51 protein-coding genes and 1 tRNA gene (1 of these 52 running past the window's edge) are annotated in these 57671 nt (G+C 50.3%); 1 reads left to right on the top strand and 51 read right to left on the bottom strand.

Annotated elements, in window-relative coordinates:
• Positions 1-124: 124 nt before the first annotated feature.
• From QZQ29_RS00340 to cobI, 41 genes are all read right to left on the bottom strand, one after another.
• Positions 125-1303, bottom strand: coding sequence for a S41 family peptidase (locus QZQ29_RS00340; RefSeq protein WP_296958350.1), 1179 nt, complete (start codon positions 1301-1303; stop codon positions 125-127).
• On the bottom strand, positions 1303-2490 hold the full coding sequence (locus QZQ29_RS00345) for a murein hydrolase activator EnvC (protein WP_296958354.1): 1188 nt from the start codon (positions 2488-2490) through the stop codon (positions 1303-1305). The genes QZQ29_RS00340 and QZQ29_RS00345 overlap by 1 nt, the downstream gene beginning before the upstream one ends.
• A 6-nt stretch (positions 2491-2496) precedes the next feature.
• The gene (ftsX, locus tag QZQ29_RS00350; RefSeq protein ID WP_296958358.1) at positions 2497-3381 is read right to left on the bottom strand and encodes a permease-like cell division protein FtsX; all 885 of its coding nucleotides are present in this window, start codon (positions 3379-3381) and stop codon (positions 2497-2499) included.
• Positions 3374-4060 (bottom strand): cell division ATP-binding protein FtsE, encoded by a 687-nt coding sequence (ftsE, locus tag QZQ29_RS00355; RefSeq protein ID WP_296958361.1) that lies wholly within the window; start codon positions 4058-4060, stop codon positions 3374-3376. Before ftsE ends, ftsX begins: the two co-directional genes overlap by 8 nt.
• 7 nt (positions 4061-4067) lie before the next feature.
• Complete coding sequence (locus tag QZQ29_RS00360) at positions 4068-5000, bottom strand: transketolase family protein (RefSeq protein WP_296958459.1); 933 nt, start codon at positions 4998-5000, stop codon at positions 4068-4070.
• Entirely contained in the window at positions 5000-5833 is an 834-nt protein-coding gene (locus QZQ29_RS00365) for a transketolase (RefSeq protein WP_296958364.1), read from the bottom strand. Before QZQ29_RS00365 ends, QZQ29_RS00360 begins: the two co-directional genes overlap by 1 nt.
• The gene (gene csaB / locus QZQ29_RS00370) at positions 5830-6930 is read right to left on the bottom strand and encodes a polysaccharide pyruvyl transferase CsaB (RefSeq protein ID WP_296958368.1); all 1101 of its coding nucleotides are present in this window, start codon (positions 6928-6930) and stop codon (positions 5830-5832) included. Before csaB ends, QZQ29_RS00365 begins: the two co-directional genes overlap by 4 nt.
• Complete coding sequence (locus QZQ29_RS00375) at positions 6917-8950, bottom strand: DUF5693 family protein (RefSeq protein WP_296958370.1); 2034 nt, start codon at positions 8948-8950, stop codon at positions 6917-6919. Before QZQ29_RS00375 ends, csaB begins: the two co-directional genes overlap by 14 nt.
• Before the next feature lie 13 nt (positions 8951-8963).
• Positions 8964-10077 (bottom strand): peptide chain release factor 2 gene (gene prfB, locus QZQ29_RS00380; protein ID WP_365950699.1). Its coding sequence is split into 2 segments (ribosomal slippage): positions 8964-10007 and positions 10009-10077, totalling 1113 coding nucleotides; the frame shifts between segments, so codons are not numbered across the junction.
• Positions 10078-10139: 62 nt separating this feature from the next.
• Positions 10140-12602, bottom strand: coding sequence for a preprotein translocase subunit SecA (gene secA, locus QZQ29_RS00385; protein WP_296958373.1), 2463 nt, complete (start codon positions 12600-12602; stop codon positions 10140-10142).
• A 144-nt stretch (positions 12603-12746) separates the two neighbouring features.
• Positions 12747-13283, bottom strand: a complete 537-nt coding sequence (gene raiA, locus QZQ29_RS00390) for a ribosome-associated translation inhibitor RaiA (protein ID WP_296958377.1) — start codon at positions 13281-13283, stop codon at positions 12747-12749.
• A 270-nt stretch (positions 13284-13553) separates the two neighbouring features.
• On the bottom strand, positions 13554-13760 hold the full coding sequence (locus QZQ29_RS00395) for a cold-shock protein (protein WP_269479184.1): 207 nt from the start codon (positions 13758-13760) through the stop codon (positions 13554-13556).
• A gap of 176 nt (positions 13761-13936) precedes the next feature.
• The gene (locus tag QZQ29_RS00400; RefSeq protein WP_296958379.1) at positions 13937-14674 is read right to left on the bottom strand and encodes an amino acid ABC transporter ATP-binding protein; all 738 of its coding nucleotides are present in this window, start codon (positions 14672-14674) and stop codon (positions 13937-13939) included.
• Between the two features lie 2 nt (positions 14675-14676).
• Positions 14677-15315 (bottom strand): amino acid ABC transporter permease, encoded by a 639-nt coding sequence (locus QZQ29_RS00405; protein ID WP_296958382.1) that lies wholly within the window; start codon positions 15313-15315, stop codon positions 14677-14679.
• A 210-nt stretch (positions 15316-15525) separates the two neighbouring features.
• Entirely contained in the window at positions 15526-16449 is a 924-nt protein-coding gene (gene thrB, locus QZQ29_RS00410; protein WP_296958385.1) for a homoserine kinase, read from the bottom strand.
• The gene (locus tag QZQ29_RS00415; protein ID WP_296958387.1) at positions 16436-17737 is read right to left on the bottom strand and encodes a homoserine dehydrogenase; all 1302 of its coding nucleotides are present in this window, start codon (positions 17735-17737) and stop codon (positions 16436-16438) included. The genes thrB and QZQ29_RS00415 overlap by 14 nt, the downstream gene beginning before the upstream one ends.
• Complete coding sequence (locus tag QZQ29_RS00420; RefSeq protein ID WP_296958390.1) at positions 17734-18186, bottom strand: amino acid-binding protein; 453 nt, start codon at positions 18184-18186, stop codon at positions 17734-17736. Before QZQ29_RS00420 ends, QZQ29_RS00415 begins: the two co-directional genes overlap by 4 nt.
• 64 nt (positions 18187-18250) lie before the next feature.
• On the bottom strand, positions 18251-19114 hold the full coding sequence (locus QZQ29_RS00425; protein WP_296958466.1) for a ChbG/HpnK family deacetylase: 864 nt from the start codon (positions 19112-19114) through the stop codon (positions 18251-18253).
• A gap of 108 nt (positions 19115-19222) precedes the next feature.
• Positions 19223-20014 (bottom strand): RNA methyltransferase, encoded by a 792-nt coding sequence (locus QZQ29_RS00430; RefSeq protein WP_296958393.1) that lies wholly within the window; start codon positions 20012-20014, stop codon positions 19223-19225.
• The gene (locus tag QZQ29_RS00435; protein WP_296958398.1) at positions 19977-21020 is read right to left on the bottom strand and encodes a glycosyltransferase family 9 protein; all 1044 of its coding nucleotides are present in this window, start codon (positions 21018-21020) and stop codon (positions 19977-19979) included. The genes QZQ29_RS00430 and QZQ29_RS00435 overlap by 38 nt, the downstream gene beginning before the upstream one ends.
• Before the next feature lies 1 nt (position 21021).
• Entirely contained in the window at positions 21022-21534 is a 513-nt protein-coding gene (locus tag QZQ29_RS00440) for an HAD family hydrolase (RefSeq protein WP_296958400.1), read from the bottom strand.
• Positions 21531-22103 carry a D-sedoheptulose 7-phosphate isomerase gene (gene gmhA, locus QZQ29_RS00445; protein ID WP_296958402.1) on the bottom strand — a complete coding sequence of 191 codons (573 nt, stop codon included), beginning with the start codon at positions 22101-22103 and terminating at the stop codon, positions 21531-21533. Before gmhA ends, QZQ29_RS00440 begins: the two co-directional genes overlap by 4 nt.
• Positions 22093-22599 (bottom strand): transcriptional regulator NrdR, encoded by a 507-nt coding sequence (gene nrdR, locus QZQ29_RS00450; RefSeq protein ID WP_296958404.1) that lies wholly within the window; start codon positions 22597-22599, stop codon positions 22093-22095. The genes gmhA and nrdR overlap by 11 nt, the downstream gene beginning before the upstream one ends.
• Positions 22600-22810: 211 nt before the next feature.
• A complete protein-coding gene (gene ftsZ, locus QZQ29_RS00455; RefSeq protein WP_291054572.1) occupies positions 22811-23845 on the bottom strand; it encodes a cell division protein FtsZ in 1035 nt (344 codons plus the stop codon).
• 154 nt (positions 23846-23999) lie between these two features.
• Positions 24000-24851, bottom strand: coding sequence for a cell division protein FtsQ/DivIB (locus QZQ29_RS00460; RefSeq protein WP_296958408.1), 852 nt, complete (start codon positions 24849-24851; stop codon positions 24000-24002).
• Positions 24852-24863: 12 nt separating this feature from the next.
• Positions 24864-25799 carry a D-alanine--D-alanine ligase gene (locus tag QZQ29_RS00465; protein WP_296958410.1) on the bottom strand — a complete coding sequence of 312 codons (936 nt, stop codon included), beginning with the start codon at positions 25797-25799 and terminating at the stop codon, positions 24864-24866.
• Positions 25789-27189: a UDP-N-acetylmuramate--L-alanine ligase gene (gene murC, locus QZQ29_RS00470; protein ID WP_296958412.1), complete on the bottom strand. Its 1401-nt coding sequence runs from the start codon at positions 27187-27189 to the stop codon at positions 25789-25791. The genes QZQ29_RS00465 and murC overlap by 11 nt, the downstream gene beginning before the upstream one ends.
• Before the next feature lies 1 nt (position 27190).
• Entirely contained in the window at positions 27191-28309 is a 1119-nt protein-coding gene (gene murG / locus QZQ29_RS00475; RefSeq protein ID WP_296958414.1) for an undecaprenyldiphospho-muramoylpentapeptide beta-N-acetylglucosaminyltransferase, read from the bottom strand.
• A gap of 11 nt (positions 28310-28320) precedes the next feature.
• Positions 28321-29670, bottom strand: a complete 1350-nt coding sequence (gene murD, locus QZQ29_RS00480) for a UDP-N-acetylmuramoyl-L-alanine--D-glutamate ligase (protein WP_296958416.1) — start codon at positions 29668-29670, stop codon at positions 28321-28323.
• Between the two features lie 68 nt (positions 29671-29738).
• Entirely contained in the window at positions 29739-30704 is a 966-nt protein-coding gene (gene mraY, locus QZQ29_RS00485) for a phospho-N-acetylmuramoyl-pentapeptide-transferase (RefSeq protein ID WP_296958418.1), read from the bottom strand.
• A gap of 1 nt (position 30705) precedes the next feature.
• A complete protein-coding gene (gene murF / locus QZQ29_RS00490; protein ID WP_296958420.1) occupies positions 30706-32085 on the bottom strand; it encodes a UDP-N-acetylmuramoyl-tripeptide--D-alanyl-D-alanine ligase in 1380 nt (459 codons plus the stop codon).
• Between the two features lies 1 nt (position 32086).
• The gene (locus QZQ29_RS00495; protein ID WP_296958422.1) at positions 32087-33598 is read right to left on the bottom strand and encodes a UDP-N-acetylmuramoyl-L-alanyl-D-glutamate--2,6-diaminopimelate ligase; all 1512 of its coding nucleotides are present in this window, start codon (positions 33596-33598) and stop codon (positions 32087-32089) included.
• A 197-nt stretch (positions 33599-33795) separates the two neighbouring features.
• On the bottom strand, positions 33796-34191 hold the full coding sequence (locus tag QZQ29_RS00500) for a cell division protein FtsL (RefSeq protein WP_296958424.1): 396 nt from the start codon (positions 34189-34191) through the stop codon (positions 33796-33798).
• 129 nt (positions 34192-34320) lie between these two features.
• Positions 34321-35253, bottom strand: a complete 933-nt coding sequence (gene rsmH / locus QZQ29_RS00505; RefSeq protein ID WP_296958426.1) for a 16S rRNA (cytosine(1402)-N(4))-methyltransferase RsmH — start codon at positions 35251-35253, stop codon at positions 34321-34323.
• Between the two features lie 12 nt (positions 35254-35265).
• On the bottom strand, positions 35266-35697 hold the full coding sequence (mraZ, locus tag QZQ29_RS00510; RefSeq protein ID WP_296958428.1) for a division/cell wall cluster transcriptional repressor MraZ: 432 nt from the start codon (positions 35695-35697) through the stop codon (positions 35266-35268).
• Positions 35698-36107: 410 nt separating this feature from the next.
• Positions 36108-37052, bottom strand: a complete 945-nt coding sequence (gene gluQRS / locus QZQ29_RS00515; RefSeq protein WP_296958430.1) for a tRNA glutamyl-Q(34) synthetase GluQRS — start codon at positions 37050-37052, stop codon at positions 36108-36110.
• Positions 37052-39979, bottom strand: a complete 2928-nt coding sequence (locus tag QZQ29_RS00520) for an insulinase family protein (protein ID WP_296958432.1) — start codon at positions 39977-39979, stop codon at positions 37052-37054. The genes gluQRS and QZQ29_RS00520 overlap by 1 nt, the downstream gene beginning before the upstream one ends.
• 71 nt (positions 39980-40050) lie before the next feature.
• Complete coding sequence (locus QZQ29_RS00525) at positions 40051-41283, bottom strand: aspartate kinase (protein WP_296958434.1); 1233 nt, start codon at positions 41281-41283, stop codon at positions 40051-40053.
• A 504-nt stretch (positions 41284-41787) separates the two neighbouring features.
• Positions 41788-42342, bottom strand: coding sequence for a cob(I)yrinic acid a,c-diamide adenosyltransferase (cobO, locus tag QZQ29_RS00530; RefSeq protein WP_296958436.1), 555 nt, complete (start codon positions 42340-42342; stop codon positions 41788-41790).
• Positions 42343-42384: 42 nt separating this feature from the next.
• Positions 42385-43779 carry a cobyrinate a,c-diamide synthase gene (locus tag QZQ29_RS00535; protein ID WP_296958438.1) on the bottom strand — a complete coding sequence of 465 codons (1395 nt, stop codon included), beginning with the start codon at positions 43777-43779 and terminating at the stop codon, positions 42385-42387.
• Positions 43780-44490 carry a precorrin-2 C(20)-methyltransferase gene (cobI, locus tag QZQ29_RS00540; RefSeq protein ID WP_296958439.1) on the bottom strand — a complete coding sequence of 237 codons (711 nt, stop codon included), beginning with the start codon at positions 44488-44490 and terminating at the stop codon, positions 43780-43782.
• 799 nt (positions 44491-45289) lie between these two features.
• Here cobI and QZQ29_RS00545 point away from each other — a divergent pair.
• A complete protein-coding gene (locus tag QZQ29_RS00545) occupies positions 45290-45649 on the top strand; it encodes a hypothetical protein (RefSeq protein ID WP_296958441.1) in 360 nt (119 codons plus the stop codon).
• A 357-nt stretch (positions 45650-46006) separates the two neighbouring features.
• On the opposite strand, the gene QZQ29_RS00550 is transcribed toward QZQ29_RS00545, so the two are convergent.
• From QZQ29_RS00550 to lepB, 10 genes are all read right to left on the bottom strand, one after another.
• Positions 46007-47608 (bottom strand): DAK2 domain-containing protein, encoded by a 1602-nt coding sequence (locus tag QZQ29_RS00550; protein ID WP_296958443.1) that lies wholly within the window; start codon positions 47606-47608, stop codon positions 46007-46009.
• Between the two features lie 15 nt (positions 47609-47623).
• On the bottom strand, positions 47624-48457 hold the full coding sequence (locus tag QZQ29_RS00555; protein ID WP_296958445.1) for a DegV family protein: 834 nt from the start codon (positions 48455-48457) through the stop codon (positions 47624-47626).
• 22 nt (positions 48458-48479) lie between these two features.
• Positions 48480-48869, bottom strand: a complete 390-nt coding sequence (locus QZQ29_RS00560; RefSeq protein WP_296958448.1) for a hypothetical protein — start codon at positions 48867-48869, stop codon at positions 48480-48482.
• Positions 48870-49310: 441 nt separating this feature from the next.
• The gene (locus QZQ29_RS00565) at positions 49311-51659 is read right to left on the bottom strand and encodes an endonuclease MutS2 (protein WP_296958450.1); all 2349 of its coding nucleotides are present in this window, start codon (positions 51657-51659) and stop codon (positions 49311-49313) included.
• The gene (locus QZQ29_RS00570) at positions 51660-54068 is read right to left on the bottom strand and encodes a U32 family peptidase (RefSeq protein WP_296958452.1); all 2409 of its coding nucleotides are present in this window, start codon (positions 54066-54068) and stop codon (positions 51660-51662) included.
• A 513-nt stretch (positions 54069-54581) separates the two neighbouring features.
• Positions 54582-55085 (bottom strand): cob(I)yrinic acid a,c-diamide adenosyltransferase, encoded by a 504-nt coding sequence (locus QZQ29_RS00575; RefSeq protein ID WP_296958454.1) that lies wholly within the window; start codon positions 55083-55085, stop codon positions 54582-54584.
• Positions 55086-55095: 10 nt separating this feature from the next.
• Positions 55096-55515 (bottom strand): nucleoside-diphosphate kinase, encoded by a 420-nt coding sequence (ndk, locus tag QZQ29_RS00580; protein WP_008858987.1) that lies wholly within the window; start codon positions 55513-55515, stop codon positions 55096-55098.
• Positions 55516-55529: 14 nt separating this feature from the next.
• Positions 55530-56393, bottom strand: coding sequence for a zinc metalloprotease HtpX (gene htpX / locus QZQ29_RS00585; RefSeq protein WP_296958455.1), 864 nt, complete (start codon positions 56391-56393; stop codon positions 55530-55532).
• 60 nt (positions 56394-56453) lie between these two features.
• A tRNA-Pro gene (locus QZQ29_RS00590) sits at positions 56454-56530 on the bottom strand.
• A gap of 591 nt (positions 56531-57121) precedes the next feature.
• On the bottom strand, positions 57122-57671 hold the 3' portion of the coding sequence (gene lepB / locus QZQ29_RS00595; RefSeq protein WP_296958457.1) for a signal peptidase I. 5 nt of this gene lie beyond the right edge of the window; 550 of the gene's 555 nt are visible here — the last part of the coding sequence; its start codon lies off the right edge, out of view; it ends in the stop codon at positions 57122-57124.

The raw sequence follows: 57671 nt of genomic DNA on the forward strand, positions 1-57671 counted from the left end.
TTATCCAATGCAAGGAATCAGTCGACGCGAATAGCGAGCTATTTAAGGAGACTTATGACGCAGCATTGGATAAAAATACAAGAATGAAATCCGATAACGATTTAATCAGCGCTTCCCTAATTTCTCAGTCCCCGTTTCCTTCATTTTTCAGCACGTCCACCGCCTTTTGAAGTACATTATCCGACGAAAAACTGAAGGGATGACCGGTCTGCTCCACAGGAATATCCGGTACGATTCCTTTCTTGTCAATAATTCTTCCGGCGGCAGTGCGGTATTCTGCGATGGATATTTTCAGGGCTTCACTGTTTCCATCAGGATAAACGGCCTGTACCGTTCCCTTGCCATAGCTGGTTTCCCCTATGATGGTTCCTTCTTTTTTATCCTGCACAGCTCCTGCCAGGATTTCAGAAGCACTGGCGCTGTTCTTATCAATGAGGACAGCCATGGGCATGGGGTTATCAATGCCTTTGATGGTAAAATTTTCAGTGCCCTGATGCATGGTATGGTAGCTGACCACCGTGCCGCCTGTCAGTATCTGGTCTGCCACAGCCACCACGGAATCAATCATGCCGCCTGGGTTCATGCGAAGATCAATAATCAGTTTTTCACAGCCCTGGTCCTTCAGGGTAGAAAGCTGCTTTTTAAATTCATCCGGCGTATGCCTGCTGAAGGTGAAAATATGGATATATCCGATATTTCCCTCCACCATCCGACTGAGCACGGTGGGCAGGCTTACGTTGGAACGGTTCACCGTAAAAGTCAAGGGCTTTCCGTTTCTGGAAATGGCAAGATTTACTTCTGTTCCATTTTCCCCACGCACCGCCTGGGCAGTACCGGTAAGACCCAGCTCATCCACAGAGGTGCCGTCAACGGACAGAATGGTATCACCGCTTTGAATGCCAGCCTTTTCAGCCGCACTTCCTTCAAAAACGTTGAAAATACGGATGGAACCGTTTCCATCCAATCCCATGACCACGCCGATGCCCCCATATTCTCCATTGGTTGTTTCCATGAAAGAATTGAAGGTATCACCGGCAAGAACGGTGGAATAAGGATCTCCCAGACTGGCGAGCATCCCCTTTGACGCTCCCTGCCAGAGTGCATTTTCATCGATGGGACGAAAATAGTTATCTTTAACTATCCGATAGCTATGGAGGAAATGGTAAAAGCCGCCGGGATGGCCTCCGGTAAGCCAGTATACCCCGCCGAAAAGTGCAGCGCTGCTCAAAAGAGCGGTCCCGCCAATATAGGAAAGGCCCATTTTCCAATGGGCCTTAAGGAAAGATTTCCATTCTTCACTCATTACAGATACCCCATGGGGTTCACAGGAGAACCATTCACGTCCACTTCAAAATGACAGTGGGGGCCGGTAGAATTACCGGTAGAACCGGCATAGGCAATCACTGAGCCCTTGGATACGGACTGGCCTTCGGAAACGGCAAGAGACTGGTTATGACCGTAAAGGGTGGAAACGCCGCCGCCATGGTCGATGATGACTGCGTTTCCGTAGCCCGAAATCCAGCCGGAATAAACTACGACGCCGCTGTCAGCTGCATGAATCGGCGTGCCGTAGTCTACGCCGATATCAATGCCTGCATGGAAGATGGTGGTACCGAAGATCGGATGAGTGCGATAACCGAAGGGCGATGTAATGGGGCCGCTGCAGGGCCATCCCATGGCGCCGGTTCCCTGCACATAGTTATCGTCACTGCCGCCGCCTCCCTCATCAGAGGAAGCCTGCTGGGCTGCCTGGCGAGCCGCTTCTGCTGCTGCCAGACGCTGCTGGATAAGGTTTCTAACAGAGGCCAGCTGTGCATTGAGGTCCTGTTCCATCTGGGCAGCTGCTGCCTTATTGCTCTTGGCCGCATCCAGCACTTTCTGCTGTTCTGCTTTCTTGGCAGCGATTTCCTTCTGGGTCTTTTCCGCTTCTGCCGCCAGGGCATCCAGCTGCCTTTTATCTTCTTCCAGCTGCGCTTTCTTGGCTTCAATCGCCGCTTTCTGCTTCTGGATTTCAAGGATAAGATTGTAATCAGACCGGATAACCCGCTTTAAAAGCTCTACCCGGTTGGCAAAATCGCTGAAGCTGTTGGCTCCCAGAATAACTTCCAGATAGTTCAGCTGTCCGTGCATGTAAATGGCACGAACCCGTCGGTTCAATACATTCTGCCTTGTTTTCAGATAGGCTTCCATCTTTACGATTTCATTCTGGGTCTGTACAATCTGCGCGTTGATTTCAGCCTGCCGGCTTCGAATACTCTGGAGTCTTGCATTGGCTGCATCCAGGTCGGCCTGGATTTGTTTCAGCTTGGCACTCACATCCTCAATGACCTGCTGCCAGTTTTCCTGCTCCAGACGGGAGGAATCAATCTGGCCCTGCAGGTCCTGCACCTGGTCGTCCAAATCATCGGCATAGGAAGGCACGTGCATGGCCTGTCCACCTAAGAGGATGGAAAGAGCCAGAAGCGATGCCATATAGGTTGATTTTTTCATAGGCAGTTACACTTTCATATACTTGCGAAGTGAAATGGTGCTGCCCAGGATGCCGATGATGATGCCTGCTGCCAGCAGCATGACCGTAATATAGCCGATAAATGGCCAGAGGGCAATCATGGGAATGAAGACAAGCCCGGCCTGGGTCATTTCCATGAGCACCACCTTATAGCCTTCCCACAGGATAAAAGCGGCAATGCCGGAACCGAGGAAACCGATAATCATGCCTTCAAAAATGAAGGGCCAGCGGATAAAGCCGTTGGTGGCGCCTACATATTTCATAATCTGGATTTCACGACGGCGGGCAAATACGGTGAGACGAATGGTATTGGAAATAATGAAAAGCTCTGCTCCCGCCAGGAATACGATGAGGATAATGCCTCCGATGCGGATGACCTGGGCCACCTTGTAGAGCTGTTCAATAATATCCTGCCCATACTGGACAGAGTCCACTTCCTGATACTTGGTTACAATGTTCACCGCATTTTTCAGAGACGCCGGTGTTGAGAAGGATGTGGAATAGGAGGAAGGCAGCGGATTGCCGTTAATGGCATCCAGAATTCCCTGCTGGTCTCCCAGACGTTGTTTGAATTCTGCCATGGCCTGGTCTTTATTGGTAAATTTGATTTCCTTCAAATCCGGAAGGGCCTTCAGTTTCTTCCCCACCGCCATGACCTGGTCCGTATTAAGGCCGTCCTTCAGGTATACCGTCATTTCCACCTGGTTTTCCAGGTAGGTAGCCATATGGTTGATATTCAGCACGGCACAGAGGAATACGCCAAGAATAAACATGGAAAGGGTGACCGTAAGTACCGAAGCCACCGCCATAAATTTGTTTCTGAAGAGGGAATAGAAGGTCTCTTTCCAGAAGTAGCCAAGAGAACTAAACATGTAAATGGTATCCCCCTTTTTCCTGGTCTGCAATGATACGGCCGTCCTCAATATTTATGACTCGTTTATGCATGGCATTGACCAGATCCTTGTTATGGGTCACCATGATGATGGTGGTTCCCATGTGGTTGATTTCATTAAAAAGCTTCATAATTTCTTCGGACGTCACCGGGTCCAGATTCCCCGTCGGTTCGTCGGCAATGAGAAGGATGGGCTGGTTCACAAGAGCCCTGGCAATAGCCACGCGCTGCTGTTCACCGCCGGACAGTTTGGACGGCAGTTCCTTAGCCTTATTACGCAGGCCCACCAGGTCCAGCACTCGGTTCACCCTTTCCTTGATTTCCCTGCCCTTGGCACCGGTTACGCGGAGAACAAAGGCAATATTGTCAAAAACCGTTTTTTCAGAGAGAAGACGGAAATCCTGGAATACGATGCCCAGAGTTCTTCTATAGTAAGGAACCTTGCTTCTTTTCAGTTTCGTAATATTGATTCCATTGACAACCACAGTGCCGGACTCCGGAATCAGTTCATGGGTCAGCACCTTTACAAAGGTAGACTTGCCGGCACCGCTGGGGCCTACCACAAATACAAACTCTCCCTTGTCGATATGAATGCTCATATCCTTCAGGGCAGTATGTTTAGCATCATATTGTAATGACACATGGTCAAATGTAATCATCCAAGCCTCACTTCCTGCTGATCAGATGCAGAGCAGAGGAAACAAGATGCTCTGCAGTGAGTCCATATACTTCCAGTAATTCATCAGCCTTGCCGGACTGGCCGAAGGTATCCTCCGTACCGACCATGTCCATAAGGCAGGGTTTCTTCAGTGCAAGAACTTCTGCCACTGCACCGCCCAGGCCGCCTTTGACGGTATGTTCTTCGGCAGTCACAATGGCACCGGTTTCTTCAGCCGCTTTCACAATAGCTTCTTCATCAATTGGTTTAATGGAGCTCATATTAATAACCCTGGCGGAAATCCCCTGCTTTTCCAGGTTTTCTGCTGCCTGAAGTGCTTTGGCAGTCATAATGCCGCAGGCAATGAAGGTCACATCTTTCCCGTCTTTCAGGGTCGTGCTCTTTCCGGGGACAAAGGGTTTATCTTCCGGCATAATGTCTTCACATTTAGCACGGCCCATGCGGATGTATACCGGTCCCTGATAGGAAGCGGCCCATTTCACTGCCGCCTTTGTTTCTGCAGCATCTGCAGGAACGATGACCGTCATGTTGGGCAGGGCCCGCATGAGGGTAATATCTTCCAGCATCTGGTGAGTAGCGCCGTCTTCCCCTACCGTCAATCCCGCATGGGTGACTGCCACTTTGACATTAAGCTTTGGATAGCAGATGGAATTCCTGATCTGTTCATAAGCCCTGCCTGCACCGAATACAGCAAAGGTAGAGGCAAAGGGAATCTTGCCTGCTGCTGCCAGGCCCGCTGCCACGCCCATCATATTGGCTTCTGCAATGCCTGTATCAAAGAAACGGTCCGGATAAGCCTTGGCAAAAACCTGGGTTTTGGTGGATGCAGACAAATCAGCGTCCAAAACAACGATATTCGGATTCTCTGCTCCCAGTTCCTTCATAGCTTCGCCATATGCATCACGAGTTGCTTTACCCATCATTCTGCCTCCACCTGTTTAATAAATCTTTCACATTCTTCTTCCGTAGGAGCCTTGCCGTGCCAGCCTACCTGATTTTCAATTTCAGGAACGCCCTTTCCTTTAACTGTCTTCATGACAATCATGGTGGGCATTCCTTTCACCGTCTTCGCTTCTTCAATGGCGTCATGAATCTTTTCCACATCATGGCCCTCTGTTTCAATCACATGCCAGCCGAAGGCTTTGAACTTCTCACCGATAGGGAGGGAGGACATGACTTCCGTGATGGGACCGTCTATCTGAAGACCATTGTTATCAACAAAGGCGGTTAGATGGTCCAATTTGTAATGGGCCGCATACATGGCTGCTTCCCAAACCTGTCCTTCTTCCAGTTCACCGTCGCCAAGAACGGCATACACCCGCCAGTCAGCATGGTCCATTTTACTGGCAAGAGCCATGCCGCAGGCTGCGCTGATGCCCTGTCCAAGAGAACCGGTGGTCATATCCACGCCGGGGGTATGCTTCATATCCGGATGGCCCTGGAGCATATGGCCAGCCTGGCGGAGATGATTCAATTCGTCCTTCGGGAAATAACCTTTTTCAGCAAGACATGCATACATGGCCGGCGCTGCATGGCCCTTGGAAAGCACAAGGCGGTCACGGTCTTCCTTATGGGGATTTGCGGGATCCACATTCATTTCCTTGAAATAAAGAAGTGTCAGGAGATCTGCAATGGACAGGGAGCCTCCGGTGTGGCCGGAATTGGCCTTTGTAATCATTTTCAAAATATCAATACGAATCTGTTTTGCTTTGTCCTTAAGAAAAGCAGTCTCTTCAGTAGAAAGATGACTCATGGGTTTTCCTCCTTATGAGTAACAAGACTTTTTAAAATCTGGACATTCTCACAGGCCCGCTCACGAAGAGCGTCCACTTTCTCCCAGTCCTTCTCATCCAGACCGGAAGAAAGGATTCTACACGTATCATTATACAACTTCTCCCCGTCCATGTGCTGAACAGATGTGGAAGCTTTCTGGCCGATGAGAGACAGAAAATTGTCTATTTTGGGATCATAGGAAATTCCAAGGAAAGGCACATGCATGAGAGCAGAAAAAATAAGGGCATGAAGGCGCATCCCCAGAAGAATATCCATATTCCCGATAATGGACATCAGTTCCTCTATGGAATAATCGTCATTCAGGAAAAAAATCCGGTCATCGCCGCATCCCATGGCTTCCGCCGCATTTTCATCTTCAGGGAACTGCATGGGAATGCAGATAATCACAGCATCCTCTTCCTCAGCCAGCCGGTGAACTGTCTTTTTAAGCTGTTCCATCCACTCACGGGAATTATGCCAGTATCGGATGGCCAGTCCTATTTTCTTCTTTCCCTCCGGTATCCTCTTTTCCTTAAGAATCTTCCGCCCTATGGAAAGGTCGGATGGAGAAAGAGAAAGCACCGCATCGGCGGTGGTATAAATTTTACGGCGCACGCCAAGGCGCTCAAGGAACCCCTTTGATTCCTTATCCCGTACAGTGATAGCATCCACATGGTTGAGCACATGCCTCAGGATGATGCGAATCACGCGGTAGCGTACAGGACCTATTCCTTGGGAATAGAGAAAAACCTGCTTTCTGAACAGAACTCCCAAAGTAATGATGGAAAGGTAGTAAATCATGCTTTTCCAGCTGGTCACATCCTGCAGCAGGCTGCCTCCGCCGCTGATAATCAGGTCCGAGGCAAAGATGGACCGGCAGATGCCGGAAATAGAAAATCTTGGTACCGTATGGACACCAAAGGACTCTGCCGTAGATTTGGGATTTCCGGAAATGACAGTAATGTCGGGAGAATCGAAAGTCCCTTGGAGTGCCTGAAGGATGGCAGAAAGCATGGCTTCATCACCGGCATTATTGAAGCCGTAATAACCGGAAATGACGATTTTATAATTTGCCATATCTTTCTCCAAAAAATTTGGTCAACCGCACCAGAATCATAACCCCAATCAGGGCAGCAATCATGGAAAGACTGCCGGCCAGAAGTCCGTTAAGTCCACGGATAAGGCTCAGGAAATAGGGACTTCTCATGTGGGCAAAGGTTTCAACCATAGAACCCTGGCCGATAGTGACTGCCACAATGAGGAAATAATGGAGAATCTGCGGCCATTTGCGGTAAAGAGCCGTCATAGCCAGAAGAACGGCAGGATGGCCGAAAAGGAATTCCTTTTCCCTGGGCCTTGCATACATTACATTTTCAAGGAAACGGCGGAGAGCAATTTCAAAGCCCGGTACCGGTGCCCCGTTATTTCCGCTCCTGCCAATGAAAACATAGCCCACCACTGCCAGAAGACCAAGGCCCACCAAAAGGCCGAGGCGAATCTGTACACTGCAGAATTTCTTAACAAAATTGATGAAATCCCTGTCGGAAGAAACGGTCTTTCCAAAGAAAGGAAATTTCTGGATATAAACGATGGAAATCAGGATAAGCGGAAGAAGGAAAGTCGCCTTGACACCCCGGAATATCTGCATTTCCAAAAGGAAACGGATATCTCCCAGAAGTCCGCTCACAAAGGCGGCACCTGCCAAAGAAAGAATGCCGCATACCCAGAGGATAAGGAGGGATTCCAGGAAAAGTTTCCCCCATCCCACTTCTGCAAAGGCCTTGTCCTTTCTTTTAAGGCAGTAATCAAGGAACAGACTAACCACTACCACCGGCGTACATACGGCGGCACCAAGGGCCAGAAGCTGAATGACCATTACCGAATGAAGTCCCCAGAAAAGCCCCTGGGTCACTGCCAGTCCAAGGATTTCAAGGGCCCACACATACTTTATGAGAGGTGGGAAAAGAAGCAGCGCCGTTAATACCACAAGGGAAAGGGCGCCCACCATGGCAAGGCTCCTTAAAACGGATGAGGGGAAATAGGATTCCATGACGGAAGCCTTTCCTACTGTGAAGCCGTGCCCTTCCAGACGGGAAGAAACGTCAGCAATGTAGGAAGCATTTGTTTCAGACAGGGACATGCCATTCAGGGGGAACTTGAAGGACGGGAATAGGTTCATACGGATATTCCGTTCAATATCGGAAATATAGAAACGGGAAGCCGCTTCCTTCGGATCCAGCTTGGTAAGCTCATCCTTGGACATAGCATAGAGACGGACTATCTGGTAATCAGAAAGGACTGCCATTTCAAGATTACCGGACTGTTTTTCAAAGCCCAGCTGGTTCTGCGCTTCAATGAGAGCAATGGGAATATGACGGCGGCTGAGTTCCTGGGACAGATATTTCACATACTCCTTATAGCCAAGCACTTCCTTTCCCTGGAAGATGATGGCACTCACCTTATCGGAGGAGTCCAGCTTTTTCAGGAAGAGGTCCACATAATCCTTTGTCACGTGAGCTTCATTTCCAGGGCGCAGCACCACATAGAATCCGTGAGAAGCTGCATCTTTCACGGTTTCAGCGAAAATACCAAGATTCATCTGCATGAATTTGTTATAAACCGCATTGACTTCCAGGGTTTCCACGCCGTTAACTTCAAAGGACCGCACATCATCCCTGTCCATAAGAAGTGAAAGGTATTCTTTTGTTTCTTTGAAATAGGCATCGCCTTTGGCAGTCATCACCGGCTGAATGTAGATCTTGGAATCGGAAATGCCCTGTGCCGAGGGATTTCTGAATGCAAACTCACTGCCCCGGTAAATACGGAGATAATCGTGGTTCACCAGCTTTTCCGGTGTTTCGTCATACACAGCCAGAGAAGTGACTCCGCTTTTCCTGTACAGCGAAAACAGCTCATCCGTTGATTTCTTTTCAACTGACGCGCTGTCAATAATATTGTAATAATCATATACATTTTCAACAGCAGTAGCAGATGATTCTACATGGCTCCGCTGCAGGGATATCATCCCTGCAGCGATTACGCCGATGAAAATCAGGACTGCCAGCACTTTAAAGGCACTGCTCTGTATGGCCCTCATTCTATCCATCCTTTTATTTTGCTTTGGCTTTAAATTTGTTCATTTTCAGGAAACCTTCAATGAACGGGTCAATGTCACCGTCCATGACGCCCTGGATATTGCCTGTTTCCACTCCTGTGCGGTTATCCTTTACCAATGTATAGGGCTGGAATACGTAGGACCGTATCTGGCTGCCCCATTCAATGGCCTGCTGGTCGCCTTCCAGCGCGCTTACTTCCTGCTCATGCTTCTTCATTTCAAATTCATAAAGCTTGGCACGGAGAAGACGGAGGCACTGTTCCTTATTCTGGAACTGGGAGCGTTCATTCTGGCAGGCTGCCACAATGCCGGTGGGAATATGGGTCATGCGGACAGCAGAGCTTGTCTTGTTGATATGCTGGCCGCCGGCACCGCTGGAGCGGTAGTAGTCCACCCGCACATCGTCCATGTTAAGGTCCACCTGCACGTCATCATCAATTTCCGGCATCACATCTACGGCGGAGAAGGATGTATGACGGCGTTTTGCCGCATCGAATGGAGAAATACGCACCAGGCGGTGCACCCCTTTTTCCGATTTCAGGAAGCCATAGGCATACTTCCCCTTCACCATGTATTCTGCACTCTTAATGCCCGCTTCATCGCCCGGAAGCATATTCAGCTCTTCCAGCTCAAATCCTTCCGCCTCTGCCCATTTCATGTACATGCGAATCAGCATTTCCGTCCAGTCCTGGGCTTCTGTGCCGCCGGCACCGGCATGGAAGGTAAGGATGGCATTATTCTCATCATATTTGCCGGACAGAAGGAGTTCAATTTCCTTCTTATCCATGATTTCCTTCACTTCATTGAGCTCTTTGGCAATTTCCGGCTCCATGGACTGGTCATCCTCTTCGATGGCCAAATCCAGGATATCCTTCAATCCTTCTGCCCTATCAAAAAGTTTGGTATAGGTCTCATAGGCATCCTTTGCTTCCGTGGCTTCCTGGGAAATTTTGCGGGCCTTGTCCGCATCATCCCAGAAGCTGGGATCACTCATCTGAACGTCGTAACTTCTAATACGTTCCTTCAGCTGAGGTAAGTCAAAGTGAATCCCTTATTTCTTTTTCGTGATTCAGCAGTTCTGTTAAAGTTTTTTTCAAATCTTCCAGCATCTGGATAATCATCTCGCTTTCTTTGTAAAAAGGTTCTTATCAAAATTTATGAAATCATAAACTCAGTCATTAGACGGGTTTTCATCTACATAATGGGCGGTAGCCCCCTTCAGATGGTCTTCAGCCTTCGGCGCTTCCGGAGCCTGCTGCGGTTCCTCCGGGTCTGTGGTGAAGCGGATCTGGATATGGTAGAGATAGAGTACGATGGTCTCCATCATGGCCTGCTGCATTTCTTCGAAAATATCATAGGCCTCCACCTTGTATTCCACAATGGGGTTTCTCTGTCCGTAGGAACGAAGTCCGATGCCTTCCTTCAGCATATCCATGTCATCCAGATGTTCCATCCACTTGGAGTCCACCACCTTCAGCATCACTGCCTTTTCCAGTTCACGCATCATGGCGGAGCCGATGGACTTTTCCCTGGATTCATAGGTTTCATGGGCGCAGGTCTTGAGCTTATCCTCCACTTCCTCGCGGCTCATATCCTCGATGTCTTCCAGTTTGATTTCACCGGGAGCCAGGAAATACTTTTCACTGTATTTCAAAAGTCCCGCAAAATCCCATTCTTCCGGATAGAGCTTTGGATCCGCATAGGTTTCCATGCCCTTTTCGATGATGGTATCCACCATGCGGAGGACCTGGTCCTTCATGTTTTCCCCTTCCAGAATTCGACGGCGCTGTTCATAAACCACTTTTCTCTGCTGGTTCATGACATCGTCATATTCAAGGACATACTTACGGATATCAAAGTTTCTGGCCTCTACCCTCTTCTGCGCTTTCTGGATGGCGTTGGAAACCATGCGGCTGTTGATAGGTTCATCCTCATCAAGGCCCATCTTTTCCATGAACTTTTTAATATTATCGCCGCCGAAAATGCGGAGCAGGTCATCTTCCAGGGAAAGGAAGAACTGGCTGGAGCCCGGATCTCCCTGACGGCCGGCACGGCCGCGGAGCTGGTTGTCGATACGGCGGCTCTCATGCCGTTCCGTACCGATAATGGCAAGTCCGCCCAGTTCAGCAACCCCTTCTCCCAGCTGGATATCGGTGCCGCGGCCGGCCATGTTGGTGGCAATGGTCACAGCACCCTTCTGTCCTGCCAGGGCAACGATGGCAGCTTCCTTCTCATGGTATTTCGCATTCAGCACGGAATGAGGAATCTTGGCTGCATCAAGCATGTGGGACAGCTCTTCCGACTGTTCAATGGAGGTAGTACCGATAAGCATGGGCTGACCAGTAGCATGGCGGCGCTGCACTTCCTTTACTACAGCGCGGTACTTGCCCCGTTTTGTCTTGAATACCACATCCGGCAGGTCTTTACGCTGGATAGGCTTATTGGTAGGAATCTGGATGACCGGAAGACCGTAAATCTTGATAAATTCCTGCTCTTCCGTCTTTGCGGTACCGGTCATGCCGGCCAGCTTGTCATACATTCTGAAGTAGTTCTGGAAGGTGATGGTGGCGAGAGTCTGGCTTTCGCGCTGTACTTCCAGACCTTCCTTTGCTTCAATAGCCTGGTGAAGACCGTCGGAATAGCGGCGGCCATACATGAGGCGGCCGGTGAATTCATCTACAATGACAACTTCCCCGTCCTTCACGACGTAGTCCTTATCCCTCTGCATCATGGTCTGGGCACGGAGGGCCTGCACGAAGAGGTGGTTCAGCTCCAGATTTTCCGCATCATAGAGGTTTTCCACATGAAGCATTTTTTCCATCTTGGCAACCCCTGCTTCCGTAGGTGCCACGGTCTTCTGCTTTTCATCAATGGTGTAGTCTTCATCCTTTTTCAGATGAGGCACCAGCTTGGCCATGACGTAGTAATTATCCGTGGATTTCTGCCCCGGTCCGGAAATAATAAGCGGCGTGCGGGCTTCATCAATGAGGATGGAGTCCACTTCATCGATGAGGCAGTAATGAAGGGGACGCTGTACCATCTGGTCCAGGGAGGTGACCATGTTATCACGGAGGTAGTCAAAGCCGAATTCGTTATTCGTTCCGTAAGTAATATCTGAATTATAGGCAATCTTTCTCTGCTGGAAATCCAAATCATGGACAATGAGGCCTACCGACAGACCCAAAAATTTATAAACCTGTCCCATCCATTCGCTGTCGCGCTTTGCCAGATAATCATTCACCGTAATGACATGGACGCCCTTCCCTTCCAAAGCATTCAGGTAAACCGGAGCCGTAGCCACCAGGGTTTTACCTTCGCCGGTGCACATTTCCGCAATATTTCCGCGGTGAAGCACAATGCCGCCGATAAGCTGCACATCGAAATGACGCATGCCCAGTACACGGCGGGACGCTTCACGGACCACCGCAAAGGCTTCAGGAAGAATATCATCCAGCGTTTCCCCCTTGGCAAGGCGGGCCTTGAATTCATTGGTCTTATTAGCCAGAGAGGAATCACTCAGCTTCTTCAGCCCATCTTCCAGAGGATTGATCTGCTGTTCTACGATTTTACGAATCTTCTTTACTTCCTTTTCATTGGATCCGTTAAACAGCCTGTCAAAAAACTTATCAAACATGGAAACAACTCCTTATACAATCAGTATTCCATTTCTCAAATTCCAATGCTTTACACATCTAGTTTATTTTATCAAACTAAGGCGGTATAGTCAAAAAAAGAGCGGAAAATTCCGCTCTTTTTCGTGAAATTTCAGATTTTTCCCTTACTTGTCTGCATCAATGAGACCATATTTGCCGTCATCCCGGCGGTAAACCACAGCCATGGCTTCCGTTTCGGAATTGAAGAACATGAAGAAGCTGTGTCCCAGAAGGTTCATCTGAAGGACCGCTTCCTCCGGAGACATGGGGCTGATGTTGAAATGCTTTGTCTTCACGATTTCAAATTCAGCATCCGGTGCAGGCGCTGCTTCCTTCTCCATAACAAACTGGTGGCTCAGGGTATTTCTTTCCTTAAACCGTTTAGCCAGACGGGTCTTATACTTGTGAATCTGACGTTCCACCTTGTCGAACACCAGATCAATGGATTTGTACATATCATCAGACTTTTCGACGCCCCTGAGAATGATGCCGTCAACAAAGACAGTAACCTCACAGGTTTTCGTCATATTCGAAATGCGAAGCAGGACATTAATCTTAATGGGCTTATCAAAGTATCTCTGAATCTTGCCTGTGTGTTTTTCTACATAGGAATGCAGTGCGTCAGTAATTTCCAGATTTTTTCCTCTAACAGTTAATTCCATATTGAAATCCCCCTTTCTTGAATAAGCGGAATGCTTATCCTTCTATAATCATTATACTATATTTCCACTAATAATCAATCCTCTCTATCTATATAAATTAGATATCATTAAAAAGTTTTATCAGTTTGTGAAAACGATAGAAATAATTAAATGTAAAAGGAAGAAATGCGAAAGCAGGAATCTCATGAAACCATTGAAAAAAGGGTAAAGCCTGTGCTTTACCCTAAATTCAGATTCAGAAACTTACGCTATATGAGCTTCAGTAAGTGATCAGCCTTCAACTTTAACGTTAGCAGCCTGAGGTCCTCTTGCACCATCAATGATTTCAAAATCAACCTTCTGGCCTTCATTCAGTGTTTTGAAGCCATCAGCCTGGATAGCGGAGAAATGAACGAATACGTCGCCGCCTTCCTCTCTTTCAATAAAGCCGTAGCCTTTTTCTGCACTGAACCACTTAACTGTACCTTTCATGGAAATTCCTCCTAAAAAAATTACTACATTGCCCTTATTGGGCATAGATTTACAATACCATAAAACATTAATTCCGTCAACCGAAATGTAAAAAAGAGTACGAAAAATGGGATGGTTTTGGGCATCCCGTTTCGATAGGACGATTATACATAACTGCATAAATATACAGTCTTATATCTGCATCAGAGAACCTGGGAAAGGAAGAGCTTCGTTCTGTCTTCCTTCGTATGATTAAATACCTCATCCGGCGTCCCCTGTTCCACAATGACACCGCCGTCAATGAAAAGGACGCGGTCCCCCACTTCACGGGCAAATCCCATTTCATGGGTAACCACCACCATGGTCATGCCTTCTTCTGCCACTTCCTTCATGACGTCCAGAACTTCATGGACCATTTCAGGGTCCAAAGCAGAGGTAGGTTCATCAAAAAGAAGGGCCTTCGGCTTCATGGCCAAAGCTCTGGCTATGGCCACGCGCTGCTGCTGTCCACCGGAAAGCTGGGCCGGCTTATAGTCCGCCTTGTCTTCCAGTCCCACCTTCTGCAGAAGATGCATACCGCGGTCATAGGCTTCCTTTTTGCTGATTTTACGAACCTTCATCGGTGCCAGCATAAGGTTCTGGATAACAGTCATATGGGGGAAAAGGTTGAACCGCTGGAATACCATACCCACTTCTGTTCTCACTTCATTGATATTCTTCTCTCCGTTCACAGGCATGCCGTCAAAGAATACGGTGCCGCTGGTAGGTTTTTCCAGCCCGTTGATGCAGCGGAGCAGTGTACTTTTACCGGAACCGGAGGGGCCGATAATAACAACCACTTCCTTTTCCTTTACCTTTACGCTGATATCCTTCAGAACGGTGAGATCACCGAATTTCTTTCCTACATGATTGATTTCGATTAAATATTTCTTGTCCGCCATAATTATCTCTTTTCCAGCCATGCTACTACACGGGAAATTGCCAGTGTCATAATGAGGTACAGCACTGCCACGGTGGTCCAGATTTCAAAGGACCCGTAGGTCTGGGCAATGATGAGCTGTCCCCTTCTTGTCAGTTCCTCAAAACCAATGACTGATACCAGGGAAGAATCCTTCAGCATAGCAATAAACTCATTGCCCAAAGGCGGAAGAATGTTGCGCACTGCCTGTGGAAGGATGACATAGTACATGGTCTGCCACCAGGTGAGGCCCAGGGATCTGCCTGCTTCCATCTGTCCCACGTCAATGGCCTGGATACCGGCCCTGAAAATTTCAGATACATAGGCGCCGCTGTTGATACCACAGGCTGCAACGGCTGCGGCGAATGGTTCCACCCGATGCCCTGTCACAATGGGGAGCGCGAAATAGATGAGGAAAATCTGCACCAGAAGCGGTGTGCCTCGAATGCAGTCCGCATAAACGGTGGCAATAATCCTAAGGATTTTAACCTGGCAGATACGGGCAATCCCTACAAAAAGGCCAATCAAAAAACCTATGGCTACGCTGACTGCGGTGATTTCTATGGTTACACCGGCCCCAACCAGCAGCATAGGCAGTGCATGTTCAATGAGTTCAAAATTCATCGGGTGACTCCTTATTCCATCTTCGTCAATACAGTATACTTTCGGACAATACCTGTATAAGTATACCTATTTATATATCGTCCGTCAATAGAGCGGGAAATAAATGGCAGATAACTTTTGGCCCCTGTGCAGAAAAAGACATTCTGAAGCAGCAAAAAAACGGCCGTGGAGACCGTTTTTAACTGCCTGTATGGAAATATCCTACGTATATCAGACTGACATGATTCCGTTGTGATCAAAATCAAGAACCAGATACCTTGATGTCATATGGGCCGCTGCAAATCCGTTCACCATGGCAATGCCCACCTTTTCCGCCAGTTCTGCCGGTGCAAAGGCAATAATGGTAGGGCCGGAACCGGAAATGGTGGCACCGTAGGCCCCTGCCCTTTCCGCATTTCTGATGACGTCGGAGGCACCGGGAATAAGGCCAAGTCTGTAGGGCACATGGATGACATCATCCAGCCCCAGCTTCAGGTATTCCGGCTTCTGGTACATGAAAGCAGCCATGAGGAAAGAAACGGCACCGATGTTATGGACTGCATCGCTCCTAGGATAGGTCTTGGGCAGGACGGCCCTGGCTTTTTCCGTATGAAGTTCAAAGTCCGGGATGGTAACAACTGCTTTCCAGTGGGAAGGAATGTCGATGCGCTCGGCTGTTACATTTCCGTTTTTCAGAAGGGCCATGCAGAAGCCGCCCAGTATGGCAGGTGCCGCATTATCGGGGTGTCCTTCCATTTCAGCGGTAATATCAAGGATTTCCTTGCGGTTGAAGGGTTCTCCCATGAGCATATTGGCAAGAAATACGCCGGAAGCAATGGCGGCGGAAGAGGAGCCAAGCCCCCTTGCAAACGGAATACGGTTGATAAGATACATCTTTCCACCGGGCACCGTTTTACCGGCTCTTTTAGCTGTCTCATCCATGGCTTTGATAATCATGTTGTCAAGGCCCGATGTAATCTGGCCGGCCCCTTCCCCTTCCGCGGAAATTTCCGTTTCCAGAAGAGCTTTTCCTTCCGTCGGCACGAACTGCACCACATTGTACAGGCCAAGGGACATGCCCAGGGTATCGAAACCGCTTCCGATGTTGGCGGTGGTGGCAGGCACCCTTACGATGTATGTCTTATTTTCTGTCATCTTCCATAACCCTCACGATATTGGCGACCTTACGCATGCAGGGCAGCACCTGCAGTGCCTTTTCCACATGGATAATATTTTCCCGGGGTGTTTTTTCCGTAATAATCATGAGCTCAGCTGCGTCTTCAATGCGGCTCTTCTGCACCACTTCCTTAATGCTGATTTCGTTATCCGCATAGGCAGAGGCAATCTGGGAAAGTACGCCGGTCACATCGTCCACAATGAGTCGGAAATAATAGGAATTTTCCAGTTTCAGGGAGGAGTAGAAAGGAATACGCTTCGTTTCCGTAAGCATCATGCCGGTTCCTGTGGAATGGTTCATAATATGCTTGGCCGTGCTGATGACATCCCCCATAACCGCACTGGCTGTGGGAAGGGAGCCAGCGCCTTTGCCGTAGAACATGACGTCGTCCACAATATTTCCTGTCACATAAATGGCATTGTAGGAGCCTTTGACGGAGGCCAAAGGATGGCTCCTGGGGACGAAGGCAGGATATACATTGAGGGCAATGCCGTTTTCCTGACGGATGGCCACAGCCAGGAGTTTGATGGTATAACCCATTTCACTGGCATACTGCACATCGTTCTGGGAAATTTTTTCAATGCCTTCCACCAGCACATCATCAAAGGTCACATTGGCATGGAAGCCGATGGACGCCAGGATGGCCAGTTTTCGGGCAGCATCATAACCTGCCACGTCATTGGTGGGATCCGCTTCGGCATATCCCTTTTTCTGGGCCACCCTGAGGGCATCGCCATAGCTTACGCCGGCATCATCCATATTGGAAAGGATGAAATTGGTGGTACCGTTCACAATGCCCACAATGCTTTCAATTTCGTTAGCTGCCAGGGAATCATGAAGCGGTCTTAAAATAGGAATGCCGCCGCCTACACTGGCTTCACAACTGAAGTTTACATGGTTTTCCATGGCGGTGTGCATGATTTCCGGTCCAAAAAGGGCCACCAGGTCCTTGTTGGCGCTGACCACATTGATATGGTGGTTCAGTGCTTCAAAGATATACTCCTTTGCCGGATGGATGCCGCCCATGACTTCAATGATGATATCGATGGAATCATCGGCTATGATGTCATCAAAGGAGGATGTAAGATGAATGCCTTCCAGAAGGTCCATATTTTGATACTTTTCAGGATGACGGACAAGTACATGGCTGATGGTGAAACGGCATCCTATGGAGTCTTCCATAATTTTCCCGTTTTTACGAATGGTTTCAGCCACACCGCTGCCTACTGTGCCAAATCCAAGGAGTGCTACATTGATATTTTTCATTTAAATTCTCCTCCTAATTTCATGGTCAACGACTGGATTCCTTTCATTTCTTTCAAGGCTTCATACAGGGATTCAATATCATCGGCCGATTCTTTCGTCTTCAGGGTAATGACAGAGGAATACAGCTTATCGGATATTTTTGTCCGGTTTACAGACAGGACTTCGTGCTCTTCCCTGGCAATGCGCCGAAGGATTCTTCCAAACACCGCCATATCGTCCTGCATGATTATAAATAATACTACAATCCGGTCCTCCTTGTCATCATCTGCTGATGCCACATGGTCTTTATATTTATAATAGGCACTCCGGCTCATATTGACCTTATGGACAGCTTCGTTAATGGAAGTGCAGGAACCATCCCCCAGTAATTCTTTCACCCGGATGGTCTTCTTAATTGCTTCCGGCAGGATTGAGAAATCCACCAGATAAAATTGTTGTTCTTTTTTCATATAAGCCACTCCTCAGCCTGCAATGGACAGCATTCAAAATAAAGAAAGAGAAGTGCCCGGTATTTTAGCTTTCCTGTAAGTTCCTATAGGAAATGAGCTGTATCTTCCTTTCTTCCAAAACCTTCCGCACGCTGGCGGAGGTCAAACTTTTCAATTCTTCTTCCCCTTCATAGCCCCAGTGGAATGTTTCTTCCATGGCTTCTCTATCGGCTGAAGGATGGCACATAAATTCCGTTACCCCATCTTCTACCCTTCCCAGGATAAAAATCATGCGGTTTTCATAGAAATGACCGCCGTACATCATCCCCCAGAAATGGTCATTGGTTCGTATGCCCGCCTTTTTCAGCGCCTTTCTGTGACTTCTGGCCATCAGGGAAAGGCCGTTCTTGGCGGCAAAACGGAAAAGACCACCCGGCGTGGGACTGAACCCGAACAGAACCTTTTCATCAGGCACCCGCATACAGGGAATATGATATTTCTTTGCAAGGGTCAGGGTAATCGGGAAGAAATGGTTCCACATGTGCATGTGCTGATGTCCGTCTATGTGGGTCACCGGAAGTCCGGTATCCAGGATTTTCCGAATCTGGGCATCCCATTCACGGTACACGTCATCCATGCGGATACGTCCCTTTAAATCTCGCTGGATGAGATCCATATAATTGCTGCACAGGCGGCCGCCCTCCCAGGTAAGGGACGGCACCTCTTCCGGTGGAAGAACGGTTTCCAGTCCCCCCACCAGGGTCAGATGGATACCGATTCCGACACCCTTCATGTCTCCTGCCAGTTTCACCGCTTCATCAAAAGCACGGCCTCCTGCCATAAGGGAAGTACTTGTCAGAATGCCTGACTCAAAGCCCCGGCAGACGGCGCGGTTCACCGCTTCATGGATACCAAAATCATCGGCATTTACAATCAATTTTTTAGCCATAATCAACCTATAACCTCTTATGGAAGAAATGTTTTCATTATCGGGGGGATAAACGGCAGGAAAACGACGTTTCCATTTTCAAAACAAGGCATCCCCTGCGAAAAATCGTCATCCATTGATGAAATGAAACAGAATCACCGCAGATGCAATGGACACATTCAGTGATTCCACATGGCCAGGCAGAGGGATATACAAATTCTCATCGGTCAGGGAAAGAATGTCTTCCCGAATACCATTTCCTTCATTGCCGAAGATAAAAACAGCCTGGTCCAAAGCGCCGATTTCCTTATAAGGTCTGGCATTTTTCAAAGCTGTTCCGTAAAAAGGAAGACCCGACGCCTCTTTCCATTCATTCAGGAAAGGAATATCTGCGTGTTCATAAACAGGCAGCCTTAGAATGCTGCCCATGGAACTGCGGACCACCTTTTCTGCATATATGTCGGTGCATCCCTCTGTGAGAATGAGTCCCTTCACTCCTGCTGCGGCGCAGGTGCGAAGGATGGTGCCCATATTTCCCGGGTCCTGCACAGAGTCAAGAACCACATAGTACCCCTTCAGGGGATGCAGGAGCTCCGACAAATCATGCTGCTGCTTCCTGCAGAGAAGAAGGATTCCCTGGCCGTGTTCAGTGCCGGAAATCAGATTCATCATTTCCTCATCCACCGAAAGGAAAAGCCAGTGAAGTCTTTCACCTTCTACAGTAATCTTCTCCAGCACATCATCAGAAAAACGGCCATCCTCCACAAAACAGATGCAGTCCTTCACCTGCTGCTCAAGCACATCCGTCGTGCCGCGAAAACCTTCCAGCAGGAAAAGGCCCTCCTTATCTCTCCACTTTCTCTGCTTCAGACGGAGAGCACATTTAATCCACCGGTTGCTCCGGCTGGTAATATGTTCCATGATGATCCTCTATATCCGATTCCAATACTTCTAAAGCCTTCTGTAAAACCTTTTCCACCGGAATGGTATCCATGCGGCATTCCTTCGTACCGGGATGGTCCGCCATAATCACATGACTGTCCGGATTGCCGTAGGGGCCGCTTCTATCAGGAAGGGTAGGCCCGAAAAGGGCAATAATCGGTGTATGCACCGCATTGGCAATGTGAAGAGGCCCTGTATCACTTGAAATATGAAGGGACGCCAGCCTTTCAAGGGCAGCCAGCTGAAGCAGGTTAGTCCTGCCCATAAGATTCACCGTACAGGGAGACGGAGACATGTCTTTAATCCGGTTTCCCATGTCCATTTCCCCTGCCGTGCCGGAAATGACATTATAAATGCCATGATCCGAAAGAGCAGCCGCCAGCTCTCCCCAGTAGGAAATGGGCCACTTCTTTGCCTCTCCCCTGGTTCCCGGCACCAGGACCACATAGGGACCACTGATGCCTTCCTTCTTAAGAAGAGCCTTCACCTGGGAAAGCTCTTCTTTATAATCATGAATAGGAAATTCAATTTCCCGGACATCACAGCCAAGGTAGCGCATCACATCCAGGAGCTGTTCAATAATATGTCCCTTTTTATGGGGGCCTGCAATAGGACGGCTGGCAAGGAAGCTTCCTTCCCTTCCGTCCTGGTAGCCGATTCGCTCGCTGCAGCCGGAAAGAAAGGAAATAATTCCGCTCTTTGCAATCATCTGCAGATCAATGACCAGGTCAAAATGACGGGACTTGAGGTCCCGATGCACTTTCCTCAGGTAAGAAATCTGGCGGATACGCTTCCTGTCAACCAGGTAGATTTCGTCAATCCAGGGTTTGCCGGGAAGAATACCTGCAAAGGCCGGATGTACCGCCCAGGTAATCCGGGCCTTGGGATATGCCTTCCTCAACACATAGAGGGAAGGCAGGGCATGAATAATATCGCCCAGGGAACTCATTTTTATAATCAGAATATTTTTATAGTCTTTTTTCATCTTAATCCTTTACAGGAGGCAGCACTTTTCGGATAAAGGCATCCAAATTTCCGCCGGGGAAAAGATATCCTTTGATGCCGGCCCGTTTGGCTGCCTCTATATCTCGTTCTCCGTCGCCAAAAAGGAAACACCGCTCCCTCTCCAGGCCGTACTTGGACAGAGCCCGGAGAATCATACCCGGCGCCGGCTTCCTGCAGCTGCACACCTTGTTATAACGGGCAACGGGAGCACCCGGGAGATGGGGACAGTAGAAAAATTCCGTAATCTTTCCGCCGAATTTCATGATTTCTTCATTCATAGCTTCATGGAGGCGGATAACATCCTCTTCCCCATAGTAGCCCCGGGCCACGCCGCTCTGGTTGGTCACCACGAAAAGGAGCCAGCCTTCCTTTGTAAGGCGGGCTGCCGCTTCCCTGGCGCCTTCCACCCAACGGAGCTTGTCCATGGAATGGACGTAGCCGTCATCCTCATTAAGCACGCCATCCCGGTCGAAAAAAACAGCCTTTTTCTTCATCGTTTCCAGTCCAGATCATCAATGAGCTGACAGATAATATGGGCCGCAAGCATGTGGATTTCCTGAATTCTGGCAGTCACATCATCTGGCACCACCAGCACACTGTCACAGAGGGACACCATGGCCCCTCCCGTTTTTCCGGTGGAACCTATGGTAACAAGTTCTTTTTCACGAGCCATTTTCAGCGCTTCATTCACATTCCTGCTGTTTCCGCTGGTGGAAATACCCCAGAGCACATCTCCTTTGTTTCCCAGTCCCTCAACCTGTCTGGCAAAGACGGAATCGTAGTTGTAATCGTTGGCCACCGCCGTCAGGATGGATGTATCGGTGGTAAGGGCAATGGAAGGAAGGGATATCCTTTCATTATGAAAACGGCCTACGAACTCTGCCGCTATATGCTGTGCATCGGCAGCGCTGCCGCCATTGCCACAGATGAGGATTTTATGTCCCTCAGAAAGAGCCTTCCTGCAGATTTCCGCCATATCAAGAATGACGGGGAAAAGGGCCCTGCTCTTTTGGAGCACCTTTTCATGGTCGTTGAATATGGATTCTATGGTTTCAATGTTCATTCTTATCCTCCTTTTCCGGAGAAACGGAATACACCTTTTCTTTATGATTTTTCATGAGCGTTTCCAGTTCACTCATAAAGCTTCCGATGTCCTTGAATTCCCGGTACACCGAAGCGAAACGGACATAGGCCACCTGGTCAAGATTTTTGAGTTCATTCATTACCAGATTGCCTATTTCTACGGAAGACACTTCCTGCTTCAGTTCATTGCGGATTTTCTTTTCCACCCGGTTCACAATATCTTCAATCTGGGCGGAGGAAATATTCCTCTTTTCGCAGGCGCGGATGAGTCCGCTTCTCAGCTTGCTGCGGTCAAAAAGTTCACGGCTGCCGTTTTTCTTAATGACACGGATAGGAACCTGCTCTACCGTTTCATAGGTGGTAAAGCGCCGTCCACAGGAAAGGCACTGACGCCGGCGGCGGATGGAAGCACCGTCATCGGTGTCTCTGGAGTCTGTTACCTTTGTATCGGGACTGCTGCAATATGGACATTTCATAATTTTTCTCCTTGGCAGGATGGAAACAGGGAAGGAGGAATACCGCTTTAAAGAAGCATCCGCTTTCCCAAATCGGAAGAAAAAGCCACACTGCAGCTGCGGTGTGGCTTTCTGTGAAATCGGCTGTCCCATTGGCGGACCTCTCCTCTGCCATATACATGCATCAATCCAGCCCGGGACTGTAAGAAGTAAAGCTCCTTTGCAGAAGTTATTACTTTCTCAGAAATTCAGGAACCGCGATGCCGGTTGCCGGACGTACGGCATTGCTGAAGCGGTTGCCGCCGGCAGGAGCAGGAGATTTCTTCTTGTCGCCGAATCCGGTGGCAATCACGGTAATCTTCACTGTATCATTATCCAAATCCGGGTCTACAGACGTGCCCCAGATGATGTTTGCATCGGGATCGGCAGCTTCTGTAATAATCTGGGAAGCTTCGTTGATTTCAAAGAGGCCCAGGTCTTCGTTGCCGGTAATATTGATGATGATGCCTTTTGCACCTTCAATGCTTCTTTCAAGAAGCGGGCTGTTGATGGCCATGGTAGCTGCATCGCTGGCACGGTTGTCGCCGGTGCCGATGCCGATACCCATGAGGGCGTCGCCCTGATCGCTCATAATGGTTCTTACGTCAGCAAAATCCAGGTTGATAATGCCCGGTACGGTAATCAGGTCGGAAATACCCTGGATTCCCTGACGAAGAACATCATCGGCTGTCTTGAAAGCGTCCTTAATGGAAGTTTTCTTATCAATAATGCTCATCAGTTTGTCGTTTGGAACCACAAGAATGGCGTCCACATTCTGCTTCAGTCTTTCAATGCCTTCTGCCGCATTCTTGGCTCTTACTTTGCCTTCAAAGCTGAAAGGTTTGGTAACAACGGCAATGGTCAGTGCGCCCAGTTCACGAGCACACTGTGCTGCTACAGGAGCCGCACCGGTGCCGGTACCGCCGCCCATGCCGGCCGTAACGAATACCATGTCTGCGCCGGTTAATGCTTTTGTCAGGTCTTCTCTGGATTCTTCAGCCGCCTGTTCCCCCACTTCCGGTTTAGCACCGGCGCCAAGGCCCTTGGTCAGCTTTTCACCAATCTGGATTTTGGTTTCTGCTTCAGACTTGTTCAGTACCTGCAGTTCTGTATTTACAGCGATGAATTCAACGCCCTTCACTTCTTCATCAATCATGCGGTTGACTGCGTTATTTCCGCCGCCGCCTACACCAATGACTTTAATTTTAGCAATTTCAGACTGTTCCATGTTCGCTCCTCCTTTAGGATCCTCTGCGTCATGAGATTGACTTATTTTTTCATTATTCATTTTGGCAGTCATCTTCTTATCAATCATATCTTACATTGTACAATACTTTGCACAAGTTCGCTACAGTTATCAATGGAATAAGAAAGAATTTTATTTATTTTTTCAGCTTTATAAAAGGCGAGGCTAAATTGGCGTCCAGATATTCCACGGAAAGCCCTCTCGCCTTTACATCGCCCACCATATTTTCCGCCAGGCGGGCCTGGCCGGCCATGTCTGTGCCGCTGCCAAGCTTCACCGTAATGCCGTCCCTGGTATAGGCCTTGATGTCATCAGGATTTCCGATATTGATTTCAGAAAATACCCGAAGCCCCTCAGGAGACAGATGGTTCAGGAAATCCAGGGCCGGATCCAGCTCACCGCCGGCCGCCGAATCACCAAGAAGCATATTCCCCAGCCTTTTTCCCGTAATGAGCGGTACATTCACCTTTTTGATGGACTGGGCAGAATCCATGACCACCCCGTCCTTGTCGAGAAACACGTAGCCGAATTCATCCTGCACAATGGCCAGGGGAATACGGTCAGTCACATTGACTTCAAGGACGAAGGGAAAACGGCGGCTCACGGACACGGAAGCCACCCGTATATCTTTGGAAAGCCGTTCTTCCAGATTGGAAGAGCTGACCTGCAGCACATTCACAGGCTGGCGAATCTGTCCTTCAAAAATCACATCATCCGTAGTCAGTACTTCCGTCCCCTGAAGGTCTATGTACCCCAGAGGAATGGGAAGAAAGAAAAGGGACAGCCCAATCACCGCAAGAACGCCAAGACCTCCGGCTGCATAGGCCTTTCCCTTGAGGCGGGGCCGCCTTGGACTTTCCCTGAGTTTCTTCTTTTCCGGAGGTGCAGGAGGGGTCTCCGTTTTTTGTATCGGCGGCTCTTCTGCCGGCGGGCTCACCTGCCCATGCTGCTCCTTCAGAAAATCATTAAAACTTTTAAAATTATCCATAGCTACGACCTGTCAGACTTTATCAAGGCCAGCTTCCATCAGTATCATTTCACAGAGTCTCGGGAAGGAAATTCCCTTTGCAGCAGCAGCCTTGGGTACAAGACTGGTAGCAGTCATACCGGGAATGGAATTGGCTTCCAGTACGAATGGATTGCCGTCTTTGTCTGTTTTGAAATCAAAGCGCACCGCACCGCTGCATTCGCAGATACGGTAGCCCTTTTCGGCGATACGGCTCATGGAGAGGGCCAGCTTATCAGGAATGGGAGCGGGCACGATGTAGTCCGTAGCTCCCTTGGTATATTTGGAATGGTAATCATACTGTCCCGAATGGGGGCAGATCTGAATGACAGGAAGAGCTTTGCCGTCAATGACGGAAACCGTAAATTCGCCGCCTGCCAGATAATCTTCCGCCAGAATGCGTCCTTCCACTTTGAAAACCCTATCCACCGCTGCCGGCAGATCTTCCACTTTCTTTACGATTTCAATGCCGATGGTGGAACCTTCGCAGGCCGGTTTCAGCACCACCGGAAAGGAAAATTCAGAAAGAATGCCGGAAATAACCTTGTCCTTCCCGTCTTTCAAAAAATAGGGATGGGAATGGGCCATGGGCAGTCCTGCCTGCTTGAATAGGTGGCTGCTCATGATTTTATCCATGGTAATGGCAGAGGAAGTGACGCCGGAGCCGGTATAGGGAATCCTGGCCAGTTCCAGAACGCTCTGGATAGTGCCGTCTTCTCCGTACTTTCCGTGAAGGGCGATAAACACCACTTCTGCTCCCGCTTCCTTCAGCTTTTCCACCACATGGTGGGGATCATATTCCATGGGAATCACATGATAGCCGATGGATGCCAGCGCCTCGGCAATGGCGGTACCTGTATTTCTGGAAACTTCCGCTTCCGTAGATGGGCCGCCCATAAGAACGACTACTTTTGTTTCTTTACTTATCACTTGGCATTCCCTTTTCTTTCAATAATGCAATCAATTTTTCACTTACGCCGGTAATACTTCCGGCACCCATGGTAATCACCATATCGCCGGGACGGATGGAATCATAAAGGGCATCAGCCACATCCCCCACCTTCTCCACATAGCGGATGTCCTTATGGGGAAGACGCGCCTTTACGGCATCCGGAATCAGATGGCCGTCCACACCGGGAATCTTTTCTTCGCTGGCCGCATAAATGTCGGTGAAGAAAAGAATATCGGCATCATCGAAGGCTTCGGCGAATTCATCCTTCAAAAGTTTGGTACGGGAATAACGGTGAGGCTGGAAGGCACAAATAATGCGATGGTCTCCAGTCTCCCTGGCCGCCTTCAAAGTTGCCTTGATTTCCGTGGGATGGTGGGCATAGTCGTCCACAATCCAAAGGTCATCATTTCTGAATTTTGTTTCAAAGCGGCGCTTCACCCCATGGAAATGGGAAATGGCTTCAGCCGCTTTTTCAAAGGGAATCCCGCAGTACAAAGAGGCCGACAGGGCGCCCAGGGAATCCCGTACATTGTGGAGTCCCGGCACCTGGAGACGGACCGTGCCCAGCACCTTTCCGCCACTTACTGCTTCATAGCAGAGGAAGCGGTTTTCGTATCTTGGGTTTACAGCCCGTATGTCCGCCTTTTCATCCAGTCCAAAGGTAATGACCTTCTTATGGATGGAAGGAAGAATGGCCCGCACCCCTTCACTGTCAAGGCAGAGGAAGGCGGCACCATCATCGTAGGAAATATGGTTGACGAATTCTCCAAAGGCCTTTCGAATATTTTCCACGCTTCCGTAGTGGTCCAGGTGGTCATCTTCAATATTGGTCACCACGGTAATGTAGTTTCTAAATTTCAAAAAGGAACCGTCGCTTTCATCGGCTTCGGCAATGACATAGTCCCCTTTGCCGCAGATGGAGTTCCCATGAATGTAATCCGCCGCTGCTCCCAGAACAATGGTGGGGTCCATGCGGGCTTCATAAAAAATCTGTCCCAGCATGCCGGAGGTCGTGGATTTTCCATGAGCACCGGCTACGGAGATGCCTTTTCCTGCCACAAGGAGGGCCGCCAGCACGTCGGAACGATGGAAAACGGGAATCCCCTTCTTTTCGGCTTCCAGAAGCTCCGGATTGTCTTTGGAAATGGCGGAGGAAATCACTACGCACCCTTCCCCCTTCACATGGGAAGCGTCATGGCCGATGTAAATGGAGGCGCCCCTTTTCCTGAAATCTGCAAGCATGGGGGAATCGGCCATGTCGGAACCGGAAACGGAATATCCCTTTTCCAGAAGGATTTCAGCCAGGGCACGCATCCCCATGCCGCCGATACCGATAAAATGAAAATTTGTATATTCGTTAAGATTCATCTCATTTGCTCCCTTTTTCAGCCAGTTCGAGGGCCAGACGGGCAATGTCCCTGCCGGCATGAATTCTGCCAAGCCCGGCGGAGGCATCGGACATGGTCCGCAGGGTAGAAGGCGTTTCCTTCAGATAGGTAATATCCTGAATCAGTTCTTTATCAGTGAGGTACTTATCCACAATCATCTTAGCAGCACCGGCAGCTACAAAGACCCGGGCATTGAATGTCTGATGGTCTTCCGCCGCATAGGGATAGGGAATCAGGATGGCCGGGAGGCCCCTTGCCGCCAATTCGGCAAGGCTTACGGCGCCGGCGCGGCAGATAATCAGATCCGCCGCTGCCAGGGCCCTTGGCATATTGTACTCGTACTTGATAATCCTTCCTGCTTTTCCTACCCTGCCCTCTTTGTCCGCATGGACTTTTTCTATTATTTTATCATATTCCAGGGTCCCCGTAACATGATAAAGGCAGAGATGGTCATCATTTTTAAAGTGACGGTGAACCCCTTCCATGGCTGTATTGATGGAACGGGCACCCCTGCTGCCTCCGGTAATCAAAACCATGAATGTATCCGGTGCAATGCCAAGCTCCCTGCGGGATTCTTCCCTCTTTGCCTCAATAATATCGGGGCGGATAGGATTTCCGGTATACACGCATTTTTCAGGCCTTGGGAAACGAACCTTTGCCTCCTCATAGCCAAGGGCAATGGTATCCACCACATGGGAAAGAATCTTATTGGTAATGCCGGGAATCACATTCTGTTCCTGAATGAGGGTGGGGATATGGGACAGGGCGGCAGCCATAAGGATAGGGCCGCATACGTATCCACCGGTCCCGATAACCACATCGGGATGGAAATGCTTCAGAATGGACCGTGCTTTGAAAAGGCTTCCTGCCGTCTTCATGAGTATGGCCAGATTTTTGGGCGTAAAGGACCGTTTCAGCCCATAGGCAGGAATGGATGCAAACTTGAAGCCTTCCTTCGGAATGATTCTTGATTCCATGCCGTTCGGAGTGCCTACGAAAAGAAATTCCACATCATCCAGTTTTGACAGCTCCCTGGCAATGGTGATGGCGGGATAAATATGACCGCCCGTGCCGCCGCCGGATAGTATAACTCGTTTCATGACTGCTCCCATCAGGTAAGACTTTTAACAATACGTTTGAAATCCATGCCCCGTTCTTCCATATTATGGTACATGTCGAAGGAAGAGCAGGCCGGCGAAAGGATGACGATATCTCCGGGCCGGGCCAGTTCTTTTCCTTTCTCCACCGCTTCCTTCATGGAAGAGACGCGATAAATAGAAGTTACTCCTGCCTCCCTGGCCGCTTTTTCAAAACGATCTGCCGCGGCCCCCAGGAGGATGAGATGCTTCGTGTGCTTTTTAACTTCCTTCATGAAATCTTCCAAGGGCGTTCCTTTATCATAGCCGCCGGCAATGAGGATAACCTGTTTGTTGAAGGCGCTCATGCCCTTGATGGCAGCGTCCGTATTAGTGGCCTTGGAATCATTATAGTACTCCACATCCCGGAGAGTCCTTACATATTCAATGCGGTTGGGAAGAGAGGAGAAATCCTTCAGTGCGGAAACAATGACTTCCACCGGCACGCCTCCTTCATAGGCAAGGAAAGAGGCTGCCAGGGCATCTTCATAGTTCTGCATTCCCTTCAGCTTCAGTTCCTTCACAGAGCAGAGACGGATTTCCTTTCCCTTTCTCCGAAGGACCAGCGTATCTCCGTCAAGAAAGGCTCCTTCTTCCACTTCGTGGGAGGTGGAAAGAAGACATACCTGGGTATGGGTGTCCGCCTTCTTTTTCAGGAAAGGCGTATAGGAATCATCATCATTCAAAAGAAGGCAGTCGGAACCGTCCATATTCTCAAAAATCCGGGCCTTCGCAGCCACATAGGCTTCCATGGTGTGGTGCCGTTCCAGGTGGTCCGGCGTAATATTTAAAATGACCGCAGCTTTCGGTTTGAATGTTTTAATAAATTCCAGCTGGAAACTGGAAACTTCTGCTGCAATGACGCCGTCTGCAGGCACAAGCTCCGCTTCCCGGCTGAGGGATATCCCAAGATTTCCGGCCAGGGCGAAGGGTTTGCCGCTTCTGCTCACCATGCTGCCCAAAAGGGTGGTGGTTGTAGTTTTGCCGTTGGTGCCTGTAATGGCAAGGATCGGCGCTTTTGTGACCCGGTAGGCCAGTTCCACTTCACTGATAACATCGATGTGACGGCTGAAAGCTTCCGCCACAATGGGATTCTCCCTTGGGATAACCGGAGATACCACCACCGTATCCACTCCATCCAGAAGATCCACGGATTGGGGTCCGAAACGGAAAGATGCGCCCAGCTCGGTTAATGCATCCTTTTCTTTTTTATCACGAATGGAATCCTTTAAATCGGAAATCAGTACTTTCACATTGTGGCGTAAAAGGACATGGGCAGCTCCTAGTCCGCTGATGCCGGCGCCAAGAATCAATACACTTTTCATAATTTACCTCCCGCGGAACCGGGCTGAGACATCAGGAATCGAGGCCTGGCTCAGCCCTTGTATGAAAGTTATAAAGCCCGAATAGCCAGAAGAAGGCTCAGGCAGGCTGCAAATCCTTCGAAAATCCAGAAAGCCCATACCACATGGACCTCGCTCCAGCCGGAGAGCTCGAAATGATGGTGAAGCGGGCTCATTTTGAATACCCTTTTTCCGGTAAGCTGGAAAGATGCCACCTGGATTATGACGGAAAGCGCTTCCAGCACAAAAATCATACCCAGGAAAATGAGAAGAAGCTCCGTTCTGGTCATAACGGAAATGCCGGCAATGGCACCGCCCAGGGCCAGGGAGCCAGTATCCCCCATGAATATTTTGGCCGGATGGTAGTTGAAGAACAGGAACCCGATGCAGGCGCCGGCCAGGATAATGATGTAATATCCCAGGTCATTGAAACCGGTCATATAGCAGTACACCGCATAGGCGGAAAAAGCAATGACACAGCAGCCCGAAGCCAGACCGTCCAGACCGTCGGTAAGGTTCACCGCATTGGATGCCCCTACAATGACAAGAACCACGAAGGGATAGTACAGAAGACCGATGGAAATATCAATCTGTGTAAAAGGAATGGCTATGGAATAGGGCAGATGAAGGGTATCTACCACGCCCCAGCAGAAAAGCACGGCCAAAATAATCTGGCCCAGCATTTTCTGCTTAGCCGTAAGGCCCAGATTTCTTTTCTTTTCTGCCTTGATGAAATCATCAAGGAATCCCAGAAAACCATGGCCCAGCGTTAAAAACAGGAGCCACAGCACCGCAGGGTCAATCATTTTATTGAAAACAACCACCAGCACCGCCGCAAGGAGCATGAAAAGCCCACCCATGGTGGGGGTGCCGTTTTTAATACGGTGAGACTTGGGCCCCTCTTCCCTGATAGACTGGCGGGCCTTTAACTTTTTCAAAAGCGGAATGGCAAAAAATCCAAGAATCACAGTAAGCACTGCCGATTCCGCCAGATAAATCAAATAATTACTTTCCATCCTATTCCTTAGCTCCCCTCAAAATGGCAGGAATCGTTTCCATATGCATGTAATGGGACCCTTTCACAAGGACCACATCCCCGGGGCCTGCCATTTTCATCAGCTTTTCCGCCGCTTCTTCACAGGTATCGCAGGTAACTACATTCTTCATTCCCCCCTGCTCTGCCCCTTTGGCCAGGAAGCGGGAAAGGGGCCCCACAGTAATGAGACCGTCAAATCCGATTTCTCCTGCCTTCAGGCCCGTTTCATAATGCAGCTTTTCTTCAAAACGGCCCAGTTCTCCCATGTCGCCAAGCACCAGGAAATAATGGCTTCCACCAATCTGCTTTGCGGAGCGGAAGGCCATTTCCATGGACAGGGGATTGGCGTTGTAGGAATCATCCAGAATAGTGATGCCTCCTATGATTTCCACGGACTGGCGCTGGCCGGCAGGACGGAAATCTCCCAGGGCCTTCTGGATTTTTCCCGTATCCACGCCAAGCACCCGGGCTGCCGCCGTAGCAGCCAGGGCATCGTACACATTATGGATGCCAAGAAGGTGAAGTTTCACCTTGAAGGCTTCATCAAAGCAGGTGCATATATAGCGGGTATCTTCCTCTTCATAGCGGACATCGCTGCCCCGCACCGTATACCGGCCGTTCAGGCCGTAGCGGATGACCCGGCCTTCAAAATCATGGCCCATGGCGCTTACCCTTTCATCGTCGCCGTTCAGGATAGCCGTGCCGCCAGCAGGAAGAGCGTCAATAAGCTCCTTCTTCGCTTTGGCAATGTTGTCCTGGCTTCCCAGGATGCCGATGTGGGATGTGCCAACATTGGTCACCACCCCCATGGTGGGAGAAGCAATACGGCAGAGTTCTGCAATCTGTCCAAAGCCCCGCATGCCCATTTCCACCACGCACACCTCCGTGGCGGCGGTCATGGAAAGAAGGGTCATGGATAGGCCGATTTCATTATTGAAATTCTTCTCCGTAGCGGTGACCCGGAAACGGGTGCGAAGAATGGATGTAATCATGTCCTTGGTAGTGGTTTTGCCGTTGGAGCCGGTAACACCGATGACCGGCACATGGAAGCGCATCCTGTGGAAATGGGCCAGGTCCTCCAGCCCCTTCTTCGTATCTTTCACCACAAAAACAGAAACCCGGGGATCCAGGCCTTCCCCGTAGGAAGCGTCGGAAATCATAACAGCCGATGCCCCTGAAAGGACTGCCCTTTTCAGGAATTCATGGCCGTTGAAATTTTCTCCGATGAGGGCAATGAAAAGCTCTCCCGTTGAAATGGTGCGTGTGTCGGTGCTCACTCCTTCCACAAAGGCAGCTTCTCCCCGATGGAGAAGGGAAGCTCCTGTGGCCTTTTCGATTTCCTCCAGTGTAAATGATGCCATTTTATTTCTCCTTCAGTTTCAGTGCACTGCGAGCTTCTTCCCTGTCATCAAAATGAATGGTTTTATCCTTTAGAATCTGGTAATTTTCATGACCCTTGCCTGCAATGAGCACAATATCTCCCGGCTTGGCCAATTCAATGGCCCGGCGGATGGCGCTCCTTCTGTCTACAATGACTTCATAGGAAAGGGAAGGCTTTTCTTTCTTCACTTCCTCCACGCCGGCGGCCACTTCCTTCACAATGGAAGCGGGATCTTCCGTGCGTGGGTTGTCACTGGTAACCAGGGCAATATCGGCGTTTCTGGCAGCAATACGGCCCATAATGGGACGCTTCATCCTGTCCCTGTCGCCGCCGCAGCCAAAGACCACGATAATCCGACCTTTTGTAATTTCTTCTGCCGTGGTCAGAATCTTTTCCAGTCCGTCCGGTGTGTGGGCATAGTCTACTACCACCGTAAAAGGCTGCCCTTCATCAATCAGTTCAAAGCGGCCGGGCACACTCTTAAAGTCTTTCATCCCTTCCACAATGGTTTCCATAGGAACTCCTTCGGAAAGGCAGGCTCCCACGGCGCCAAGGGTATTGTACACATTAAACCGTCCTGCCAGTCTTGTTTCAAAATCATAATCCCTGCCCTTATAGATCACTTTGAAGGAAGATGATTTCCCGGTGAAACGGATATCATGGGCATAGAGATCCGCTTCCGGATGAATCATACTGTAGGTGTAAAGGCCGCAGATGGTTCTGTCATCCACTCCTTCTTCCATGACATGGGCATAGGGATCGTCCATATTTACCCAGGCGGACTTTCCCTTCTTTGTCTGCCCTTTAGCCGATACCATATGGAAAAGGATGGCTTTGGCCTTCACATAATTATCCATGGTTTTATGGAAATCCAGATGGTCTTCCGTCAGGTTGGTGAATACGGCATCGTCGAATTCACAGCCTGCCACTCGTCCAAGAACCAGGGAATGGGAGGAAACCTCCATGCAAACGTACTCCACCTTTTCCTCTGCCATCCGGGCCAGGATACGGTCAAGGTCGATGACATCGGGCGTGGTATTGTGGGTGGGAATTTCCTTATCGCCGATGAGGGCATGGATAGTACCGATAACACCGGTTTTATGGCCGGCATGGTGGAGGATATGGGCTGCCACATGGGTGGTGGTGGTCTTTCCGTTAGTGCCAGTCAACGCAATCATGCGCATTTTTCTTGTGGGATAATCAAAGAAAAAGGGTACCATATCTTCCATGGCCTTCCGGGTATCTTTGACATACACCACGGTAACAGAAGACGGTACGTCTATGTCCCTGGAAGCTACAATGGCAGCAGCTCCCTTTTCTACAGCTGCATTAACAAAGTCATGTCCATCCACATGGGCACCGGAAAGGCAGATAAATAAACCGCCTTTCACCACCTTGCGGGAATCAGCTGTTACATCTTTAATTTCAACATTCGCAGATCCAAGTACCTTATCCACCGGGGTCATACGAATCATTTCTGATAATGTTTTCAAATGAATCACCTCTGCATAATTTTCAATTAAGCGTCATTATTTATGATAGCTTAAATCCCCTGGAAGCACAATAGCGGCCTTAAAAAAAGGCCGCTGATTTTATAATTTTAATTCAATTTTTACGCAGTCGGCGCTTCCCGAGCGGCAGCCTGCGCCGATTCCATTTCACAAATGAGTTGGTATATCCTCCTCAGTGATTACCGGACTGCCTTATTCACCGAAGTGGAAACTGCACCTGCCGCTTTCGCCTTTGCCGTTTCCACGCCGCCATACACATTACGTACAGGAAGACGCATACCCAGCTTCGTTTCCGCCAGCTTCTGTATGCGCACCGGTGCATTCAGCCTTGATACTTCAAGCTTCAGTACGGAGTTTTCCTTTTCCAGACTCATCACTTCCGCACGTACCTGCTGCATATGATACTCCGCCTGTACATTGATGCCATTCAAAATGGTGCTTGCCAGGAAAGGCATAAGAATCATGATAATCCCCAGAATCACATTATGAAATAAACTGCGGGATGAGGATTCTTCCCTCTCCCTTTCCCGGGGAACAGCAATTCCCTGAGGTATAGAAGCCATATAATCCATCATTTGTACATTCTGCGATATCATGTAACATCTCTCCCCATGCAGGAAGCACACGGTAAAGACCCATAAGATCCGATACAGTTATGGAATCCGCGCTTCCTTAATTCAATCCAAATCAGCGGGAACTGTTTCCTATACTCTTTCAACCACCCGAAGCACCGCACTCCTTGCCCGTGGATTTTCTTCTACTTCTTTTTCAGAGGGCTTAATGGCCTTTCCCAGCCCCTTCACCGTCCTGTGGTGGTGGCACATACACACCGGCAGATCCGGCGGACAGATGCAGTCCCTTTCCATTTCACGGAAAGTATTTTTGATAATCCGATCCTCCAGTGACTGGAAGGTAATGACACCCAGCCGTCCTCCCACCTTCAGGTGGTTCACACAGGCCTCCATGGTGTCCTTCAGGATGCCAAGCTCATTATTCACCTCAATGCGAATGGCCTGGAATGTCCGCTTTGCCGGATGGGGACCGTTCCTTCTGGCGTGGGCCGGAATAGCCGCCTTGATAACCCCCACCAGGTCATCGGTAGTTTCGATGGGTTTATCCTTTCGGAAATCAACAATGAATTTGGCAATCCGCTTTGCCCACCGTTCTTCCCCATACTCCCGGATAATGCGGGTCAGTTCCTCTTCTTCATAGGTATTCACGATTTCATAGGCGGTCAATGGATTCCGCTGGTCCATACGCATATCCAGCTTCCCGTTGTTCATATAGGAAAATCCCCGCTCCCCATCATCCAGCTGATGGGAAGAAACGCCCAGGTCGAAGATAAAACCGTCCACCTTGTCTATGCCAAGAGAATCAAGGATGGAAGAAATATGGGAAAAATTATCACGCACAAAAAGATGGCGGCAGGCTGCAGCCTTCAGCCTTTCCGACGCTGCATCAATGGCCTCCTGGTCCTGGTCCACCCCGATTAAAATGGCATCCTTTTCCAGCTTTTCCGATAAAGCCAGGGAATGGCCGCCGCCGCCCAGAGTGCAGTCCACATAAATGCCATGAGGGTCAGTCAGCACAGAATCAATCATTTCATGAAGAAGTACGGTGGTATGACGAAATTCCATGAAACCCTCCCCTTACAAATCAAAATTCAGCGGCAGATCCAGAGAATCTGCAATATCTGCCATGGACTCATCCCCATTTTCATCGGCATCAAGAAGCACCGGATCCCAGATTTCAATGATAGAACCGGTGCCCACAATGACGGCGTCCTTTTTCAGCTGAGCAAAGGCGCGGAGATGCTGGGGGATCAGAATTCTCCCCTGCCTGTCACATTCCATTTCAGTTCCCCTGCCGATAAGATGGCGCATAATCTTTCTCACCTTGTGATTGGTGAAAGGAAGCTTCTGCAGTTTGGCAATCAGCGTGTCCCATCTTTCCTTGGGGTATATGCAGAGACAGGTATCAAGACCGGGAGCCAGTACAAAACTGTTTCCCAGCTCCTCCCTGAATTTGGCTGGAAGAATCATACGTCCCTTGCTGTCAATGGTATGAGAATACTCATTCATGAACATATTTCTTCCACCTCCTCCACATTTACCCACATTCTACCACATATCACCACTTTCTTACAACGAAAAAAGTTTGTTTGGTAACGGGAAAAGAGGCGGTGGAAAATCGCAAAAAATCCGATGTTTACTGATAAAATCAAATATAGTGCAGAAAGGAAACGGCTTTGAAATCCTCCTATTCCTGTGGTCAGGCATTTCCCACCATATAAAAAATTCCCACTTTGGTGGGGATTGGTGGGAAGGGAAAAAGATAAAAAAGAGAAACGTTCCTGCCGCAGGTCTCATAGAGCGATGGTATTCTCCGGGGAATCACTGATGAAATCGCCGCCCATCCCATGCAGGATGGGCATAGATAATCCATGGCAGATAAAAGAAAAAACGCCCCTGAAAAGGAGCGTTTTTATGATTTATGACACCGGAAGGATGATGTGTTTCTTTTTTAAAGCGGGCAGTTTCTCAAAAGGAAAATCCTCCAGCGCTTCTCTCAGAGATACCGGTTTGGGTTCAGGAAGTCCTCCGGCCAGGTATAGAAGAAGACCGATAAGATCTTCCTTCCTGTAACCACGGTTCCTAAGCTCTCTGATAGTGATTCCCTGCTGCCGCTTGGATAGGCGAATTCCCTTTGTATCCACCAGGAGTGGCAGATGACCGTAGGTGGGTACATGATATCCCAGCTTATCTATGAGCCAGGCCTGATAGGGCGCAGAGTCCAGCAGGTCATTTCCTCGAAACACATGGGTTATTCCCATGTCCCCATCATCGATGGATACAGCCAGCTGGTAGGCCACCAGGCCGTCGGCCCGCCGGACTACGAAATCATCGGCGCCGGCCTTCAGTGTTCTGGTCATGGTGCCATAGAAAAGGTCGATGAAGGAAACTGTGCTTTCTTCCATGCGCACCCTCCAGCAGGGCTGTTTGGTCATGGCCTGTCTCTCTTCAGCAGTCAGATTCCGGCAGTGCCCATCATACACAGGGCGATCCTCTCCTTCATGGGGTGCAGAGAGGACCTGGTGGATACGACTTCGGCTGCAGTAGCAGGGATAGATATAACCTTTCTTTTCCATATCAGAAAGAAGAGTGCCATAGATATCATAGCGTCTGCTCTGCACGGCGGAGCCATAGGAATAGGTGCCTTCAGGGCCTTCATCGAAGTCAAGACCCATCCAGGACAGGTCTTCCAGTATGCCCTCTTCATATTCCCTTCGGCAGCGTTCCCGGTCAATATCTTCCATGCGGAGAACGATTTTCCCGCCCCGCTGTCTTGTCCAGAGCCAGTTCAGAAAAGCAATCCACAGATTTCCCAGATGCATACGGCCGGTGGGACTGGGGGCGAAACGGGTGCGGATGTTCATCAGTTGGGCAGGGACCTGACGGCATCGAAGAGGTCCTTATCCTTCTGAATCTTATCTTCACTGCCCATGACGCAGATGTAGGGGTCCTTCATGACGCTGTCCACCAGAGATGCCAGTTTACGGATATCCTCTACCTGGCAGTTGATGATTTCATCCCGAATCTTCATACGGGATTCCCTGGTATTGCCGGAAAGATAGTGAACCATGGCCCTTTCGCCCTTCATGGAAGGGGTGAGCTGGATTTCATCGGCTGCCATGGTGCCAATGACGTACTTGGTCATTTCACGGTCCGACAGGGTAAGGTTTTCCAGGTATGTCGGCAGTTCTTCATAGGCTTTGATGGTTTCGGAAAGATTCGGGTCCCGATAGGAGCAGAGGATTGCCGTGCCGTCCCGGAGGAACTGGGTGAAGGCGCCGTAGGCACCGCCGAGGACGCGGATTTTCTTCCACAGGTATTCGTAGCGGAGAATGGTTTCCATGACACGGAGGGCGCCGGTGTATGCAAAGCCATGGCTCTTGAAATTGCCTCCCTTGGCTACGTACTGCACCTTGCCGGAGGTAAGGAAGGCTTCATTCCTGCTTTCCGGCGGGAAGCTGTATACATGGGGTTCTGCTTTCTCCCCTTCTTCCATGTCATCCAGCACAAGAGGAAGATTTGCAAGAACCGCCTTCTTTTCCTCTTCCTCCCCTATGGTTTCAAAGAAAAGACCACTTCTTGTGAAAATCTTTTTGGAAATGGCGGCCAGTTTTTCTTCCAGGGCATCTTTATTTTCATCAAAATGCTTCACCAGATCCGCCAGGAAATAGTAGTAGGAAAGGCCGGACTGTTCAGCAAATTCGCCGCCTTTGGAGAAATAGGAAGTCAGTCTTGTCATGACCAGGGTATGGCCTCTGGAAAAGGCGCTCATATCCCATTCCGATTTTTCCTGGAGAATCAGTTCCTTCAGCCTCTTGGTATCTGTGAAAAGGGTATGGTTAATCACTTCTCCCAGAAGATCCATGAGCTTGTCCGTCTTGGAGGTCAGCGCCTTGGCACGGATTGTCAGGGCCGGCAGATAGGAGGAAGTATCGTTCACCTTCCCGTAGCCGTTCAGGGCAAAACTCATGCCCCCGGTATAAGCGTTGGACAGACGGGCCAGTTCGGTATAGCTGTGCTTTGTTGTGGAAAGGCTTCTAAGCAGGGAGGAAAGGAGGATGGCATAGGGAATGTCCTCTTCCTTCAGATTTCCCAGGGTGAAATAGAAGTTCACGTAGGTAATTCCATTGGTATGAACCTGGAAATGGAAATGGTCCACGCCGGATACGCTTTCTTTTTCCAGCACCTCTTCTTCCACCGGACGCTTCAGGTCTTTTCTGGAAAGGAGAGGAATGGTTTTCAGCGCTTCCTCCGTTTCGCCGGAGGCCTGTCTTTCCTTCAGCGCTTTGGTGGAAGCCATGATTTTATCCAGCTGTTCGTCGGAAAGGCTGCTCTTGAAGGATGCCAGCTTTTCCGCAGTTTCCCGGTTCATCTTTTCGGTGAGCCCCTTTTCCGGCTTCATGGTAATGAGCACCTGGTGAGGGTTCTTAATCACATAGCGGAGCAGGAGATTTTCGAAATAGTTGGTCTTCAGATTCTCCCGGAGCCTGTTCATATCATCAATGTAACGGAGCGCATCCATGGGATTCCTGTCGTAAAGCCACATATCCATGGCACGGACGCCGTAGAAAAGGCCCTTGGGTCTGCCCTGGTAGTCATTTTCCCGGGCAGTGAATTCGGTGCGGTTCAAAGCTGCTTCCAGCATATCCTTGTCTATTCCCTTAAGGGCAATGGAACGAAGAGTGCTGTCCACCACATCCGCAAAAGCAGCCTGCTTATCCACTTCAGAGCCCGTGGCTTCCACAATCCAGACAGGCTGCTTGTAGCTGTCTCCGTAGGAACCGGAAAGGTCGCTGCCAAGTCCGGCATCCAACACCGCCTGCTTCAGGGGAGCGCCGTCCATATCGATGAGCACATAGTTCAGGATGCGGAATGCCAGTGAGTCCATGGTGGACATGTGGTCATTGAATGCGGTGTAGAGGGCATGGATAGCCTTGCCTTCGGTGCCTTCATTCTCCGCAATGCCGTAGGGCGCTGTGAGGGATACCCTTTTGCTGAAAGGAGCCTGGGTCTTGACCATGGAATCCACATTTCTTCTATCAAAGGCCGAAAGATATTCCCGGTCCAGATAATCCAAGGTCTTTTCAATATCCATATCACCGTAGAGGTAAATATAGCTGTTGGAGGGGTGGTAGAAACGACGATGGAATTCCGTAAATTCACGGAAAGAAAGGGTGGGAATCACTTCCGGATCCCCGCCGGATTCCACACCATAAGTGGTATCGGGGAAAAGTTTTTCCATGGCCCGGTCTTCCATAATGGCTTCCGGAGAGGACAGGGCGCCCTTCATTTCATTGTATACCACGCCGTTGTACGTAAGGGGGGCATCCTTGTTTTCCAGTTCGTAATGCCAGCCTTCCTGCATGAGAATCTGGGGATTCTTCAGGCAGTTGGGATAGAAAACGGCATCCAGATACACATCCATGAGATTGTGGAAATCCACATCATTCCGGCTGGCAATGGGATACATGGTCTTGTCCGGCCAGGTAATGGCATTAAGGAATGTGTTGAGAGACCCCTTGGCCAGTTCCACAAAAGGTTCCTTCAGCGGATATTTCCGGGAGCCGCAGAGGGTGGAATGTTCCATGATATGGGGTGTTCCCTTGGAATTGTCCGGGGTGGTACGGAAGCAGATATAAAATACCTTGTTATCATCATCATTATCCAGATACATGAGACGGGCGCCGCTCTTCACGTGCTCCATCAGATAGGCATCGGAATTCACTTCTTCAATATGAGACATGGAGTTCACGCGAAAACCGTGAACCATATCGCCTATTTTCCATTTCATATAAAAACCTCCAGAACGTACGAAAAAGCGCAGGCGCATACCTGTGCTTTTTCTGTTAAAAAAGATGTAAATTATTCAGATTTGGCAGCAGGGAAAAATTCATCATGAATGGCCTGCACTGCCTTGTCCAGATCTTTTCTTAAAATGAGACAGGAAATACTGATTTCAGAGGTGCTCACAATATCAATGTTCACACCGGCTCTTCCCAGGGCGCCGAACATGCGGGCAGCCACGCCGGGAGTACCGAGCATGCCGGCACCGACTACGGAAACCTTGGCGGTGTCATCGTCATAAATGACCTCTTCCAGCTTTCCTTCGTCCCTCATCTTTTCCAGCACCCGTTTTGCATCAGGCAGGTCTGTATCTTCAATGGTGAAAATAATATCGGTTTTGTCATCGTTGGAATTTCTCACGCTCTGGACAATCATGTCCACCGTAATATTGTCTTCAGCCAGTGCGGAGAAAACCATGTACGCCACACCGGGAATATTTCTAAGTCCCAGCACGGCAATCCTTGCAGCATGGGCATCCTGCGCCACGCCTCTTACTGATTCATTTTTTCCTTCCATTGTGCATACCTCCCGAATAATGGTGCCTTCTTCATCGGTAAATGTAGACCGTACATGAATGGGAATATGATACTTCATGCCCAGCTCCACACTGCGGGGCTGCATGACTCCGGCCCCCAGCCTTGCCATTTCCAGCATTTCCGTATTGGTGATTTCCTTCATCTTGATGCAGCCCTTCACATGACGGGGATCGGCAGAATAAATGCCGTCCACATCGGTAAAGATTTCACACATATCCGCATGCATGGCGCCGGCCAGTGCCACTGCCGTAGCATCGGAGCCGCCGCGGCCAAGGGTGGCCACGTCACCGTTGGGCATAATCCCCTGGAATCCGGCTACAATGACAATCTTGCCTTCTTCCAGCTCCCGAAGTACCCTTTCCGGCTTCACATCGTCAATGCGTGCTTTACCGTAAGCTCCGCCGGCAATAATGCCCGCCTGGGGCCCGGTCAGGGAAATGGCCGGAACTCCCAGCTTCCTGAAGGTCATGGCCATCAGGGCAATGGACATCTGTTCTCCCGTAGCCAGGAGCATATCCATCTCCCTGCCATGGTTCACGGAAGAAACCTGGGATGCCAGATCCAGAAGATCATCGGTGGTATCGCCCATGGCAGACACCACAATCACAATCTTATCCCCCGGCTTCCGGTCACGAAGAACGCGGTTCGCAATATTCAGCATTTTTTCCGGTGTAGCCACCGAACTTCCACCGAACTTCTTAACATAAAGTGCCATTTACATCCCTCATTTACTGAGTAATCAATATATCTACAACTTAGAAAATTTTATCATGCCCGCCCATTTATGTAAAGAAGATTGTTGAAATTGGGGCTGTCAGGGAGCTGCGGGGCGGTTCCGGATTCCAACGGTTCAGAGGGTTCAAAGAAAAAAGGTTCTTAAAATTAACCGGCCTTCCGGGCCGGAGAATTCTTAAGTTTGGCAGCCCTTTCAGGGCTGAGGGCTGCGGTGGCCCTCAGCGGCAGTTTATAGTGAGCGTTACGGGATTGACGTAGAGCCCACAGCAGTTAGCAATCAGCAGTTAGTTGAGTTCGGCTTTTACCTTTGGATTCATCGCTTCCCTGACTGCCTTTGGTGGCTTTTCCTCTCCCGCAGGGCGGTTGTAAAAGTTTTCAAAAAACCGGCGGCGAAGCCGCCCACCACCCCCTCTGAACCCTATGCACCTTTTTGAACCCTCTGAACCCTCACGCCCGAAAGGGCGTGTCCATAAGGGCGTGTCCTTCAGAACTCTATTCCCTTCCTTGCCCGGATGCCCTTCTGGAAGGCGTGCTTTATGAGGGTCATTTCCGTAACCGTGTCGGCCAGTTGGATGAGTTCTTCCGGCGCGTAGCGGCCGGTGAGAATCATGTTGAGCCTTGGCGGTCTTTCCTGTACCAGCTTTGCCACTTCATCGGTTTCCAGCATGCCGAAATGGATGGCGTAGTTGACCTCGTCAAGTACCACCAGGTCCCATGTATCACTCATGACTTCTTTTTTTACCATATCCCAGGCTTTGCGGGCCAGTTCTTTCTTTTCCGCCAGTCGTTCTTCGTTTTCCGGGTCCTTTTTATTGTGGAATACGAAACCGTCGCCCATGGGGCGGATTTCGATACGTCCTTCCGCCTTTCCCAGGGTCTCAATGGCCTTCAGTTCTCCGTATTTCCAGGCGCCCTTGATGAACTGGAGGATGAGAACTCTCTGGCCGTCGCCCCAGGCGCGGACAGCAGTTCCAAGGGCCGCCGTTGTTTTTCCCTTGCCGGTCCCCGTATTGATAAGAACCAATCCTTTTTGTTCCATATGTTCTTCCTTTCCTTGACAGGAATAAATCATGGAAGGAAATCAGAAATTTCCTTCCATGAATAAAAAATATCTCTTTTTGTACGCCGCACAGGAAGCCAGGAATTTATCCGCTGCCTTTGGATTTCCTTCAAAAGACAGGTGAAGGTAGCTGGCCAGCACGTTATCCCGGGCAAATCCTTCCAGATGGCCTTCTTTCTGTCTGGTTCCCTTCAGGTCATAGGCCCAGGGGAAATCGTCTTCGCAGGCCAGAGTGGAAAAGTGGAATTCGTGGCCCTTCAGGATGTCTCCTTCGTCGGCGATAATGCTCTTCCGGAGGGCTTTTCCTGTGACGTAGCCCACCCGCTGCAGCTTTTTCTGCATTTCGCATACCCCCGGCACCAGGCCTGCCATTTCATAGGCATCGCCGTCAAAGCCCTGGATTTTCCGGCAGAGATACATGAGGCCGCCGCATTCGGCATAAATAGGCATGCCCGATGAAGCTGCTTGTCGGATGGATTCTTTCATGGACAGATTATTTTCCAGCTCATGGAGGAACATTTCCGGGAAACCGCCGCCGAAGATGAGACCGTCCACATCAGGAATCACGCTGTCCCTCAGAGGGCTGAAATCCACCAGCTCCGCCCCCATTTTTTCCAAAGCGTGGAGGCTGGCGGGATAGTAGAAGGAAAAAGCTTCGTCCCTGGCTACGCCAATGCGGACGGGAACCTTCTTCCTTTCCTCCCTGTCCTCTTCCACCGTAAGAGACGGCGCGCTTTTCGCAATGGCAAGGAGTTTCTCCGTATCCACCCAGCGTCCTGCATCTTCTCCCATATGACGGATAAGGTCCGCCGTTTCGATTTCCGTTACCGGCGTCAGTCCCAGATGCCGCTCCGGCGTTTTAAGTCCGTCGTCCCGGTGGTAAGCACCGATGACGGGCATGTGGATTTTTTCCATCACGTCCCGCACCATGGCTTCATGACGGTCGGAGCCCAGACGGTTCAGGATGACACCGGCAATGTGGGTATCTCTGTCATATTCACGGAAACCCAGGGCCGTGGCGGCAATGCTGTAGCCCACGGACTTGCAGTCCAGCACAAGAATCACCGGTGCCTTAAGTCTTTTGGCAATGTCGGCGGAGGAAGAAACCCCTTCTGCGCCGCCGTCGTAAAGGCCCATGACCCCTTCAATGATGGAAATATCCGCATCCTTTGAAAGGTAGGAGAAATTGGAAACCAAATGATCCGCCGGCGTCATCCAGGTATCCAGATTGTAGGAAGGTCTCCCGGCTGCCTTTTCATGGAAGCCGGGGTCAATGTAATCCGGCCCCACTTTGAAAGGCTGGGCCTTGAGGCCTTTGGAGTGGAAATAGGCAAGAAGGCCGGTGACAATGGTGGTTTTTCCCACTCCGCTGTTTGTCCCCGCAATGACCACCCGGGGACGGTCAAACGCTGCCATTTATTTATCTCTCTTGGCAATAATGGTGCTGAGATAGTTGGGCTTATAATCGGCAGGCAGGCTGTCAATGTCACGAATCACGATTTCATCGGGCAGCCCGGCACGGGAAACCATGACGGACCGTTTAATCATATGGTGTTTCCTGAGTTCCTCCTGCACAAAGGCAAAGCTCTTGTATACCTTCATAATCACCGCATTGTCGGAAGCGGCAAGGGCCCTGTCAAACTTTTCATGGTCCGCCGTAGCCGGAATGATGAGCACATTTTCCTCCCATTCCGTCACCGGAAGGCCGATGTAGGACGCAATGCCAAGGAATGCAGGAATACCGGGAATGGTTTCCACTTCATAATCAGGAGAATCCTTGAATTCATTAAAAATGTACATGTAGGTGCTGTAAAGCATGGGGTCTCCCAGCGTAAGGAACACCAGATTTTTCCCTTCATCCAGCTTTTCCGCAATGATTTTCCGGTTCTCCTCCCACTGCTTCTCCACAGCGCCCATGTCCGTATTCATCTGGAACACCATGGGAAGGATAGCGGTCTTTTCGGAAATATAGGGTTTGGCAATGTTAAAAGCCACAGACCCTTCCTTCTTTTCCGTCTTCGGGGTGATAATCATATCAGCCGCCTGAATAGCTTCCACAGCCTTCACCGTAAGCAGTTTGGAGTCCCCCGGCCCCACACCGATGCCAAATAATTTTCCCTTTTTCATATGAAATACCTCCTCATAAAATATGCATAGTACTTTTATATTGTACCATCTGCGCCCAAAGGCCGCAAAAGATTCTTAAGATTGACCGGCCTATGGTCGAAAGATTCAAAGGGTTCAAAGGGTTCAAAGGGTTCAGAGGGTTCAGAGGGTTCAGAGGGTTCAAAGGGTTCAAAGGGTTCAGAGGGTTCAGAGGGTTCAGAGGGTTCAGAGGGGAAGGTATCGCCGCCTTTGGCGGCGATGAGTATAAAGTCAGCGTTACGGTACTTGCTTTATGTCTCCAGTGCTGCGTGACGGAGTGCCAGAGCCCCTTCCCCAGGAAGGCAGAAGCCAGCAATACTTCTGAGCCGGGCTCTTATTTAAGCATAGCCTGCACACAAAGCGAACACCTTAAAGCCCGGCCAGCGGGTGGCCCCTAAAGGGTGGCAAAGGAGCTGGATTCGTAGGGGAGCGGCAGCGACCTGAGAATCCAGTGAGTCCGTGATAGCCGTGCTGTAGGGAGCCCTTGGGCGACTAAGAATCCAGTGACACGCTTCCCTTTAGGAGAAGTCCCGCGAAGCGGGCAAGTGGAAGCGTTTTTCCTCACGCCTGAAATGGTTGTTTTTAGTTTTCGGTGCAGCCGCCCACCACCACCCTCAGCGGCAAAGCCGCTGTCAAACTTAAGAACCATAAGAACCTTCGGCCCGAAGGGCCGTCAACCCTCACGCCCGAAGGGCGTGTCATATCCCCCTTTCCATCTTCCTTATTATGCGATACAATAAAACTATCATACAGAGCATTCCGCTCTCCAGGAGGTTATTACATGGCAGAAGAACAGCAGAACCAGGATTTATACCGAATCGATCTTATGCGTACCCTTTGGGAAAACACGTACCGGGGCACAATTTTCAATTACAAGGAACAGTATGTAGCCACTGTCCGTCTAATTTTCAGCATTCCGCTGGACCGGAGCGAAGTACCGGAAAATGCGCCGGAAGTAAATCCGGTCATCATCGTATTGGTGGAAGATACCACCCTTTCGCCTTTGGAAATTGTGGACTTTGAACAGGCCATGACGCCTATTCTGGCCAAACGGCTGGCCAGCGAATATTTCCAGCCGGATCGCATTATGTACTTCTATCCAAGCCCTGCAGACGGTGCAGAAACGAAGGATAAGAAATAAAAAAAGCGCCCAACCGGGCGCTTTTTTGATAGCCGGGATATAATCGTTATCGAATTTCATTTACGAATCCAGTTCGCTGGTGTGACTCGGGTTTGCTTGCCACCCCATTAACAAAATGGAGATTGTTTACGGTAACCCTTATTTACGCCCACCAAAGCCTTTGCCCCTGCGCTGAAGGCGCAGGCCCCTTCGGGAATACAGATGCCCAGCCGACTTGTATTTATCGACATTTGCTTCACCATCGACGTGTACCGAGATCCTTCACTGCGTTCAGGATGACAGGAAAAGTCAGGGCTTCTTCATCCCGTTCACGATTCGAACACGCAAAAACGCCCCCGCAGGGACGTTTTTTTGCTCTTATTCTGCTGAAATGAACATGGGATACAGGGGCTGTCCGCCCTGATATGTTTCGAAGGTAACGTCAGGGTACTTCTTCTCCGCCTTGTCGATTTCCTTAAGGCAGTCTTCTTCGGAGAGGTCTTTTCCGGAGTAGATGGTGACGATTTCCGTGTCTTCCGTGATAATCTGGGAGAGCACGTTAAGGAAGCATTTGGTGAAGTCCTTTTCCGCAATGACTTCGTGATTTTTCATGATACCCATGAAATCATCCTTGTGGATGATGGCTTCGCCGACCACGCTGTCTCTGACGGCAGTGGTAATCATGGCGGTGGTAATGTCGCCCATTCTTTCGTTCATGGCTTCCAGGTTTTCTTCCAGGCTGTTGTCTTCGGAGAAAGCCATGGCTGCTGCCAGCCCTTCCATGGGATTGGTGGAGGGAACGATGTGGACTTTTTCACCCAGCATTTTCTGGAGCTGCTGGGCTGCCAGGATAATGTTTTTGTTGTTGGGGAGGATGATGTATTTTTCATACTGCCCGTTGTCCATGCCGCTGTTTAATTCCTGAACAGAGGGGTTCATGGACTGACCGCCGGATACGACATCGGCCCCCAGTTTCCTGAAGAGTTCGGTCCAGCCGTCGCCGGAAACCACGGTGAGGATGCCCAGAGGCTTTTTCACCATTTTCTGCTGTTTTTCCTTGTTCTTGTGGAACTGGTCCACCATGTTGTCGCACTTGATATCGTGGAGGGTGCCCCAGTCGGCTGCCATATCCAGCACGTGGCCGGGACGCTGGGCGTGAATGTGGACTTTTACCAGGTTATCGCCTTCTGCCACAATCATGGATTCGCCCCAGGAGGACAGTTTCTTTCTTACGTCCTTCGCCTTGACCTTGCAGGGGCTGATGATGAATTCGGTACAGTAGGGATATTCGATGGAGAAGGATTCGCCCTTGGCTTCCAGACGGCTGATGACGGGCTTTACGTCCACTTTGACTTCCTCCACCTTGCCGGTAAGACCGTTCAGGCAGCCCATGAGGAAGAAAATGAGACCCTGTCCGCCGGCATCTACCACGTTGGCGTCCTTCAGAATCTGCAGCTGCTCCGGCGTTTTGGCCAGGGCTTCATTGCCGCAGCGGATGGAGGCTTCTAAGATTTTGCTGAAATCCGTTTCTGTGCGGATGACTTCCCTGGTACCCTTGGCGATGCCCCGTGCAACGGAAAGGATGGTGCCTTCCACCGGCTTGGTGACGGCCCGGTAGGCATAGAGGATGCCATACTGGAAGGCCTTGCTCATCTGGCCGCAGGAAGCGGTTTTCTTTCCGTGGAGTCCCCGGCTGATGCCGTGGATAATCTGGGAAAGGATGACGCCGGAATTGCCTCTGGCTCCCATGATGGCGCCGGCAGCCGCCTTTTCGGCCAGGATACCCACGGGCTGTTCTGCCTTTTCCTCTGCAATCATGCTGTACATGGATTTCAGTGTGTTCAGCATGTTATTTCCCGTATCCCCATCGGGCACAGGGAACACATTGAGCTGGTTGATAATTTCATATTTCTGCTGGAAGAGCTGGTAGGCTCCTGTAAGCATGTTTTTGAAACAAATCCCATCTATTGTATTATACATTATTCATTTCCCCCATCATTTGGCACTTTCAAAGATAATTCCCGTCAATCCCGGTCCCAGATAAGATGCCAAAACAGGTGTACCGGTGGAAAGGGTGACCTCAATGTCCGGATATTCCTCCTGGACCCTGGCCATGAGCGCCCTGCCTCCTTCTTCGTTTTCGATATGGACGATGCCGATGCGTTTGCAGGGTGAATTTTTGTGGAGATAATCAATCATGGCAGCAGCCGCTTTCTTCTCGGTGCGCACCTTGGCAAGCACATCCACCTCATTGCTGTCATTCAAATAAATGACCGGCTTGATTTTCAGGATGCTGCCGATGAGCCCGGCCGCCTTGCCTACCCGGCCGCCGCGGCGGAGATAATCCAGGGTTGGCACGGTAAAGGTGGTCCGCATCAGGGAAGCGGACTCCTGAAGGCCTTTGCTGATTTCCTCAAAGGAAAGCCCCTGGTCAATGAAATCCATGGCATCCTCCAGGACTTCCATCATGCCGATGGCGGTGGTGCGGGAATTGATGACGGTAATGTCCTTCCTGCCCGACTGGCGCGCGGCAAGAACGGCACCGTTATAGGTACCGCTGACGCCGGAGGTAATGCAGATGACAATGACCGGGTCCTCCTTGGGGAGGGACTCGAACATTTTTAAGAAATCGCCGGTGCTGGGCTGGCTGGTGGGAACCGCCTTCTTTGTGCTTTCGGAATAATCAATCACCTGTTCAATGGTGGCTTCATTTTCCGGCACATATTCCCCGTTCACCGAAATAAAAAGAGGAATCACATGAACATTTGGGTGCTGCTCCAGGAAATCCTTCGGAACGGCAGCCGTACTGTCTACAACTAGCTGAATCATTGGCTAACAGTCCTTCCTGTTATTATTGTTTTTGTGCTTTACGCTGCGCTTTTCTTTCGGCTTTTCTTTCGTCAAACTCTTTCAAAAGCTGCTTGTAATCATCGTCATCATAGCCATTGGTAGCCAGCATGTATTCCTTAATCTTCTTACGCTGCAGAGCCACGTTCATGGCAGATAATTCAAAGGGATCCAGTGAAATCCTGGCCAGCATTTCCCCTGTGGAAGAATAGCCCACAATGCCTTCTCCCAAAAGGTCCACCAGCTTCTCCCGCTTCACCACTTCGCAGAAGGTGCGGAAAAACTTCTCCGCCTCTTTGATCATCCTGTCCCGGATGCGTTTGTACTCCTCCGCCTTGTCTGCGGGAATCCTGAATCCATCAATTTCAACATATTTATCGGGTAAGTTAAACATAATATCTCCTGTAATTCCACATATTTATCCACTATATTTAACTATATCGCCCTCAGCACTTTTGGTCAAGTTTTTATATGAAATTAGTGTGAAATTGTATAAGAAGGGGCCGTGCAGCGGCCCCGGGTTCAGAGGGGAAGGTATCGCCTTCGGCGATGAAGTTTTATAGCCAGCGTTACGGGACTGGCGTAGAGATGATAGCAGTTAGCAATCAGCTGCTGGCTGAGTTCGGCTTGATACCTTTGGGTTTATCAGCAAAAGCTGCATTACGATGATTGACCGCCTGCGGCGGTCCCCCTTTGAACCCTCACGTCCGCAGGGCGGTTGTATGTTTTTTAGCCGGCGGCGAAGCCGCCCACAACCACCCTTTGAACCTTCTGAACCTTTTGAACCCTTTGAACCCTCACGCCCGAAAGGGCGTGTCCCAAAGGGCGTGTCCACTCAGAAATACACTTCCGTGGCGCCGGCTCCTCCATTGTTGGGGTCGGCAATTTTAAATTCCTTGACGAAGTTCAGGGTTCGAAGGTAGTCCTGCACGCCTCTTCTAAGGCTGCCGGTACCTTTGCCGTGGATAATGCGGACCGGGGAGATGCCGGCCATGAAGCAGTCGTTCAGGAAGCGGTCTACTTCGGGGATAGCTTCATCCACTGTTTTTCCTATAATGTTGAGTTCCGTATGCACCTGGGTCACGGAGCGGGTCATAGTCTTTTTGCGGGCGTAGGGCAGGATTTTTTCCTGTTTCTTCGGCTTTTTAGCCTTGAAGAGGTGGTCCGGGGTAACTTTAACCTGGATGAGGCCGCACTGGACGGAGACTTGGCTGCGGTTGACAGAAACGATGGTGCCTTCACTGTCGATGGTGTCAATGTAGACGTAGCTGCCTTTTTTAATCTGGTCTTCAGGCAGTTTTTCTCTTCTGTTTTCCCTTCCCGGTACTGAGAGGCCGTCGATTCGGCCTCTCACTTCGGAAATCTTGTCACCCAGTTTGTTCTTGTCCAGGGCGGCGGCGTTTTTCTTCAGGTCTTTGATAATGGTTTCGGATTGTACCCGAAGGTCCCGTTTCATGGTTTCCGCTTCTTCCCTGGCCTTTTCCAGGATAGAGTCTTTCCGCCGGTAAAATTCGTTTCTGGCGTCTTCCAGGGAGTTTTTCAGTTCTTCCGCCTGGGAAAGAGTTCTGTCCACTTCTTCCCTTTCTTTATTCAGGTCCCGGCTCTGCCGGTTCAGCCTTTCCATGACTTCTTCCATATTGTGGAGGGGAGATTCGTTTTTAAGCTGGATGGCGCGGCCCAGGATGACGTCGGGCATGCCGAATCGGCGGCAGATGTTGAAGGCGTTGCTGTTGCCCGCCACACCGATGATTAAGCGGTAGGTAGGGGCCAGTGTCTTTTCGTCGAATTCCACGAAGGCGTTTTCAATGCCCTTTGTTTCATAGGCCAGTTTCTTCATTTCACTGAAATGGGAGGTAATGATGGAGGGAGCCCCTTTCATCTGGATATATTCCGTAACCGACTGGGCCAGGGCCGCCCCTTCCACCGGGTCTGTACCGGAGCCCAGTTCATCCAGCAGTACCAGATCATTTCTCCCTGCCGAGGGCAGGAAGGAAACAAGCTGGGTAATGTAGCTGGAGAAGGTGGACAGGTTGTCCTGGATGCTCTGTTCATCGCCGATGATGGCGTAAATGTGGTCATACACCGGCAGCATGGAGCCCTCTTCTGCCGGAATGAAGAGGCCGGACTGATTCATGAGGGAAAGAAGACCGGCGGTCTTAATGGCAATGGTTTTGCCGCCGGCGTTGGAGCCGGTGATAACGAGGATGCGAAAAGTCTTTCCCAGGGTCATGGAAACAGGCACCACCTGGTCCGCCGGGATCAGGGGATGCCGGGCTTTCCGAAGGTCCAGCACCCCGTCGGAGCGGCGGGCCTTCACGGCTTTCATGGAAAGGGCAAGTCTGGCTCTGGCGAAGATGAATTCCATATCCGTAGCCAGGCGGCAGTTGTTTTCCGTTACCTCCACCGTTTTCTTCACTTCATCGGTGAGATTCTGCAGGATTTCCTGGATTTCCTGTTTTTCCGCCGCCGTCATTTCCGCCAGGTCGTTATTCAGCTCCACCGATACCATGGGCTCCATGAAAAGGGTCTGGCCCGTGGAGGAACGGTCGTGGACGATGCCGCTGAATTTGTAGCGGTACTCTTCCTTCACCGGCACCACGTAGCGTCCGTTACGCTGGGTAATGATGGCATCCTGCAGATAAGGCGCCATGTCTTTGTCCTGAAGGATGTGCTGGAAAGAACGACGGATTCTTGATTTCACCGTTTCCTTCTGGGTACGGATGCGGTAGAGTTTCAAAGATGCCTGGTCCTTCACTTCGCCGTGTTCGTCAAAGACCTGAAAAATGCGGGAAATCAGACTGTCCTGGGGCACCATGAGGGAGGAAACTTCTTCCAGCGCCGGATACTGCAGGTGCCGCTCCCCTTCAAAGTAGTGGTGCATTTTCTTGTAGGTATCCAGGGAATTGGCCAGGTCCAGAAATTCCCGGGCCGTGAGGATGCTCCCCTTTTCCGCTTTTTTCAGGATGCCCAGGATATCATGGGTTTCCCCCAGGGGCGTAGTGATTTCCTTTTCCAGAAGCACCGATGCCTCGTCGGTCTCCTGAAGGCTCTTTTCCACCACCTCCGGCACGTAGGAGGGAGTAAGATGGAGGGCCCGTTCCTTCGACAGCACCGACGGCGCCAGTTTAGCCAGCATGTCCCTGATTTTATCAAATTCAAGTATTTCCAGTATATCTTTTTCCATTTATAAAACTCCTCTGAAGAAGTGGCCCCGGGTGACTTCCCTCTCCTTTTGGGAAGAAGGAGCCGGTGCCTTTCTCACGCCGCCGAGAATATCCATGTATTCGGAAATCACCGGGGCTGCGTCTTTCTCCGCTCTCATATCCAGCACGAAACCCAAAAGGCCGGTGCGCTTTAATTCATTCAAATAGGGTGCCATATCCAGTACATGGGAATTTAAAATATGCATATGGCACCATTCGTCGGTTTTTACCGGGAACTTTCCTCCCTTTTCGTCTTCCAGGAAATAGGACCCATTCCTGCAGTATCCGGGGCAGTGGTTCTTATCTTTATCCCCCAGGACGCTGTTGATGACGCAGTATTCGGAAACCATCATTTCCGTGCGCCCGTATACCAGGGCGGAAAGGGGAATGGATGCTGCCTTCACCATATCCCGGATCTGGGGTATGGTGGCTTCCTCCGACACCAGGGCGCCCTTCATGCCAAAGCCTTCGATTTCCTTCACCGCTTCCCCGTTGAAGAGGTTAAAGGAGGTGCCTGCCAGAAGGGGTATGGAAATTCCCTTCTCCTGCCACACCCTGAGCACGCCGGGGTACTCCGCCAGCATGGCATCGGGAGAAAACTCTGCCAGCTTCATGAGAAGCCGGTCTTCCTTGTCCCTGTTCTTTTCACGCACCACCCTGGGCAGGGCAAAGGTGATGGTACCGCCTTTTTCCTTTACCAGGGAAAGGGCCTTTTTATATTCCTCTTCCGACACGTGGGAATGGTCATAGGTTTCTCCGCCGAAAATGAAATGGGTCACCCCCAGGGAAAGCCCTTCCTCCACCTGCTTTGTGGAAACGGTACGCAGCACCACGTGCGGTCCACCTGCAGAGAAAGGTTTGGAAACCAGGGGACTAAATATCATTTTTCCCTGCTTTGGGATTTCCATTTCATGGTCCTTCTCCCGGAGGACCGTCAATTTTTCCACCGCCTCCTGCCGCATATGGTTCAGAAGGCTCTTCGGCACCATGCAGCCCTCATTCCTGATGGATGCAGAAGCCAGTATGAACCAGGTATTTCCAAGACGGCCCAGCTGCTTTTCTATCTCCTCTTCCGCAGTGACCCGGGAATTGGCCTTCTCCGCCACATAGTCCGACTGAAGGCTTACCTCATGGCCATCGCTGTCTTTTACCGTAAGGGAGAGGGGCGCCCCCGGCGCCGCTTCAAAGGTAAAGGAAATAGGAATCTTTCCCTTCAAATCCTTCATGGCGGTGGAACGCTTCTCCCCTTTCACCACAAAGTACACCGCACCGCCCTCCTTCGGCCTTTCGCTGAAGCGGACGGAGAAACTGCCGCCCTGCTCCTTTCTTACATCCTTCACCGGCACAAAGGACATGGTGTGATGGTCCGTTTCATAGGATACGCCCACGGAGCGGGAAAGGTCTCCCCTGCCATGGAAACGGAAGGACCCAGCCTTCAAGGATTCCACATTTCCCGCATCCACGCCGTGATTGCCCGGCGAGAGGGCTGTCATCATGTGCCTGCCGATATGGTCATCCAGATAGGAAGAGGCATAGCCCCGATTAAACTCCTCCTTCAGGGTCTCCACCAGAGGCGCCGTATCCGCCTTCCTTCCCTGCTCCGCTGCATCAATGGCCCGGCGGTAGGCGGATACGGTGTTATACACATACTCCACGCTCTTCATGCGCCCCTCTACCTTCAGGGACGATACACCGGCAGAAAGGAAATCGGGAATCCTCTCAATGCCAAGCATATCCTTCAAACTTAAAATATAATTCCCCCCATGATTCAGCACCCGGCCCTTTTCATCGGTCAGATGGTAGGGCATGCGGCAGGGCTGGGCGCAGGCGCCCCGATTCCCGCTGCGGCCGCCCATAAAGGAGCTCATGAGGCACTGCCCCGAATAGCACACACAGAGCGCACCGTGAACGAAAACCTCGATTTCCACGCCCGACTTGTCCACGATTTCTTTAATTTCCGAAAGAGACAGCTCCCGGGACAGCACAACCCGCTGGAACCCCAGGGACTTCATGAAAAGGGCGCCGTCCAGGTTTGAAATGGTCATCTGGGTGGACGCATGGAGAGGAATGGACGGCGCCAGCTCACGGGCCAGCCGTGCCACCCCCAGATCCTGCACCAGAAGCCCATCAAGATGAATGGTATTTAAAAAGGAAAGGTACCCCTTTAAATCCTTCATCTCCACATCGCCGATGAGCGTATTCAGCGTCACATACACCGAAGCACCGTGAAGATGGGCCTCCCGCACCGCTTCCTCCAGTTCCTCATTGGAAAAATTCCCGGCAAACCGGCGGGCGCTGAAAAGTTTGCCGCCCAGATAAACCGCATCCGCCCCGGCGTCCAGGGCTGCTCTCAAATGTTCCGGCGATCCTGCCGGTGCCAGTAATTCCATGATGACCTCCTGTGTATAATTAGCGCCCGAAGGACGCGAAAGGTTCTAAAGTCTGATGTGCCCTTCGTGCACAAGGATTCTTAAGTTTAAGGGCCTTGGGCCCGGGGGGTTGTGGTATCGCCGCCTCACAGCAGTATATATGCCGCCTTCAGCGGTCACGGCCACATTAAGTATCATTTCTCCATGTCCCCTCCTACACCCCCGCGCCACTATGTGGCCCTCTCCCCCTCAAGGGGGCGCAAGAGACGTTACGGGATTTGCCTTCCAACCCACTAGTACACTAGCCAACTCAAGCTGTTTTATCTAAACTGGCGCCCCCTCTTTCTGAAGGGCGCCCACCAGAACCCTCACGGCCAAAGGCCGTGTCAAACCTTTAAACCCTCGGGGCGAAGGCCCCGTCAATCTTTAGAACCCTCACGCCCGAAGGGCGTGTCACAAAGCCTGCATAAAAATTATAAAATAAAAGAAGGAGGTATTCAACGCCTTGAATATCTCCTTCAAAATCAGGAACGATTATTTCACTTCCGCCTCATAACGGGCCAGGGTGAAGCAGAGGTCGGAGAGACGGTTCAGGTAGCGGATATCCACATCATGCACATCTTCCGCCTCAGAGAGACGCCACATGCATCTTTCAGCACGGCGCACTACCGATCTGGCCACATCCAGGAAGCTGGAGCCCTGGGTAGCGCCCGGTACCAGGAAATGGTCCAGGGGAGCCAGGGATTCGGTATACTGGTCGATGATGTGTTCCAGGTTGGTCACGTGTTCCGGCGTAATGTTCGGTTCCTGACCCAGGCTGGCCACATCGGCCATGAGAAGCCACAGCTCCTTCTGGAGCTTATAAATCGTTTCCTTCACATTGTCATGAGCTGCAAAAGCACGGGCCATTCCCAGAACGGAATCGGCTTCATCCACCGTACCATAAGCTTCAACTCGAAGACTGCCCTTGGATACCCTCTGATTGGTATAGAGGCTGGTCTGTCCTTTATCTCCTGTACGTGTATATACCTTTGCCATGACAATCACCTTATTTCTTTAATTCCGGGAACCAGAGAGCAATTTCTCTTGCTGCTGTTTCCGGAGCATCAGAAGCGTGAACCACGTTTTCATCGATGGAAGTAGCGAAATCGCCGCGGATGGAGCCCGGTACTGCTTCCAGCGGATTGGTAGCGCCGTTGATCTGACGGACTGCTGCTACAGCATTTTCCCCTTCAATAACCATGGCCAGTACGGGACCGGAAGTGATGAAATCGATAAGAGCCTTGAAGAAGCCTTTGCCCTTATGTTCAGCATAATGTTCTTCAGCCAGTTCTACAGGAACATTAATCATTTTGATTGCGTGAATGGAAAGACCCTTTCTTTCGAAACGGGAAATCACTTCGCCGCAGATGTGTTTCTTCACACCGTCCGGTTTTACGAGTACCAGAGTTTTCTGAATGTCAGCCATAAATATGACCCTCCTTAATAAGAATGCATTTGTGCTGCGATTTCACGCAGCTTTTCCACCCTCTCCTCTGTAGAAGGATGGGTTGAAAACAGATTTGCCATTCCGCCGACACCGGTCAGCGGGTTGATGATGAAAAGCCCGCTGGTAGCCGGTTTCGCATCAGCCATCACCTTATGATGGGCATAGGCATCCAGCTTCAGAAGCGCATTGGCCAAAGCCAGAGGCTTGCCGGAAATCTCGGCGCCCGAAGCGTCCGCCATGAATTCCCGGGACCTGGACAGAGCCAGCTGGATGAGAGATGCCGCCAGCGGCGCCACCACGATGGTCACCAGAAGAGCGATGGGATTTGCACTTCTCCCCTCCTCATCCCGGGCCCCGCCGAAAATGGCAGCCCACTGGGCAATATTGGCGATGTAGCTGATAGCTGTAGCAATAGATGCAGCCAGCGTCATTATCAGTGTATCACGATGGCGGATATGTGACAACTCATGACTTAAAACTCCCGCCAGCTCATCCCTGTCCAGCATAGAAAGAATCCCCTCTGTCACAGCCACAGCCGCATGATTTTCATTCCGGCCAGTGGCAAAGGCATTGGGCACATCCGTAGGAATCACATAAAGACGGGGCATGGGCATATGGGCCTTTGCCGTAAGCTCCCGCACGAGCTGGTACAGCTCCGGCACATCGGACTCCGAAAGCGGCTGGGCATTGTATGCCCGAAGAGCCATCTTGTCACAATTCCAGTAAGTATAGAAATTCATGGCGAATGAAATAAGAAGCATGGTGAAAGCACCACTCCTGCCGCCGACTACACCGCCGATTGCCATGAGAATCACGCTGAGCAGTGTCAGCAGCATCACCGATTTGACTCTGTTCAAAGAAAAGACCTCACTTTGCGCAACAAATAGAAATTTATGAATGTATTAGAATAAAAAAAGTGGTCGGAACGACATGATTCGAACATGCGACCTCTACCACCCCAAGGTAGCGCTCTACCAAACTGAGCTACGTCCCGACATCGGTTACAAGTAATAGGATACACAATGAAGAGAGATTTGTCAAGGATTTTTTTTATTTCCCTATTAAAAGGGCCGCGAAGCGGCCCGGGTTCAGAAGGTTCAAAAGGTTCAGAGGGTTCAGAGGGGAAGGTATCGCCTTCGGCGATGAGTATGAAGTCAGCGTTACGTGATTTGCCTTCCCGCCCCAACAGTCATTCTGAGCCGCAGGCGAAGAATCTCGGTACCCGCCGACATTGACTCTGAATAGCTCACCAGCTCACTAAAGAATCCCATTCGGCAGGAAGGAGCCGTCTTTGACAGCTTTTCCCGCGCCCGCCAGGGCGGTTGTAAAGGTTTTGTCATACTGGCGCCCCTTCTAAGGTGTAAAATGCACCCCCTCTGTCGCCTAAAGGCGACGTCTCCCCCATTAATTAGAAAAGGGGCGATTATTATAGGTAAAACTTATTTACGCCCACCAGAACCCTTTGAACCTTTTGAACCAGCCCGCTTTTAGCGGGCCGAACCCTTTGAACCCTCACGCCCGAAGGGCGTGTCCAAAACGCGTGTCCCAACAAAAAAGCCTCCCGATTTCTCAGGAAGCTTTTTTATCAAAACCGGAATACCACCTTGCCCAGCACATGGTCCACCGGCACCGGCCCGATGAAGCGGCTGTCAGAGCTGTGGTTGCGGTTATCCCCCATCACAAATACCATGCCCGCCGGCACCGTATAGGAACCATCCATGGAAAACTCCATGGGCTCATTGATATAGGGCTCATCAAGCTCACTGCCATTGCGGTACACATGGCCATTCTTGAACTCCAGCTTATCGCCGCCCCGGCCGATGACCCTTTTCACCCATACATTATGACCCTGGGAAGACTTATTGAAAATGGCAATATAATTCTTCATAGGTTCATCCAAATCATCCATCCAGGACCGCTCCCGGTGGGTACGGCTGTCGATAATCACGATATCCCCGTAATTCGGCATCTCCCGCAGCACATGGCTGATTTTGGAAACGATAAGATACTCCCCGTTCTGCAGCGTAGGATACATGGACTCCCCGGACACCTTCGTCGGTACAAACAGGAAAATATGAATCAACATGGCCAAAAACAGGGCCACCACAATAGAATAGACCCAATCCAAAACTTCG

It is taken from the genome of uncultured Dialister sp. (assembly GCF_900538805.1).
Lineage (GTDB): Bacteria > Bacillota > Negativicutes > Veillonellales > Dialisteraceae > Dialister.

Excerpts from the sequence above, each read along its gene's own strand:
- QZQ29_RS00340 (WP_296958350.1), bottom strand. The coding sequence starts at position 1,303 with ATGAGTGAAGAATGGAAATCTTTCCTTAAGGCCCATTGGAAAATGGGC.
- QZQ29_RS00345 (WP_296958354.1), bottom strand. The coding sequence starts at position 2,490 with ATGAAAAAATCAACCTATATGGCATCGCTTCTGGCTCTTTCCATCCTC.
- ftsX (WP_296958358.1), bottom strand. The coding sequence starts at position 3,381 with ATGTTTAGTTCTCTTGGCTACTTCTGGAAAGAGACCTTCTATTCCCTC.
- ftsE (WP_296958361.1), bottom strand. The coding sequence starts at position 4,060 with ATGATTACATTTGACCATGTGTCATTACAATATGATGCTAAACATACT.
- QZQ29_RS00360 (WP_296958459.1), bottom strand. The coding sequence starts at position 5,000 with ATGGGTAAAGCAACTCGTGATGCATATGGCGAAGCTATGAAGGAACTG.
- QZQ29_RS00365 (WP_296958364.1), bottom strand. The coding sequence starts at position 5,833 with ATGAGTCATCTTTCTACTGAAGAGACTGCTTTTCTTAAGGACAAAGCA.
- csaB (WP_296958368.1), bottom strand. The coding sequence starts at position 6,930 with ATGGCAAATTATAAAATCGTCATTTCCGGTTATTACGGCTTCAATAAT.
- QZQ29_RS00375 (WP_296958370.1), bottom strand. The coding sequence starts at position 8,950 with ATGAGGGCCATACAGAGCAGTGCCTTTAAAGTGCTGGCAGTCCTGATT.
- secA (WP_296958373.1), bottom strand. The coding sequence starts at position 12,602 with ATGTTTGATAAGTTTTTTGACAGGCTGTTTAACGGATCCAATGAAAAG.
- raiA (WP_296958377.1), bottom strand. The coding sequence starts at position 13,283 with ATGGAATTAACTGTTAGAGGAAAAAATCTGGAAATTACTGACGCACTG.
- QZQ29_RS00400 (WP_296958379.1), bottom strand. The coding sequence starts at position 14,674 with ATGGCGGACAAGAAATATTTAATCGAAATCAATCATGTAGGAAAGAAA.
- QZQ29_RS00405 (WP_296958382.1), bottom strand. The coding sequence starts at position 15,315 with ATGAATTTTGAACTCATTGAACATGCACTGCCTATGCTGCTGGTTGGG.
- thrB (WP_296958385.1), bottom strand. The coding sequence starts at position 16,449 with ATGACAGAAAATAAGACATACATCGTAAGGGTGCCTGCCACCACCGCC.
- QZQ29_RS00415 (WP_296958387.1), bottom strand. The coding sequence starts at position 17,737 with ATGAAAAATATCAATGTAGCACTCCTTGGATTTGGCACAGTAGGCAGC.
- QZQ29_RS00420 (WP_296958390.1), bottom strand. The coding sequence starts at position 18,186 with ATGAAAAAAGAACAACAATTTTATCTGGTGGATTTCTCAATCCTGCCG.
- QZQ29_RS00425 (WP_296958466.1), bottom strand. The coding sequence starts at position 19,114 with ATGGCTAAAAAATTGATTGTAAATGCCGATGATTTTGGTATCCATGAA.
- QZQ29_RS00430 (WP_296958393.1), bottom strand. The coding sequence starts at position 20,014 with ATGGAACATATTACCAGCCGGAGCAACCGGTGGATTAAATGTGCTCTC.
- QZQ29_RS00435 (WP_296958398.1), bottom strand. The coding sequence starts at position 21,020 with ATGAAAAAAGACTATAAAAATATTCTGATTATAAAAATGAGTTCCCTG.
- QZQ29_RS00440 (WP_296958400.1), bottom strand. The coding sequence starts at position 21,534 with ATGAAGAAAAAGGCTGTTTTTTTCGACCGGGATGGCGTGCTTAATGAG.
- gmhA (WP_296958402.1), bottom strand. The coding sequence starts at position 22,103 with ATGAACATTGAAACCATAGAATCCATATTCAACGACCATGAAAAGGTG.
- nrdR (WP_296958404.1), bottom strand. The coding sequence starts at position 22,599 with ATGAAATGTCCATATTGCAGCAGTCCCGATACAAAGGTAACAGACTCC.
- ftsZ (WP_291054572.1), bottom strand. The coding sequence starts at position 23,845 with ATGGAACAGTCTGAAATTGCTAAAATTAAAGTCATTGGTGTAGGCGGC.
- QZQ29_RS00460 (WP_296958408.1), bottom strand. The coding sequence starts at position 24,851 with ATGGATAATTTTAAAAGTTTTAATGATTTTCTGAAGGAGCAGCATGGG.
- murC (WP_296958412.1), bottom strand. The coding sequence starts at position 27,189 with ATGAATCTTAACGAATATACAAATTTTCATTTTATCGGTATCGGCGGC.
- murG (WP_296958414.1), bottom strand. The coding sequence starts at position 28,309 with ATGAAACGAGTTATACTATCCGGCGGCGGCACGGGCGGTCATATTTAT.
- murD (WP_296958416.1), bottom strand. The coding sequence starts at position 29,670 with ATGAAAAGTGTATTGATTCTTGGCGCCGGCATCAGCGGACTAGGAGCT.
- mraY (WP_296958418.1), bottom strand. The coding sequence starts at position 30,704 with ATGGAAAGTAATTATTTGATTTATCTGGCGGAATCGGCAGTGCTTACT.
- murF (WP_296958420.1), bottom strand. The coding sequence starts at position 32,085 with ATGGCATCATTTACACTGGAGGAAATCGAAAAGGCCACAGGAGCTTCC.
- QZQ29_RS00500 (WP_296958424.1), bottom strand. The coding sequence starts at position 34,191 with ATGATGGATTATATGGCTTCTATACCTCAGGGAATTGCTGTTCCCCGG.
- rsmH (WP_296958426.1), bottom strand. The coding sequence starts at position 35,253 with ATGGAATTTCGTCATACCACCGTACTTCTTCATGAAATGATTGATTCT.
- mraZ (WP_296958428.1), bottom strand. The coding sequence starts at position 35,697 with ATGAATGAGTATTCTCATACCATTGACAGCAAGGGACGTATGATTCTT.
- gluQRS (WP_296958430.1), bottom strand. The coding sequence starts at position 37,052 with ATGAACATCCGCACCCGTTTCGCCCCCAGTCCCACCGGCCGTATGCAT.
- QZQ29_RS00520 (WP_296958432.1), bottom strand. The coding sequence starts at position 39,979 with ATGAAATGGAAAATAGGCGATATGGTTCACGGTTTTCGCGTGAACTCC.
- QZQ29_RS00525 (WP_296958434.1), bottom strand. The coding sequence starts at position 41,283 with ATGGCACTTTATGTTAAGAAGTTCGGTGGAAGTTCGGTGGCTACACCG.
- cobO (WP_296958436.1), bottom strand. The coding sequence starts at position 42,342 with ATGGAACAAAAAGGATTGGTTCTTATCAATACGGGGACCGGCAAGGGA.
- QZQ29_RS00535 (WP_296958438.1), bottom strand. The coding sequence starts at position 43,779 with ATGGCAGCGTTTGACCGTCCCCGGGTGGTCATTGCGGGGACAAACAGC.
- cobI (WP_296958439.1), bottom strand. The coding sequence starts at position 44,490 with ATGAAAAAGGGAAAATTATTTGGCATCGGTGTGGGGCCGGGGGACTCC.
- QZQ29_RS00545 (WP_296958441.1), top strand. The coding sequence starts at position 45,290 with ATGGCAGAAGAACAGCAGAACCAGGATTTATACCGAATCGATCTTATG.
- QZQ29_RS00550 (WP_296958443.1), bottom strand. The coding sequence starts at position 47,608 with ATGTATAATACAATAGATGGGATTTGTTTCAAAAACATGCTTACAGGA.
- QZQ29_RS00555 (WP_296958445.1), bottom strand. The coding sequence starts at position 48,457 with ATGATTCAGCTAGTTGTAGACAGTACGGCTGCCGTTCCGAAGGATTTC.
- QZQ29_RS00560 (WP_296958448.1), bottom strand. The coding sequence starts at position 48,869 with ATGTTTAACTTACCCGATAAATATGTTGAAATTGATGGATTCAGGATT.
- QZQ29_RS00565 (WP_296958450.1), bottom strand. The coding sequence starts at position 51,659 with ATGGAAAAAGATATACTGGAAATACTTGAATTTGATAAAATCAGGGAC.
- QZQ29_RS00570 (WP_296958452.1), bottom strand. The coding sequence starts at position 54,068 with ATGGAATTACTGGCACCGGCAGGATCGCCGGAACATTTGAGAGCAGCC.
- QZQ29_RS00575 (WP_296958454.1), bottom strand. The coding sequence starts at position 55,085 with ATGGCAAAGGTATATACACGTACAGGAGATAAAGGACAGACCAGCCTC.
- ndk (WP_008858987.1), bottom strand. The coding sequence starts at position 55,515 with ATGGCTGACATTCAGAAAACTCTGGTACTCGTAAAACCGGACGGTGTG.